The organism is Limosilactobacillus pontis, from assembly GCF_002940945.1.
GTDB lineage: Bacteria > Bacillota > Bacilli > Lactobacillales > Lactobacillaceae > Limosilactobacillus > Limosilactobacillus pontis_A.
Window position 1 is genome coordinate 57,672 of the sequence record NZ_PNFV01000007.1, and the last position, 57,671, is coordinate 115,342.

Annotated in this window: 54 protein-coding genes (2 of these 54 cut by a window edge); 44 read left to right on the top strand and 10 right to left on the bottom strand. The window is 50.5% G+C overall.

The window, feature by feature from the left end:
• The 15 genes from CK797_RS06725 to CK797_RS06795 all read left to right on the top strand — a co-directional run.
• Positions 1-539, top strand: partial view of a DUF72 domain-containing protein gene (locus CK797_RS06725; RefSeq protein WP_104688988.1) — the 3' portion only. 310 nt of this gene lie to the left of the window's left edge; the window shows 539 of its 849 coding nt (coding positions 311-849); its start codon lies beyond the left edge, outside the window; it ends in the stop codon at positions 537-539.
• 77 nt (positions 540-616) lie between these two features.
• Complete coding sequence (gene metG, locus CK797_RS06730) at positions 617-2,647, top strand: methionine--tRNA ligase (protein WP_104688989.1); 2,031 nt, start codon at positions 617-619, stop codon at positions 2,645-2,647.
• An 11-nt stretch (positions 2,648-2,658) separates the two neighbouring features.
• The gene (locus CK797_RS06735) at positions 2,659-3,474 is read left to right on the top strand and encodes a TatD family hydrolase (protein WP_104688990.1); all 816 of its coding nucleotides are present in this window, start codon (positions 2,659-2,661) and stop codon (positions 3,472-3,474) included.
• Positions 3,461-4,027 (top strand): ribonuclease M5, encoded by a 567-nt coding sequence (gene rnmV, locus CK797_RS06740; protein ID WP_104688991.1) that lies wholly within the window; start codon positions 3,461-3,463, stop codon positions 4,025-4,027. Before CK797_RS06735 ends, rnmV begins: the two co-directional genes overlap by 14 nt.
• Positions 4,024-4,917, top strand: a complete 894-nt coding sequence (gene rsmA, locus CK797_RS06745; RefSeq protein WP_104688992.1) for a 16S rRNA (adenine(1518)-N(6)/adenine(1519)-N(6))-dimethyltransferase RsmA — start codon at positions 4,024-4,026, stop codon at positions 4,915-4,917. Before rnmV ends, rsmA begins: the two co-directional genes overlap by 4 nt.
• 93 nt (positions 4,918-5,010) lie before the next feature.
• Positions 5,011-5,244 (top strand): Veg family protein, encoded by a 234-nt coding sequence (locus CK797_RS06750; protein ID WP_104688993.1) that lies wholly within the window; start codon positions 5,011-5,013, stop codon positions 5,242-5,244.
• A gap of 134 nt (positions 5,245-5,378) precedes the next feature.
• Entirely contained in the window at positions 5,379-6,230 is an 852-nt protein-coding gene (gene ispE / locus CK797_RS06755; protein WP_104688994.1) for a 4-(cytidine 5'-diphospho)-2-C-methyl-D-erythritol kinase, read from the top strand.
• 174 nt (positions 6,231-6,404) lie between these two features.
• The gene (locus CK797_RS06760) at positions 6,405-7,319 is read left to right on the top strand and encodes a metal ABC transporter solute-binding protein, Zn/Mn family (protein ID WP_104688995.1); all 915 of its coding nucleotides are present in this window, start codon (positions 6,405-6,407) and stop codon (positions 7,317-7,319) included.
• A 1-nt stretch (position 7,320) separates the two neighbouring features.
• A complete protein-coding gene (locus tag CK797_RS06765) occupies positions 7,321-7,980 on the top strand; it encodes an ABC transporter ATP-binding protein (protein ID WP_104688996.1) in 660 nt (219 codons plus the stop codon).
• A gap of 14 nt (positions 7,981-7,994) precedes the next feature.
• On the top strand, positions 7,995-8,795 hold the full coding sequence (locus CK797_RS06770; RefSeq protein WP_104688997.1) for a metal ABC transporter permease: 801 nt from the start codon (positions 7,995-7,997) through the stop codon (positions 8,793-8,795).
• Between the two features lie 149 nt (positions 8,796-8,944).
• Positions 8,945-9,775, top strand: a complete 831-nt coding sequence (gene purR, locus CK797_RS06775) for a pur operon repressor (RefSeq protein WP_104688998.1) — start codon at positions 8,945-8,947, stop codon at positions 9,773-9,775.
• Positions 9,776-9,794: 19 nt separating this feature from the next.
• Positions 9,795-11,162, top strand: a complete 1,368-nt coding sequence (glmU, locus tag CK797_RS06780; RefSeq protein WP_104688999.1) for a bifunctional UDP-N-acetylglucosamine diphosphorylase/glucosamine-1-phosphate N-acetyltransferase GlmU — start codon at positions 9,795-9,797, stop codon at positions 11,160-11,162.
• A gap of 118 nt (positions 11,163-11,280) precedes the next feature.
• Positions 11,281-12,267, top strand: a complete 987-nt coding sequence (locus CK797_RS06785; protein ID WP_104689000.1) for a ribose-phosphate diphosphokinase — start codon at positions 11,281-11,283, stop codon at positions 12,265-12,267.
• 141 nt (positions 12,268-12,408) lie between these two features.
• Complete coding sequence (locus tag CK797_RS06790; protein WP_104689001.1) at positions 12,409-13,125, top strand: hypothetical protein; 717 nt, start codon at positions 12,409-12,411, stop codon at positions 13,123-13,125.
• Between the two features lie 81 nt (positions 13,126-13,206).
• Complete coding sequence (locus CK797_RS06795) at positions 13,207-14,106, top strand: linear amide C-N hydrolase (RefSeq protein ID WP_225365038.1); 900 nt, start codon at positions 13,207-13,209, stop codon at positions 14,104-14,106.
• 107 nt (positions 14,107-14,213) lie between these two features.
• Here CK797_RS06795 and yidA read toward each other — a convergent pair whose 3' ends face one another.
• The 3 genes from yidA to CK797_RS06810 are packed head-to-tail and all read right to left on the bottom strand — an operon-like array spanning position 14,214 to position 17,244.
• A complete protein-coding gene (gene yidA, locus CK797_RS06800; RefSeq protein ID WP_104689002.1) occupies positions 14,214-15,041 on the bottom strand; it encodes a sugar-phosphatase in 828 nt (275 codons plus the stop codon).
• On the bottom strand, positions 15,041-16,417 hold the full coding sequence (locus CK797_RS06805) for an HD domain-containing protein (protein ID WP_104689003.1): 1,377 nt from the start codon (positions 16,415-16,417) through the stop codon (positions 15,041-15,043). Before CK797_RS06805 ends, yidA begins: the two co-directional genes overlap by 1 nt.
• 5 nt (positions 16,418-16,422) lie before the next feature.
• Positions 16,423-17,244 carry a biotin/lipoate A/B protein ligase family protein gene (locus CK797_RS06810; RefSeq protein WP_104689004.1) on the bottom strand — a complete coding sequence of 274 codons (822 nt, stop codon included), beginning with the start codon at positions 17,242-17,244 and terminating at the stop codon, positions 16,423-16,425.
• 90 nt (positions 17,245-17,334) lie between these two features.
• Between CK797_RS06810 and CK797_RS06815 the strand changes: the two genes are divergently transcribed.
• The 8 genes from CK797_RS06815 to CK797_RS06850 all read left to right on the top strand — a co-directional run bounded on the left by CK797_RS06815 (position 17,335) and on the right by CK797_RS06850 (position 25,248).
• Complete coding sequence (locus tag CK797_RS06815) at positions 17,335-17,757, top strand: DUF1934 domain-containing protein (protein WP_104689005.1); 423 nt, start codon at positions 17,335-17,337, stop codon at positions 17,755-17,757.
• Between the two features lie 45 nt (positions 17,758-17,802).
• A complete protein-coding gene (rpoE, locus tag CK797_RS06820) occupies positions 17,803-18,360 on the top strand; it encodes a DNA-directed RNA polymerase subunit delta (protein ID WP_181049541.1) in 558 nt (185 codons plus the stop codon).
• A 170-nt stretch (positions 18,361-18,530) separates the two neighbouring features.
• Positions 18,531-20,141 (top strand): CTP synthase, encoded by a 1,611-nt coding sequence (locus CK797_RS06825; RefSeq protein ID WP_104689007.1) that lies wholly within the window; start codon positions 18,531-18,533, stop codon positions 20,139-20,141.
• A 426-nt stretch (positions 20,142-20,567) separates the two neighbouring features.
• The gene (locus CK797_RS06830; protein ID WP_104689008.1) at positions 20,568-21,848 is read left to right on the top strand and encodes a UDP-N-acetylglucosamine 1-carboxyvinyltransferase; all 1,281 of its coding nucleotides are present in this window, start codon (positions 20,568-20,570) and stop codon (positions 21,846-21,848) included.
• Between the two features lie 93 nt (positions 21,849-21,941).
• Positions 21,942-22,187 (top strand): type B 50S ribosomal protein L31, encoded by a 246-nt coding sequence (locus CK797_RS06835; RefSeq protein WP_104689009.1) that lies wholly within the window; start codon positions 21,942-21,944, stop codon positions 22,185-22,187.
• Positions 22,188-22,303: 116 nt separating this feature from the next.
• Positions 22,304-23,611: a PTS transporter subunit EIIC gene (locus tag CK797_RS06840; protein WP_104689010.1), complete on the top strand. Its 1,308-nt coding sequence runs from the start codon at positions 22,304-22,306 to the stop codon at positions 23,609-23,611.
• A complete protein-coding gene (locus tag CK797_RS06845; RefSeq protein WP_104689011.1) occupies positions 23,604-24,494 on the top strand; it encodes an alpha/beta hydrolase in 891 nt (296 codons plus the stop codon). Before CK797_RS06840 ends, CK797_RS06845 begins: the two co-directional genes overlap by 8 nt.
• Before the next feature lie 46 nt (positions 24,495-24,540).
• Positions 24,541-25,248 (top strand): class A sortase, encoded by a 708-nt coding sequence (locus CK797_RS06850; RefSeq protein WP_104689012.1) that lies wholly within the window; start codon positions 24,541-24,543, stop codon positions 25,246-25,248.
• 104 nt (positions 25,249-25,352) lie between these two features.
• Here CK797_RS06850 and CK797_RS06855 read toward each other — a convergent pair whose 3' ends face one another.
• Entirely contained in the window at positions 25,353-25,817 is a 465-nt protein-coding gene (locus tag CK797_RS06855; RefSeq protein ID WP_104689013.1) for a low molecular weight protein-tyrosine-phosphatase, read from the bottom strand.
• Positions 25,818-25,954: 137 nt separating this feature from the next.
• On the opposite strand from CK797_RS06855, the gene CK797_RS06860 reads away from it, so the two are divergent.
• The 4 genes from CK797_RS06860 to CK797_RS06875 all read left to right on the top strand — a co-directional run bounded on the left by CK797_RS06860 (position 25,955) and on the right by CK797_RS06875 (position 30,505).
• On the top strand, positions 25,955-26,515 hold the full coding sequence (locus tag CK797_RS06860; RefSeq protein ID WP_104689014.1) for a LemA family protein: 561 nt from the start codon (positions 25,955-25,957) through the stop codon (positions 26,513-26,515).
• 11 nt (positions 26,516-26,526) lie between these two features.
• Positions 26,527-27,423 (top strand): zinc metalloprotease HtpX, encoded by an 897-nt coding sequence (gene htpX, locus CK797_RS06865; RefSeq protein ID WP_104689015.1) that lies wholly within the window; start codon positions 26,527-26,529, stop codon positions 27,421-27,423.
• Positions 27,424-27,569: 146 nt separating this feature from the next.
• Positions 27,570-28,958, top strand: coding sequence for a UDP-N-acetylmuramoyl-tripeptide--D-alanyl-D-alanine ligase (locus tag CK797_RS06870; protein WP_104689016.1), 1,389 nt, complete (start codon positions 27,570-27,572; stop codon positions 28,956-28,958).
• A 62-nt stretch (positions 28,959-29,020) separates the two neighbouring features.
• Positions 29,021-30,505: a DEAD/DEAH box helicase gene (locus CK797_RS06875; protein ID WP_104689017.1), complete on the top strand. Its 1,485-nt coding sequence runs from the start codon at positions 29,021-29,023 to the stop codon at positions 30,503-30,505.
• Between the two features lie 58 nt (positions 30,506-30,563).
• Here CK797_RS06875 and dltD read toward each other — a convergent pair whose 3' ends face one another.
• Genes dltD through CK797_RS06900 form a run of 5 tightly spaced genes read right to left on the bottom strand, consistent with a single transcriptional unit; the run spans position 30,564 to position 35,025 of the window.
• Positions 30,564-31,856, bottom strand: coding sequence for a D-alanyl-lipoteichoic acid biosynthesis protein DltD (dltD, locus tag CK797_RS06880; protein ID WP_104689018.1), 1,293 nt, complete (start codon positions 31,854-31,856; stop codon positions 30,564-30,566).
• A complete protein-coding gene (gene dltC / locus CK797_RS06885; RefSeq protein WP_057806418.1) occupies positions 31,849-32,088 on the bottom strand; it encodes a D-alanine--poly(phosphoribitol) ligase subunit DltC in 240 nt (79 codons plus the stop codon). Before dltC ends, dltD begins: the two co-directional genes overlap by 8 nt.
• A gap of 29 nt (positions 32,089-32,117) precedes the next feature.
• Positions 32,118-33,338 carry a D-alanyl-lipoteichoic acid biosynthesis protein DltB gene (dltB, locus tag CK797_RS06890; protein WP_104689019.1) on the bottom strand — a complete coding sequence of 407 codons (1,221 nt, stop codon included), beginning with the start codon at positions 33,336-33,338 and terminating at the stop codon, positions 32,118-32,120.
• Entirely contained in the window at positions 33,338-34,870 is a 1,533-nt protein-coding gene (dltA, locus tag CK797_RS06895) for a D-alanine--poly(phosphoribitol) ligase subunit DltA (protein WP_104689020.1), read from the bottom strand. The genes dltB and dltA overlap by 1 nt, the downstream gene beginning before the upstream one ends.
• A 14-nt stretch (positions 34,871-34,884) precedes the next feature.
• Positions 34,885-35,025, bottom strand: coding sequence for a teichoic acid D-Ala incorporation-associated protein DltX (locus CK797_RS06900; RefSeq protein WP_104689021.1), 141 nt, complete (start codon positions 35,023-35,025; stop codon positions 34,885-34,887).
• Positions 35,026-35,294: 269 nt separating this feature from the next.
• On the opposite strand from CK797_RS06900, the gene acpS reads away from it, so the two are divergent.
• From acpS to CK797_RS06930, 6 genes are all read left to right on the top strand, one after another.
• Complete coding sequence (gene acpS / locus CK797_RS06905) at positions 35,295-35,663, top strand: holo-ACP synthase (protein ID WP_104689022.1); 369 nt, start codon at positions 35,295-35,297, stop codon at positions 35,661-35,663.
• Positions 35,656-36,777 carry an alanine racemase gene (gene alr / locus CK797_RS06910; protein WP_104689023.1) on the top strand — a complete coding sequence of 374 codons (1,122 nt, stop codon included), beginning with the start codon at positions 35,656-35,658 and terminating at the stop codon, positions 36,775-36,777. The genes acpS and alr overlap by 8 nt, the downstream gene beginning before the upstream one ends.
• 243 nt (positions 36,778-37,020) lie before the next feature.
• Positions 37,021-39,051: a collagen-binding domain-containing protein gene (locus tag CK797_RS06915; RefSeq protein WP_104689024.1), complete on the top strand. Its 2,031-nt coding sequence runs from the start codon at positions 37,021-37,023 to the stop codon at positions 39,049-39,051.
• 247 nt (positions 39,052-39,298) lie between these two features.
• Positions 39,299-40,663: a cytosine permease gene (locus CK797_RS06920; protein WP_104689025.1), complete on the top strand. Its 1,365-nt coding sequence runs from the start codon at positions 39,299-39,301 to the stop codon at positions 40,661-40,663.
• Between the two features lie 2 nt (positions 40,664-40,665).
• Positions 40,666-41,904, top strand: a complete 1,239-nt coding sequence (gene codA / locus CK797_RS06925; RefSeq protein WP_104689026.1) for a cytosine deaminase — start codon at positions 40,666-40,668, stop codon at positions 41,902-41,904.
• Positions 41,905-42,201: 297 nt separating this feature from the next.
• Entirely contained in the window at positions 42,202-44,625 is a 2,424-nt protein-coding gene (locus CK797_RS06930; protein ID WP_181049542.1) for a collagen-binding domain-containing protein, read from the top strand.
• A gap of 57 nt (positions 44,626-44,682) precedes the next feature.
• Here the strand turns inward: CK797_RS06930 and cbpA are convergent, their stop codons facing one another.
• Positions 44,683-45,321, bottom strand: a complete 639-nt coding sequence (cbpA, locus tag CK797_RS06935) for a cyclic di-AMP binding protein CbpA (RefSeq protein WP_104689028.1) — start codon at positions 45,319-45,321, stop codon at positions 44,683-44,685.
• Between the two features lie 232 nt (positions 45,322-45,553).
• On the opposite strand from cbpA, the gene pth reads away from it, so the two are divergent.
• The 11 genes from pth to lysS form a co-directional block, all read left to right on the top strand.
• On the top strand, positions 45,554-46,114 hold the full coding sequence (gene pth, locus CK797_RS06940; RefSeq protein ID WP_104689029.1) for an aminoacyl-tRNA hydrolase: 561 nt from the start codon (positions 45,554-45,556) through the stop codon (positions 46,112-46,114).
• Positions 46,115-46,173: 59 nt separating this feature from the next.
• Entirely contained in the window at positions 46,174-49,677 is a 3,504-nt protein-coding gene (gene mfd, locus CK797_RS06945) for a transcription-repair coupling factor (RefSeq protein ID WP_181049543.1), read from the top strand.
• 19 nt (positions 49,678-49,696) lie between these two features.
• Entirely contained in the window at positions 49,697-49,963 is a 267-nt protein-coding gene (locus CK797_RS06950; RefSeq protein WP_104689031.1) for an RNA-binding S4 domain-containing protein, read from the top strand.
• Between the two features lie 104 nt (positions 49,964-50,067).
• Entirely contained in the window at positions 50,068-50,418 is a 351-nt protein-coding gene (locus CK797_RS06955) for an FtsB family cell division protein (RefSeq protein WP_225365039.1), read from the top strand.
• A 169-nt stretch (positions 50,419-50,587) separates the two neighbouring features.
• Positions 50,588-51,082 (top strand): S1 domain-containing RNA-binding protein, encoded by a 495-nt coding sequence (locus tag CK797_RS06960; protein WP_104689032.1) that lies wholly within the window; start codon positions 50,588-50,590, stop codon positions 51,080-51,082.
• Position 51,083: 1 nt separating this feature from the next.
• On the top strand, positions 51,084-52,487 hold the full coding sequence (gene tilS / locus CK797_RS06965; protein ID WP_104689033.1) for a tRNA lysidine(34) synthetase TilS: 1,404 nt from the start codon (positions 51,084-51,086) through the stop codon (positions 52,485-52,487).
• A complete protein-coding gene (gene hpt, locus CK797_RS06970) occupies positions 52,480-53,022 on the top strand; it encodes a hypoxanthine phosphoribosyltransferase (protein WP_104689034.1) in 543 nt (180 codons plus the stop codon). Before tilS ends, hpt begins: the two co-directional genes overlap by 8 nt.
• A 100-nt stretch (positions 53,023-53,122) precedes the next feature.
• Entirely contained in the window at positions 53,123-55,270 is a 2,148-nt protein-coding gene (gene ftsH / locus CK797_RS06975; protein WP_104689035.1) for an ATP-dependent zinc metalloprotease FtsH, read from the top strand.
• A 73-nt stretch (positions 55,271-55,343) separates the two neighbouring features.
• On the top strand, positions 55,344-56,303 hold the full coding sequence (gene hslO, locus CK797_RS06980) for an Hsp33 family molecular chaperone HslO (RefSeq protein WP_104689036.1): 960 nt from the start codon (positions 55,344-55,346) through the stop codon (positions 56,301-56,303).
• 111 nt (positions 56,304-56,414) lie between these two features.
• Positions 56,415-57,428, top strand: a complete 1,014-nt coding sequence (dusB, locus tag CK797_RS06985) for a tRNA dihydrouridine synthase DusB (protein ID WP_104689037.1) — start codon at positions 56,415-56,417, stop codon at positions 57,426-57,428.
• 15 nt (positions 57,429-57,443) lie between these two features.
• On the top strand, positions 57,444-57,671 hold the 5' portion of the coding sequence (gene lysS / locus CK797_RS06990; RefSeq protein ID WP_104689038.1) for a lysine--tRNA ligase. It continues 1,266 nt past the right edge of the window; only the first 228 of its 1,494 coding nucleotides appear in the window; the start codon lies at positions 57,444-57,446; its stop codon lies off the right edge, out of view.

Here is a 57,671-nt window from a genome sequence, read left to right on the forward strand (position 1 = left end):
TGAAAGCGGTACTCTTCCAGTTTCCACCATACTTTGACGCCTCGCCCGCTGATATTGAGTATCTGCGTCTGGTTCGTCTTTGGATGGGTAAACTTCCGGTGGCGATTGAGCTACGCAACCAGACCTGGTATCGGCCCGGAACATTGAAGTCCCTGCTGGCCTTCTGCCAGGAGCTTCACTTTACACTGGTGGCCGCCGATGAGCCCCATGGCATTGTTGCCTCGGTGCCTTTTGTTCTGGCGACGACTAACCCGGACTTGGTAATGATGCGTCTGCATGGTCAGAATACAGCGGGTTGGATCAACCAGGGAAAGAGCTGGCGCAAGACGCGGACCCTATATAAATACTCTTCAGCTGAGCTGGCGGCTTTTTGTGACCAGATCAAGCAGCTGACCCCGCAGCCGGCGGAACTCTGCGTTATCTTTAATAATAACTCGGGCAAGGACGCGGCCCCCAACGCCTTACAGCTGCAGCAGATGCTGGGCGTTCATTTTACCGGTCTAGCCCCGCATTCACCTGAGCAGATTGACCTGTTTTAGCCTGGCGGCGGGCGGCTAATATGCTATACTAAAATATAAAACTAATTTTAGAAATTCATTAGAGAGAGGGGCCTCATATGGCAACTGAAAAACCGACTTATTACATCACAACACCAATTTACTATCCATCTGGTAAGCTCCACATTGGTAACTCCTACACCACAATTGCCTGTGATGCGGAGGCACGTTTCAAACGTCTGAACGGCTACGATGTTTTCTTCCTTACTGGGACTGATGAGCACGGCCTGAAGATTGAGCAAAAGGCGGATAAGCTCGGCATGCAGCCGCAGGAGTATGTTGACCAAATGGCGGCAGGCATCAAGAAGCTCTGGAAGACACTGAAGATTACCAATGATAAGTTCATCCGGACGACTGATGACTATCACGAGAAAGCCGTCCAGAAGATTTTCCAGAAGTTTGTCGACCAGGGTGACATCTACAAGGGTGAATACACTGGCTGGTACTCCGTGGACGACGAGGAGTACTTCACAGAGAGTCAGCTGGCCGAAGTTTACCGCAATGACAATGGTAAGGTAATTGGCGGAAAGGCCCCGTCCGGTCACGAGGTTCAGCTGGTTAAGGAAGAGTCCTACTTCTTCAAGATGAGTAAGTATGCCGACTGGTTGATGAATTACTACCGTGAACATCCCGACTTTATTGAGCCTCACACCCGAATGAACGAGATGGTTAATAACTTCCTGAAGCCGGGCCTGGAAGACCTGGCCGTTACCCGGACCTCTTTCAACTGGGGGGTTAAGGTGCCAAACGACCCAAAGCACGTGGTCTACGTTTGGATTGACGCTTTGTCCAACTATATTACCGCCCTTGGTTACGGCAGTGATGACGATAGTCTCTTTAAGAAGTTCTGGCCAGCTGACGTTCATATGGTTGGCAAGGAGATCGTGCGTTTCCACACTATCTACTGGCCAATTATGCTTCACGCCCTGGGGCTGCCCCTGCCCAAACACATCATTGGTCATGGCTGGCTGACGATGAAGGATGGTAAGATGTCCAAGTCCAAGGGGAACGTGATCTATCCTGAAACCCTGGTGGACCGTTACGGGCTCGATGCTACTCGTTACTACCTGCTACGGGCGATGCCATTCGGCAACGACGGGGTCTTCAGTCCTGAAGACTTTGTCGACAAGGTCAACTTCGATCTGGCCAACGATCTGGGTAACCTCCTGAACCGGACGGTCGCTATGATTAATAAGTACCAGGATGGCAAGCTGACAGGTACTAACGACGCTACAACGTCGTATGATGCCGATTTGGAACAGACCGCGGTCAACGTGATTGCCGAATACAAGGACTTGATGGATAAGACCCACTTTGCCGATGCCCTGGCTACTGTTTGGAAGCTGGTGGCCCGCGCCAACAAGTACATTGACGAAACCGAACCATGGGTACTGGCTAAGGACGACAGCAAGAAGGCTGAGCTTGCCGACGTGATGACCCATTTGGCCAAGAGCCTGCGGGTAATTGCTGCCCTCCTGCAACCGGTAATGCCGGATGCCCCAAAGGAGATCTGCCGTCAATTGGGGCTTCCTGAGGATCCAATTGTCCTGACGAACTTGGCATTCAACGACTTCCCAGTCACTGCCCAAGTAGTCAAGAAGGGGACACCGATCTTCCCACGGCGCGACATCAAAGAAGAAGTTGCGTTTATCAAGAGTAAGATGACAACGAACGAGAAGAAGAAAGGTCGTAAGGCAATGGAAGAAGCAAAACAACAGGCCCAGGCAAACGCCAAGCAGGAAGAAGAAAGTACTGGTAAGAAGGCAATCCGAATCGATGTCTTCGACAAGGTAGAATTGAAGGTAGCCAAGATTACTGCGGCTGATCATGTTGAAGGAGCTGATAAGCTGCTTAAGTTCCGGATGGATGATGGGACCGAAGATGGTCGGCAGATCCTGTCTGGAATAGCCAAGTGGTATCCAGACCCATCTGTTCTGGTTGGTAAGAACGTCATCATCGTGGCCAACTTGAAGCCCCGGAAGATGCGTGGCGAACTCAGTCAGGGGATGATGCTCTCCGCCGAGAAAGATGGCGACGTTAAAGTCGTGATTGCACCTGACGACCTAGTTCCAGGCATGAGTGTCGAATAAAGCGGCATACGATGAGCAAGCACGCAAGCTGGCGGCAGGTCTATGACTCGCACACCCACCTGAACGATGGTCCTTTCTATGATGACGTCGCCGCCTTCATCGCCCGGGCTGATCATTATGGGGTCACGGTAATGAACATCGTCGGTTCCAACAGGCAGCTGAACGACCGGGCGATCGAACTGGGACATCGTTATCCTAATCTCCACCCAGTTGTTGGCTGGCACCCGGAGGACCTGGCGACTTTCAATGAAGCAGAGATGGCCCACTTGAAGGCTCAGCTGAATGATCCGGTTGTGGTGGGGGTTGGCGAGATTGGACTAGATTATTATAATGATCAACACTCGCCCCACGACCAGCAGTGGGCATTGTTTGAAAAGCAACTCCAGTGGGCACGTGAGCTGAACCTGCCAGTCTCGATTCACTGCCGGGATGCCCTAGAAGACACTTACGCGATCCTGAAGAATGCTCACCTGGATGAATTTGGCGGGGTTATGCATAGTTTCAGCGGTAGTCCGGAATGGGCAGCCAAGTTCATGGAATTAGGAATGGCAATTTCCTTCAGTGGGGTGGTCAGCTTCAAAAATGCGGCCTCTGTCCATGCTGCTGCCCTGGCGACGCCGTTGGACCGGATGATGGTGGAGACTGATGCCCCTTACCTGACCCCAAAGCCATACCGAGGGAAACAAAATGAACCAGCCTTTACCAAGTTCGTAGTTGACGCCATTGCTGAACTGAAGGGTGTTGATGCGGAACGGGTGGCCTACCATACCTACCACAACGCCACCCGATTATTTCTTAAGAATGGGGTACAAGATGAGCAAGATTAAAGAAGTCATTGTTGTCGAGGGCAAGGATGATACCAAGCAGATTCATAAGGCAGTTGATGCCGATACCTATGAGACCAATGGATCAGCCCTGTCGGATATTGACCTGGTTCGATTGAAAAAACTCCAGGCTAGCCGGGGATTGATTATCTTCACCGATCCGGACTTCAACGGGGAACGGCTGCGTAAGATGATCAGTGCTGCCGTCCCGGGAGTAAAACACGCATTCATTCGGCGTGACCAGGGGGTGCCAGACGAGGCCCATGGCAGTCTGGGAGTGGAGCATGCCACCCCGGCCACTATCAAGGCCGCCCTTGCCCATCTCTATACCCAAAAAAGTGAACCACCGGTTGCCCCCTTTAAGATTCAGGACCTGCAGGCCGCCGGGCTGACGGGAAACCCGCACGCGCGATACCGGCGGGAACGTCTGGGGGCTATCCTGGGGATCGGTTATGGTAATGGCAAGCAATTGGTTCACCGGTTGAATATGTTTCAGATCACGCCTGCACAATTTAAGCAGGCCATGGCAAAGATTAAGCAGGAGGAAAATGGATGAGTCAGTCACCAGAAATCGGTAGTCGTACTCGAACCCGGGCAATTATGGAGAAGTACGGGATCCGTACCAAGAAGAGCTTCGGTCAGAACTTTTTAACGGATCTGAACGTCTTGAATAACATTGTGGCGGCCGCTGACATCAGCAAGGATGACAATGTGATTGAGATTGGCCCAGGGATCGGGGCTTTGACGGAACAGCTAGCCCAGGCGGCCGGGGAGGTGCTGGCCCTGGAGATCGACGCTGACTTGATTCCGGTGCTAGATGAGGTTCTTGCTCCCTACGACAATGTGACCGTCCTCAACCAGGACGTCCTAGAGGCCAACCTGCCGGAGCTGATTCAGCAACAATTTAGTGATCCGACTAGGCCAGTGAAGGTGGTGGCCAACCTGCCATATTACATCACCAGCCCGATTCTGATGAACTTGCTGGCCAGCCCGGTCGACTGGGCGGCCATTTGTGTCATGATGCAAAAGGAGGTTGCTCAGCGGCTGACCGCTAAACCAGGGACTAAACAATACGGGGCCCTAACCCTGGCCATTGAGTACCAAATGGACGCCAAGATTGCCTTTGACGTTTCCCGGCGAGTTTTCGTACCGTCACCTAACGTTGATTCGGCCATTGTTGTCCTAACTCCGCGGCACCAGCCGTTAACCACCCAGCCCTTTGACAAACAGAAGCTCTTTGGCTTCATCCGGGGATGCTTTGCCCATCGCCGCAAGAGTCTCTGGAACAACCTCCAGGGGGTTATCGGCAAAGATAAGGCGATCAAGGACCAGATGGCGGCAATTCTGGACGAACTCGATATTTCCCCGCAGATCCGACCCGAACGGCTGTCCCTGGCGCAGTTCATTGCCCTGGCTAACGCCCTCCATGCGGCAAACCTTTTATGAGATCAGTACTTGACCCACTAACTGCTGTATGATAAAATATTGAATTTTATACATTAATCCTGTATAATGTTTAATACAGTGAGGTGAAAGTGGATGCCAGACAGTATTGCTGAAATTAAAGAATTACTGAATGCACGGGTCGGCCAAAAGGTAATGGTGAAGGTCCAGGCCGGCCGCAAGCGAGTGAATACTCTTCATGGTACGCTTAGCAAGACCTATCCAGCAATTTTTATCATTCACCTGAATAATAGTGAGGATGACCTGCAACGGGTCTCATATACATATACCGATTTATTAACACATAATGTTTCACTTGCCTTTGAATAAGATGAGTCCGTGCCAAATTTATTTTTGGTGCGGATTTTTTGATTAAAAAGCACGGTTTGGAAGTACTTGCCAGCACTGCGGCACCATTAGTATAATCAAAATAAGATCTTTTACGGGAAGGAGTGCTGTTCACGATGCTTGTTACAGAGAAGGCTCCGGCAAAGCTTAACCTGAGCCTAGATACTCCGATGCGGTATTTCGACGGGTCGCCGCGTTGGGACATGGTGATGACGTCGGCCGACTTAGCTGACTATGTGACTGTGGAGACGCATTCCCGGCCCACGACGATCAAGGTTTACACAGACAGCGGCTTTTTGCCAAATGACCAGCGTAATCTGGCCTATCAGGCGGCTCACATCCTCCACAGTCGGTTTCACCGGCGAGAGGGGGTTACCATTCGAATCAAGAAGAATATCCCGGTGGCAGCCGGGCTCGGCGGCGGTTCATCTGATGCGGCGGCGGTGTTGCGGGCGTTAAACCGGATCTGGCGCCTTGGCCTCAGCAGGCCGGAACTAGCCAAGGTGGCCCTAACGATCGACTCGGATGTTCCGTATTGTGTTTACAGCCAATTGGCCCACGTGACCGGACATGGTGAGCAGATCGAATTGCTGCCAGCTCACCCCCATTACTGGGTGGTGATTGCCAAGCAGCAGACTAGTGTTTCGACGCCCCAGATTCTCCGACAGATCAACTATGAGGAATTAGATCACTTGGATAATGAGCGTCTGATTGCGTGTTTGAAGGCTCAGGATTGGAAGAACGCCGTCAAGTATATGGGAAATGTCTTGGAGCCCGTGACAATGCGGACTCATCCGGAGATTCGCCGTCTGAAGGACAAGATGACTAGTCTGGGTGCGGACGTAGCCCAGATGAGCGGGACCGGGCCGACGGTATTTGCAATTTGTCACACCGAATCGCGGGCCCGGCGGATTCAAAACAGTATTCGCGGTTTTTGCCGGGATGTACATGTTGTGACCTTGTTATAGATAAGCTAAAGGCTGGAACTCAGCTGAAGCGCCTCATGATTGTTAGACAAAGTTCTAATGATTGTGAGGCATTTTTGTATGGAGGCTTGCACCTGATCATAATTTTCGGTAAGATAGTTCATGTTGTAAATAGTAACGATTACTATTTATTTTTGAGAAAAGAGTGAAGAATGCGTGGGAAGAAAGAGTTATTGTTTGGGCGTTGGCAGCCTAATTGCAGTTCTGCTGGTAATCCTTGGGTTATCCGTTGTGCCGTGGCGAAGTATACATCAGGAACGGCGGCCGATTCGGGTGATTACTAGCCTGGATTTTTACGGTGAGGTAGCTCAGAAGGTAGCCGGCAGGTACGGGGAAGTGACATCATTAATTAACAATGCCGCTATTGATCCCCATGACTATCAGCCCGGTACTAAGCAGGCCCAGAAGATGGAACAGGCTAACGTGGTGATTGAGAACGGTCTCGGTTATGATCACTGGCTGACTAAGCTGACCATGTCAGCGGCAGGTCCTCAATGTACGGTGATCGACGTCGGTCAGGAGGTAGCAGGAAAGCATCTGGGGGCTAATGAACATGTCTGGTACGACCCGCAGACGATGGGGCGGCTGGCCGACACGTTGGCCAGCCGTTACGGGGAGATTGACCCCCGGCACAAGGACTACTACTGCCAGCGGGCCCGCCAGTACCATCAATCGCTAGCACCGCTCAACTCTGAAATTGCCCATATTCGGGACAGAGTGGGCAGTAAGCGGGCTGTGGCGGTCAGTGAGCCAGTTTTTGATTATGCTCTTGAATCACTAGGCTACCAAGTAGTTGATCCCCACTTTGCGAAGGCAATCGAGGATGGCAACGATCCGTCACCCAAGGATATTCAGGAGCTGCAACAGGCGATCATCAACCACCGGATTGCATTTTTCGTCGAGAATCGCCAGACTAGTGACCGGATGATTGACAACATGGTTTGTTTGGCGCGCCACCATGGGGTTCCCGTTCTAAAGGTGACCGAAACCAAACCTAACGGGACGAGTTATGTTCAATGGATGCTTAAACAGTACCGGCAGCTGGGCCGGATTCAGCAGGAGGGAGAATAGGATGGCAGTTGTATCAGTAGAAGATCTGAGTGTAGCCTATGGCAACCACCAGGTTATCTCGGACCTAAGCTTCACGGTCAATGAGGGGGATTTCCTGGTAGTGATCGGTGAGAACGGGGTTGGAAAGACCACCCTGGTGCGGGCCTTATTGGGTCTGCTTAAGCCGCGCAGTGGGGAAATTGATATCCCGGCTAGTACTAAGATCGGTTACGTACCCCAGTTTCGTAACATTGACGAGGAGTACCCGCTCTCAATTCGTGATTTCGTATCGCTGAACATTAGCAAAGGGGTTATTCCCTGGCTGAGCAAAAAAGAGCGGTCTCGGGTTGACCGGATGATCCGGATGACTGATCTGACAGCGATTGCGGATCGTCCCCTCGGCCTGGCTTCCGGAGGTGAGAAACAGCGGGCCTATCTGGCGCAGGCTCTCCTTCCGTCGCCCCAGTTGTTGATCCTCGATGAGTCAACCGCCAGTCTGGACAATGAAATGAAGTATGAGCTGCTTGACCTGGTGACGCGCTTTCAGCAGGATAACCTGAGCGTGATGTTCATTACCCACGACTGGGACCTGGCTCGTCACTTTGGTACCCGCTTTTTGCAGATGAAGCCAAACGGGTACGACGAGGGGCCAATCAATGAGCTGCCCGAACATGAGGAGTAGGAGGAATCGATAGAATGTTAACATTAGCTTTCATGCGGCATGCTTTTATTGCCAGCACCTTTATCGCGGTAGTCAGCGGGATCATTGGGGTATTTGTGGTGGCTCGGCAACTGTCGTTTCTGACCCACACTCTATCTGAGATTGGCTTTGCTGGGGCGTCGTTTGCAGTCTTTGCTGGCTGGCCGGCCCTGGACGGAATGATCTTATTTACCATGCTCAGTTCGGTCCTAGTCGGTCAGATGAGTATCAAGGAATCTCGCCGTGAGGCCGTCATCAGTGCGGTTTCCGCCCTATTCATCGGGCTGGGGATTCTCTTCCTTTCACTGAGCAGTCAGACTGCCAGTTCGGCCACCAGCATTCTCTTCGGGAGTGTTGTCGGCATTAGCGTTAACGAGGTCCACCAGCTGATTATTCTTTCGATCGTGGTTCTATTGATTACTCTGGCAATTTATCGGCAGCTGAAATTCAGCTCTTTTGACCCGATTGGGGCCCGGGTGGTTGGAATCAATGAAACCTTGATTTCGGTGCTTTTCCTTCTTCTTCTAGCCCTGAGTGTCAGTGTGGCAGCTCAAATCGTTGGTTCACTGTTGATATTCATTCTGCTGACCCTGCCGGCCGCTAGCGCCAAGTACTTCACCCATGGCGTTGCCAAGATGATTGTCCTGGCAATCCTCTTCTCTCTTTTGGGAACCTGGTTGGGCCTATTGTTGGGCTACTTAACCAACTGGCCGGTCAGCTTCTTTATCGCGGTGATTGAGGTTGCAATCTACGTGGTGGCACTGGTCTATCAAAATTATTTTGTCGAGGCCAATTAAATAATTTATAAGCAGGTCGAGAAGCTTATTTCCCGGCCTCGCTTTGTTTTAAAAGACGGCTGAAGATTTTAAAAATAATTCAGCTAAACACGAACATTTTATGGTAAAATTAACTAGAATTAATACTTTTTGAAAGGGAGAAAAGAATGATGAAAGTACGTCGAAGCAACCGTTTGGTAGATATGACACGTTACCTGATGGAACATCCCCGCACCTTGGTGTCCTTGAAGTTCTTTAGCGAACGTTACGGATCTGCTAAGTCCTCGATCAGTGAAGATCTTAGTATTGTCAAGCACACCTTCTATACCTGGGGAGAAGGACGTCTTGAGACCATCCCTGGCGCCAGCGGTGGAGCCGTTTTGACGCCATTTTACTCCAAGGAGAACGCTCAGCGAGCTATTGACAACCTGGTCGCTGAGGTCAACGACGACTCACGCCTATTGCCAGGAGGGTATGTCTACCTATCTGACCTGATTGGCCGGCCAGATATTCTCCGGCAAGTCGGTCGTCTGATTGCTACCCAGTACGTAGATAAGGATGTTGACGTGATCATGACGGTTGAGACCAAGGGGATTCCGATTGCCCAGAGTGTGGCCATGTATATGGACAAGCCTTTTGTGATTGTTCGTAACAGTTCCCACATTACGGAGGGGCCAACGGTCAGTGTCAACTATGTCTCCGGGTCCGTAAAACGGATAAAAAAGATGGAGCTCTCCCGGCGGACCCTGTCGGCAGGGGCCAACGTAGTGGTTGTTGATGACTTCATGAAGGGCGGTGGCACCCTCAACGGAATGCATTCCCTGATTAAGGAGTTTGATGCCAACCTAGTCGGGATGACCGTCCTGGCCGAGGGGAACGCAACGAATGGCAAACGGCTGGTTGACAACTGTACTGCATTAATTAAAGTAGATGCTGAAGACGGCGAGGCGAAGTCGATTACGGTTCGCCCTGGTAACTTCATGACAACGGTATTTGATTAGGAATGGAGAACAATTAACGATGGCAAAACGTAACGCAATTATTTTAGCTGCTGGTAAGGGAACTCGGATGCGGTCCAAGCTCTACAAAGTGCTGCACCAGGTTTGCGGTAAGACAATGGTTGATCACGTCCTGACTCAACTGGAAAAGGCTCACATTGAAAATATCATCACGGTGGTCGGCTTTGGAGCTAAGACGGTTGAAGAAAGTCTCGGGCACCGGACCCGCTATGTCCTGCAGAAGCAGCAGCTGGGGACTGGCCATGCGGTAATGCAGACCAAGGATATCCTTGGTGACATTGATGGGGAAACCATTATTGTTAGTGGGGACACCCCACTGTTTAAGGCCGAAACCTTTGAGAAGCTTTTTCAGTATCATGAACAGCGTCACGCCGCGGCCACTATTTTGACCTCAACGGCCCCAGACCCGACTGGCTATGGCCGGATTGTCCGTAATGACGTTGGTATTGTGGAACGGATTGTGGAGCAAAAGGACGCCACCGTTCAGGAACAGGCAATCAAGGAGATCAACACTGGGGTCTACTGCTTCGATAATCAGAAGCTCTTTGCGGCGCTGAGCAAAATCAATAATGACAACGCCCAAGGCGAGTATTACCTGACTGATGTCATTGGTATTCTTAAGAGTGAAGATGAAATCGTGACGGCCTACAAGATGGCAGACTTTGACGAATCGATGGGGGTCAATGACCGAATTGCCCTCGCCCGGGCCAACCAGGTAATGCGCGACCGGATCAACAAGCACTGGATGCAGGAAGGGGTCTCCATGATCGATCCCGCTACTACCTACATCGATGCCGACGTCACTCTGGGTAAGGACACAGTTCTGGAGGGCAATGTTGTCCTCAAGGGAAAGACAGTGATCGGCAACGATTGCTACATCAGTGCTGGTTCTCGGATTATCGACTCGACCATCCATGATGGAGTTAAGATTACCTCTTCGACCTTGGAAAATGCCGAGATGCATAACGGCAGTGATATTGGTCCAAACAGCCACCTGCGTCCAGGAGCCGAGATCGGTGAGGACGTCCACATTGGTAACTTCTGTGAGGTCAAGAAGGCCTACATCGGTGATGGCACTAAGGTTGGTCACCTGACCTACATCGGTAACGCTACTCTTGGTAAGAACATCAACGTTGGCTGTGGAGTTGTCTTCGTTAACTACGACGGTACCAATAAGCACCACACCAATGTCGGTGACCATGCCTTTATCGGCAGCAACAGTAACCTTGTTGCCCCAGTTAACGTTGCCAAGGACGCCTTTATCGCGGCTGGTTCAACGATTACTGACAGCGTTGAACAATACGACATGGCCATTGCCCGAGCACGACAGGTTAACAAGAAGGACTATGCCAAGAAGCTGCCTTGGTAATCCCGGCTTTTGCTTGCTTTTTAATAGGTGGCTCTATATGATAGAAAAGGATAGAACGCATCTTCATTGATGAGCTAACCGTACGTCAGTAGCTATTTTATATATTGCGGAGGATCTAATGACACAGCATTATTCTGACTCTAACTTAAAAATCTTTGCGTTAAATTCTAACCGCCCGTTGGCAGAGAAAATTGCGGAACACGTCGGCGTCGAACTTGGAAAGCTGTCCGTCGACCGGTTCAGTGATGGTGAAATCCAGATTAACATTGAGGAGAGTGTCCGTGGTGACAACGTCTACGTCATCCAGTCTACCTCTGCTCCCGTCAATGATAACCTGATGGAGCTCTTGATCATGGTCGATGCTTTGCGGCGGGCAAGTGCCAAGACCATCAACGTGGTGATTCCATACTATGGTTACGCACGACAAGATCGAAAGGCACGGAGCCGGGAACCGATTACAGCTAAACTGGTTGCCAATATGCTTCAAAACTCCGGGGTCGACCGGGTTATTGCCCTCGACCTGCATGCTGCCCAGATTCAAGGATTCTTTGACATTCCGGTTGACCATCTGATGGGGGCGCCATTGCTGGCGGAATACTTCATCAAGGAAGGGGTAGCTGACGATGCTGTTGTTATTTCACCGGACCACGGTGGGGTAACCCGGGCTCGGGCACTGGCTGAATTCCTGAAGTCGCCAATCGCCATCATTGATAAGCGGCGGCCACGGGCCAACGTTGCCCAGATTATGAACATCATTGGGAATGTCAAGGGTAAGAAGTGCATCATGATCGACGATATGATCGATACGGCGGGGACCATCACTTTAGGTGCCCAGGCCCTGATTGATGCGGGTGCCCAGGAGGTCTATGCCTCATGTACCCATGCGGTATTGTCTGGCCCAGCCATTGAACGTTTGGAGAAGTCCCCAATCAAGGAGGTCGTGGTGACTGATTCCATTAAGCTGCCGGCTGAGAAGCAGATCAAGAAGATCAAGCAAGTGTCCGTGGCTCCCCTGATTGCTGATGCCATCAAGCGGATTAACGAAAACCGGCCGGTCAGTCCACTGTTCAAGCGGGTTTTCCAGAGTGCTGAATTAGAAAAGTAGAATACTAAAAGAAGACGCAGCCGCGCAAAGTGGTTGCGTCTTTACTAAATCTAGCCAGCTTTAGGGAATGGGTTGCCCATTCATGATATAATATTAGTGAGTGAAATTATTCAAATCTGCCAGATTAGGGGAGGATCAATTATGAACAAGGTAGTTAAAAAAACAATTGTAGGGACCGCCGCCTTGACGGTTTCCCTCATGCTGGCAGCCTGTGGCCAGCAGAGTAGCACGGCCGATTCACCGTCGAGCAGTTCATCTTCCAAGACCCGTTCTGCAGAAAATGAATCAACTAAGGCATACCGGTCTGCCAACCGCTTAATCCGTAACCATGATTATCAAGGAGCTTATGACAAGCTGAATGCAGGTAGTGCCCGGTCCGGCCAGGCTGCTAAGCTGAGTACTGACCTGCAGAACTACATCAATGCCAAGTCCGCCTATGATAATGGTAACTACGACCAGGCGGCCAGCAGCTTGAAGAACCTGAAATCGACAAGCCCGGCCATGCGTGACGCCTATGTTAGCCTGCAGAACAAAATTACGAGTGCCAAGAAGAACAGCTACAACACGAGCAGTTCCAGCAAGCATAGTAGTTCTGCAGCGGCAACTAGCAACAGCAGCCAGAGTGCTTCGGCTGCCAACCAAGTTGCGGACAGTCAAACCAGTGACCAAGTTGTCACTCGCTTTGCCAACAAGATGGGCTTTGTTGGTGAAAAGGGTTACGAGATTATCCCAACTGCCAAGAACGGTAATGTTTACCGGTTTGAAGTTCGGCAAAATAATCATGACAACACGGTTGCCAGCATGATCGGGATCTATCAGTACAACGATCAAACTGGTGCGGTGTCCAAGCTTCAATAACGAATTAATTTAACGAATAAAGGAAGGTCCGGTGTCAGTGATGAATGCCGGACCCTTTTTGGTAATAAGGAGGGAATGCCAATGTGTACAGTGATGACAATTGACCAGGACCATTTGTTGGGTCGGACAATGGATTTCCCGCCTCGGACCGCCTGGCATCTGACTTATCTGCCACGGGGATATCAATGGCGGGCGGCCCAGGGGACCGTTAGTCATCATAACCGATGGGCCCTGCTTGGGGGGATGCGGGTTGTTGCCGGTCATTACCTGATCGGTGATGCAGTTAACGATGCCGGTCTGGCGGGGGCCGAACTCTTCTTCCCGGTGGCAGCCCAATATTCAACTACTGTCCGAGCTGGGACGCAGGGGATGACTCCTCAGGATTTTATTATGTGGGCACTGGGAACTCACGCCACGGTCCATAAGCTGGCAGCGGACCTTGACCGGGTGACGGTAATTGACGCCCCGTGGTACGATGATCAGCGCTACCCATTTCACTGGCTGTTGATGGATCGGACCGGGACATATGTAATCGAGCCCCTGGGAGATCATCTTCACGTCCGGCCCAATCCACTGGGAGTCATCACTAATACTCCGGCGCTTGATGACCAGTTGACACACCTGACTGCTTATCTTAATCAACCGGTCACTTCCTCGGCTATCCAGCTGGCTCAGGCTATTGCGACAACCAGTCAACCATTGCCAGTGGGTGGCAACTCGGTCCAGCGCTTCATTCAGGCGGCTATTTGGCGCTGGCGACAACCCCCGCGGGACGCCAATGAACTGTTAGCCTTTCTTCAACGGGTGACGGTTCCCCATACCCCGGCCCATGCCCATAATTACACTCACTACCAGGCGATTATCAATATTGTGGATCGGCAGTATAACTTTTACGACCAGCACTCAGGGGCGGTGGTCAGTCGTTATCTAACAGACTTGATGGAAAAGTGGCCAACCACCCCGCAACGGTTTGAAAGCTAAAGCCGAAGAAACTTACTATGTAGTGTATTTATAGTTGGAAAAACACAAGTGGCTGGCGAGAAAATAACGTTTTCTCGCCAGCCATATTTTAGATTAGTGTAGGAATTTTATTTCTGATCAAAGACGTACTTATTAACGGCCTCGGCCACGCCGTCGTGGTTATTATCGGCAACGGTTACGTCAGCCACTGCCAGGGTCTCCGGAATTGAGTTTCCCATTGCCACGCCAATTCCGGCAAATTCGATCATTGAGTTATCATTTTGGGCATTGCCGAGGGCCATTACTTCATTTTGTTTAATTCCCAGTTGCTTACTGAGGGTTTTCAAGGTCTTCCCCTTGCTAGCGTCTGGGTGCATGAATTCTAGATAGAAGTCCTCACTGCGGACAATTGAGAAACGATCGCGCAGGTCTTGAGGCAGGTCGGCTAGGACGGTGTCGATCTTATCTTTAGTATCGACCATCATCGCCTTAGCAATGATGTACTGGTCGCGCTCACGAGACATTTCATCCATCGATCGATAGCGGACTGGCATGCTAACCAGCTCAGACTCATAGATGGTGTAGTAGCTGAGGTTCTGGTTGGTGGTGTAGATATAGTCCCGGGTCTCGATCTGGGAGTGGACCCCTTCCTTCAGACAGTAATTCTCCCAGTCTACGTAGTCGTTGAAGCTGATACTATGGTCAACGATGACGTTGCCGCTGGTTGACTGGGCCAGACCACCGTTAAAGCTGACCACGTACTCGTTGTCTTGGTTGGCAACTCCGAGTTGTTCTAGGTAGGCCTCAACCCCCGTCATCGGTCGTCCAGTGCAAAGGACTACCTTGATGCCTGCAGCGCTAGCCTTCTTGAGGGCCGTCACTGTTTTGGGAGTGATTTGCCGCTGGTCGTTGATCAGGGTCCCGTCGATATCGATTGCGATTAGTTTGATTGACATTACTTGTTCTCCTTTGGTTTGATAATGTGATTATTTTTGATATAGTGCTGAAACTGCTCGTAAATAGGCTCAAAGATTTCAAGATCTGCGCGCTCTTGCAACATTTCCTTTGGGAAGAAGAAGCGTTGGTCGCCGGCTTCTCGCCCTGAGACGCTGGCCACCAGGGTGCTGACCTGGGAGAGTTCGATGAATTCTCCATTGGGCTGGACAAGTTCAATCTGGGTCTGCGGTTTGGAGGCCTTTGGATTATAAGTGTCGTAAGGCAGTTTGAAACTGTCGTTGACGGCCGTGTAATAGCGCTCGTCAAAGCCAGCAGTCTGAATCAGGTTACGCAGGGTTGGCAGAAGATCAGCCGTCTCCTGGTCATAAATTGCCGACTTAAAGGGTCGCCGGTTTAGAAAGCGGTTGGCCAGGTCGTTGAGAATATCGTCGCTGGAGTGGGTCCAGTGGTTAAAGTAGGTGGTCAGCACACCGTCATCGAGGGCCAGGTAGTCGTCAAGGGTGAAGTGCTTATTAAAAAATGGCATCAGCATATAGGGGGTGAATTCTGGTACAAACTCGTTGTGTTGTTCGTAGATGTACTTGGCCCGCATCAATAGATGGTCGAGGATGACTTCCATTGCCCGAGAGACCGGGTGGAAGTAGACCTGAAGATACATCTGCAGCCGCGAGATGATATAGTCCTCGACGGCATGCATCCCCGAGATCTCAAAGGCAATTCCATCCTTGACTGGCCGCATAACGTGGAGAACCCGGTCGATATCGAATTTTCCATAATTGGTTCCAGTATAGTAGGAGTCCCGTTGGAGATAATCCATCCGGTCAGCGTCAACCTGGCTAGAAATCATTTGGACGACCTGTTGATTGGGGTAGGTATGATCGATCACACTGGCCACCTGGTGGGGGAAGTCGGGTGCGACCCGGCGCAGAATTTTATTGATGTTGGTTTCCGGACTGGTGATCAGCTGCCGAGTAATCTGCTCGTGGTTAGTATGGAAGATATGCTCGAAGGTGTGCGAGTAGGGTCCGTGACCGAGATCGTGCAACAGGGCCGCGCAGAGAGCTACAGGTCGCTGACCATCGTCCCATAATCCATCACCGGGCTGTTGGCTGGGGTAGTTGCGTTGGAAATTATTGCACATCTGGCGAGTGATCTCGTAAACACCCAGACAGTGGCCAAAGCGGGAGTGTTCAGCCCCGTGGAAAGTAAATGATGAGGTACCCAGCTGCTTGATCCGGCGCAGCCGCTGGAACTCTGGTGTGTTAATCAAGTCCATGATGATCTGGTTATCGACAATAATCTGTCCGTGGATTGGATCACGAAAGACCTTCTCGCGGGGCAGTTTTTCTTCATTAAAGCTTTTAAAACGTTCCACGTGAATCACCCCTTATGCAGTCGTTCCTGAAGCCGGGTCATTGCTGACAGCTCGTCATTGGCCAGCTTGATAAATGATGGCGACCAGGTGAGCTGGTGGAAGCTGTCCTGACCGTGATCAGGGAAAACACCGAGCAGTCGCTGCTTAGTGTCTTCAATGGTCAGTGGCTGGTGGAGGAGGTCCGCCAGGGTGGTCATTGCGGTTGGCCAGATGTCAGGAAAGTGCCACTTGTTGTCGATGCCCTGAAGACCCCGACTATAAAAGTCACGGATGAGTTCGCCACGACGTAACTGGTTGCCGTTAACACTCAGGTAGAGCATGACAACGACTCCAGCGGCGTTGCGTCGTTGGGAGATACCACCGATTTTTTGCTGGTTGACGCTCAGGTCGAAACTTCCAGGGCAATAGGAATGAGTTATTTCGCCGGTCGCAATTGTTAACTCGGGGAAAGCCTGGGCGACAACCTCCTCCATCCGTTGGTAAGCGGTATCGATAGTCAGCTGGTGACTCTCAAGGTGCCAGGGGAAAAAGAGGGAGAAGTTCAAGACCCCGCTATCGCTGACGACAGCCAGGCCGCCGGAGTTACGCACGAAAAAGTGCTGTTGACGGTCGTGAAGAAAGTTGAGGGCGTCGGCAAGGTGGGGGAGACGCTGATCTTTGAGACCGAGAATAACTGAGTCTTCAAGGGTCCAGAAGTGGAGCAGGGGTGCCGGTAATTTCTCACTCGAGCGCAGGAGAGCGTTGGTATAAGCAAAGGAGGTCAGGTTGTTGGCCGGCTGCAAGGGCTGGTCGAAGTATTCAACGTGTTGCTGGTTAAAATTTTGCATATGCTAACTTCTTTTCTTTAATATTATGTACAGTCTATTATACTAAATATAGTGGATAAATATTAGTATTTAAGGAAGAGGGGGATTACGATCAAGAAAAGGGTACCAGTAAAGGTCAGTTTAAAAACAACTATGGAGCAGGATGGCCAGCATGAAACGTTTGCATTTGAAGAGGACGGCGAGTTCATCGTCCTCAACGACAAGTATTACTTGCGGTACTACGAACATCAGAATGGACAAGCTACTCCAGTTCAGTTTCGCCTTGACGACGGGGAGGTCCACATCCACCGGCAGGGTGCTACGGAGACTTGGCTGGTGTTTGATCCCGAACAGCCGACGATCACCCGCTACCGGACAGAATACGGGGTGATGCAGTTGCAGGTGGTCACTAGTAGGTTGGATCGTGTACTGGATCCGGATACCCCCGCGGGCCGGTTGTTCTTATGCTACCATCTTCAGAGCGGCGGTCAGGAGATTGGAAGTTACCAAATTGAATTGCATTTTACGGCCTAGTATTGTAAGATGTAATTTAGACTTTTTGAAGGGATGTGCACCAATTTGGATTTAAAGGTTTTTGACGGCCAAGACAAATCAGAGCTTTCAATGATTGAAGTAGCACACGCTATTTTGGCTGATCACGGTGAGGCAATGGCATTTGTTGACTTAACCAACGAGGTTCAGCAATACTTGGGTAAGAGTGATGAGGAAATCCGTGAACGGCTCGCCCAATTCTATACTGATTTGAACATTGACGGCAGTTTTATTTCCCTTGGTGACAATACCTGGGGTCTGCGGGCATGGTACCCATACGAGTCCATCGATGAAGCCACGGTTGGTGAAAACGAAGAGGACGAGGACCGGCCAAAGAAGAAGCGGCGCAAGGTTAATGCATTCTTAGCAGACTCCGACGACGATGACGATGTGATCGACTACGACAACGATGATCCAGAAGATGAGGATCTCGACGATGCTGCCGATGACAACAATGAAGACGACGATTACGACGCCGACAATGACGACTACAGTGATGACGATGATGACCTTGACGATGGCATCGAAGGCCAACTTTCTGAACTGCATGACGAAGACGATGATGATGACGAGGATGACGAATAAAATCTGGTAGTGATTGCTTGACTATTGGATGTTGACCTTGTATTATCTTACTTGGGCGCCTGTATTACAGGCCAATCGTTCGTAAATAGTAAAGCTCCCTGTTTCAGCTGAAATAGGGAGCTTTTTATTTATTGAACCCACTCAAATATTCTAAAAGGAGTAGAAACGCAATGACGAAATACATTTTTGTAACCGGTGGGGTTGTTTCATCACTAGGAAAAGGGATTGTCGCCGCTTCCCTTGGCCGTTTATTGAAAAACCGGGGCTTAAAAGTGGCCATTCAAAAGTTTGACCCGTACATCAACGTCGACCCGGGGACGATGAGCCCATACCAGCACGGGGAAGTCTTCGTCACCGATGACGGGACGGAAACCGACCTGGACCTTGGTCACTACGAACGGTTCATTGATAACGACCTGAACAAGTATTCTAACGTCACCACGGGGAAAATCTACTCCGAAGTGTTGAAGAAAGAGCGGCGGGGCGACTACCTCGGCCGGACTGTTCAAGTGATTCCACACATCACCAACGCTATCAAAGATAAGATTAAGCGGGCCGGTGAGAGTAAGGATGCCGAAGTAGTTATCACCGAGATCGGGGGAACCGTTGGTGATATTGAATCCCAGCCATTCATGGAAGCCATTCGGCAGATGAAGGAAGAGGTCGGTGCTGACAACGTCTTATACATTCACACGACTTTGGTTCCATACCTGCGGGCTGCTGGTGAGATGAAGACCAAGCCAACCCAGCACAGTGTTCGTGAGCTGCGTGGCCTTGGGATCCAGCCAAACATCCTGGTAGTCCGGACGGAAAAGCCAATTACGGAAGAAATGCGCAATAAGATTGCCCTTTTCTGTGATGTAGATCCGAAGGCGGTAATTGAGTCCCTGGATGTCAACACCCTTTATGAGATTCCGTTGAACCTCCAGAAGCAGGGAATGGACCAGTTAGTCGTTGATCATTTCGGCTTGGATGTTCCAGTGGCTGATATGCGGGATTGGACAAACATGGTTGACCACATTGAAAACGGGTTGAACAAGACAGTTAAGATTGCCATGGTTGGCAAGTACACTGACCTTCAGGATGCTTATATTTCTGTCAACGAGGCCCTGCGCCATGCTGGCTACCCGGTTGATGCTAAGGTCAAGATTGACCACTTCAACGCTGAACATATCAACGAGAATAACGTTGCCGACACTTTGAAGGACTACGACGGGATCCTGGTTCCGGGTGGCTTTGGTAACCGAGGTGTCGAAGGGATGATCACCGCCATCAAGTATGCTCGGGAAAATGATGTGCCATACCTGGGAATCTGCCTGGGGATGCAAACTGCCTGCATTGAGTTTGCCCGTGATGTTCTGGGATATCAAGATGCTAACTCGACCGAGTTTAACCCGAATACGAAGCATAACATTATTGACCTGATGGCTGACCAGGAAGATGTTGAGGACATGGGCGGTACCCAACGACTGGGTGCCTACCCATGCAAGCTGAAGGCCGGCACAGTGGCGGCTGCAGCCTACGACAATCAGTCGATGATCAGTGAACGGCACCGGCACCGTTACGAATTTAATAACAATTACCGGCAGGAAATGGAAGACCACGGTTTGGTCGTCTCTGGGGTCAACCCAGACCGGAATCTGGTCGAAGTGGTTGAGCTGCCTGATAAGAAGTTCTTCGTGGCCGCTCAATACCACCCAGAATTCAAGTCTCGGCCAAACCACCCTGAGGGTCTGTTCAAAGCCTTTGTCAAGGCAGCGGTGGAGAACCACGAGGCATAAAAAGCAACATACGAGTACGTTTAGCACGATAATAGTGGGAGAGTAAGACAAAACTAGCTTGCTAGTTTGTCTTATAACCCCCGCAAGCACGAAGAGGTAGCCTCTAACGTTCGGACTTTTCCGAACGCTGGGGGCCTTTGTATACTGCATTATAGTATTTTATCTATGTTGAGGAATCATGTTATAGTATCTAATCATTCCCCGGGAAATTATAATCATTCTAAGCAAATATCACTCTTAAATTGGTTAAGCGAAGAATAAACAGATCATGCTTTTAATTTTTTTAAGATTATTTAGAAAAGGTTGTAATTTAGTAAACATTTCATTATCATTACAGTTGACTGTTTTATAAGTAAAATAATCACTAACTATTAAAATTAAACCTAAAAAAACTAAATTAAATCTTTTAAGCGAGGAAACACAGAAATGAAAAGAATGATCATTCAAGGAGGAAACCGACTTTCGGGTGAAGTCACCATTGGCGGTGCTAAAAACAGCACCGTTGCCTTAATCCCAGCAGCAATCTTAGCCGACACGCCAGTGCAATTTGACACCGTGCCGGATATCTTGGATGTTCACAATTTGATGATTATCTTGAAGTCGATGAACGTTAAGTCTAAGTTCAGTCACGGGGTCTTAGACATCGACCCGACCCAAATTGTGGAAGCCGAGTTACCAAGTAAGGCGATTAAGAGTCTGCGAGCTTCCTATTATTTTATGGGAGCACTGTTGGGCCGGTTTCACCGAGCAACGTTAACTTTTCCCGGTGGTGACAACATTGGACCACGGCCGATTGACCAGCATCTGAAGGCCTTCAAGGCGATGGGGGCTGAGGTCAATGAGGATGGTAGTACTGTCCACCTCGATGCCACCAAGAACGGTCTGCATGGGGCCCGGATCTTCTTAGATATGGTTTCTGTCGGGGCCACGATCAACTCCATTCTGGCTGCCGTACGCGCTACGGGAACTACGATCATTGAGAATGCGGCTCGCGAACCGGAGATTATTGACTTGGCAACCTTCCTTAACAACATGGGAGCCAAGATCCGTGGTGCCGGAACCGGAACCATTCGGATTACAGGGGTTGACACCCTGCAATCGATGAATACCCACACGATCATTGCTGATCGGATTGAAACGGGAACCTATCTGTCATTGGCTGCGGCCATGGGTGATGGCATCATGATTCATAATGTGATTCCCGAACACCTGGAAGCATTCACCAGTAAGATGATCGAGATGGGTGTTGACTTGCAAATTGACAGTGACAAGATTTATGTACCCAAGGTAACGCATCTTAAGGGAATCCATGTCAAGACCCTGCCATTCCCCGGCTTTGCCACCGACCTGCAGCAGCCATTGACGCCCTTGCTTTCTCTGGCCTCGGGAGACAGCATGATCGTAGATACGATCTACCCGAAGCGGGTTAAGCACGTTTCCGAACTTCAGAAGATGGGCATGAACATTGAGGCTCACGATGGCACGATTATTGTCAAGCACACTGACCACCTGCATGGTGCCAACGTCGAGGCCGGTGAGATCCGTGCTGGGGCATCCCTTACCATTGCAGGTCTGATGGCGGATGGCACGACGGTAATCAACAACGCTGGCAACATCCTGCGCGGCTACGACCGGATTGTCTGGAAGCTGAACCGGTTGCACGCCAATGTTGCGATTGAGGACGATTCATCAGTAAAAATCAACTGAGTGCTTGCGTCTGATGTCAATCCGTGGTATTCTGTTAGGGTTGATTATCTATGTTTCAGGCAATGATTCATGGCAAAAGGAGCGTATTAAATTATGAAACAAGGAATTCATCCAGATTACCATCCAGTAGTATTTGAAGACTCATCTACTGGTTACAAGTTTCTTTCTGGTTCTACTGCTACTTCTAAGGAAACGGTTAAGTGGGAAGACGGCAACGAATACCCACTGATCCGGGTTGAAGTTACTTCTGACTCTCACCCATTCTACACTGGTAAGCAAAAGTTTACCCAAGCCGATGGTGCGGTCGACAAGTTCAACAAGAAGTACGGTCTCAAGTAATCTTACTTGTGATTTACGAAAGCGTCCTGTGTTTGCGGGGCGCTTTTTTTTGTGCTTTAAACACCGGACGATGGCGGTATAATCAGTAAAAGAACTTTTCAAAGACAGGTGGTTAAATGCAGTCCAAAGTCGTTAATGTACTTGTTCGTTTCAACCAATGGTCGTTCATTCAGGCCGTCCGACAGACGTTGGTGGTCCTCTTCCCAGTGGCGTTGATCGGGGCCCTGGCTCAGCTGATAGTCAAGAGTTTTCTGAATGCTAATGGCTTTTTCTATAATATCCTCGGGATCGGCAGTTGGCTTTCTCTAACCTGGCTGCGGACTCTCCAATTTGTCTTTACCAGCGTCACCCAGATCTTCTTCAGCCTGCTGGGAATCCTGGCCTGCTTTATCTGTGCATACAACACAGCCCGTTTCTATCGCAAAGATGCCCAACTGGCAGGGCTAACTGGCGCTTTTGCTCTCTTACTGGTCGCCTACCGTTATGGAAAGAACCCTCAGGTACCGATCAGTTTTCACATGGCCCTGCTTGGCGGGAAGAGTCTGCTGGTGGCCCTAGTGATTGGTTACGGGGTTGGCCAGCTTTATCGCTGGAAGGGGCCAAAGGAGTTGACGGTGAAGAAGGTCACCTGGTTGGATGTTCGTCGGCAGGCCTTTGCCTCTTTATGGCCCTTGTTGATCACTACCTTGCTGGCGATGCTAGTATCTTTGGCAATCAACTCGGGGCGCTTCTACCGGGCATACTCCCATGCTTACACGACCCTTACCAATGCAAGTCAGGAACCACGGAACGTGTGGTTGGCTCTGTTGATGTCACTCGCCTTGGCGACGATGGACTGGGTTGGCCTTGGAATTCCGTCCAGCTACAAGGTGCCGCTGAACACACCCGCCTACATGGCCAACCTGAACTACGCCTTGGCTCATGGCAGTGCTTGGCACGTGCCATATAAGTACCTAGGCAGCACCCTTTACAATTCCTTTGCCAACTTTGGCGGTGATGGTCTGGTCTTGGCCTTGTTAGTGGCAATCCTGCTCTTTCCTGGCAATGGCAGCCTGCACCGGGTGGCCCGTTGGACGGCCCTGCCGACAATTTTCAACTTCGACTACAGTTCCCTGGTTGGCCTGCCAGTTATTCTGAATCCGGTATTCCTCCTGCCTTTTATGTTTTTGCCCCTAATCAATATCGGAATTGCAGTGGGGATAACAGCTTTACACCTGATTCCTGCAACCCCGTACCCGGTTCTGCTTGGAACACCGGGGCCCTTGATTGGTTTCATGGCGACAAATGGAAACTGGGCGACCCTGGTCTTTACAATGCTTCTCTTACTCCTGGACATTGCCCTGTATGTACCCTTTGTCCGGCTGAATTTCCGGGTCGAGTCTCAACTGGCCCGGACAACATTAGGTGGTGAATGTGATGCGTAATCTAGGGAGACAACTAGCCCAGCGGAGCCGTCACGTCTTGTTGGCCTTGTTTCTTCTGATTGTTATCCTGGCATTGCCAACTTACTTCTGGATGAAAAATGCCAATGCCAACCTGGCCGCTCAACGAAATTCACGGATGTCGCCAGTGATCATGATTCCGGGGAGTTCGGCGACAATGAACCGTTTCAATCAACTGGTCGAAATCTTGAATAAGCGGACCGCCAAAAAGCACAGTCTGTTGCGCCTTGAGGTTGAGAACAACGGCAAGATCAAGTCGACCGGCTGGATCAACCGGGGCGATTCTGAGCCGATCATCGTGGTTGGCTTTCAGAACAACCACGATGGCTACCAGAACATCAAGAAACAGGCCCGAATGTTCAACAGTGCCTTTGCCCTGCTGAGCGACAAGTACAATTTCAACAACTTTAAGGCCTTCGGACACTCTAACGGAGGCTTGATTTGGACGCTGTGGTTGGAGAAATACTACCACCAGTATAGTGAACGGATCACGATCAAGCGCCTGATGACCTTGGGAACGCCGTATAACTTTGCCGAAACCTCAGTCAAACAGCCAACGCAGATGTTCAGCGACCTAGTCAAGGGCCGTAAGAAGATCCCTAAAAGTCTCGATGTTTACTCCGTTGCTGGAACTGAGAGCTACGATTCAGATGGCTTAGTTCCCGAACAGAGTGTGGAGGCTGGCAAGTATATTTTTCAAAAGCAGGTTAATCACTATACCACGATGACGGTGACCGGGAGCAAGGCTCAGCACTCCAGTCTGCCGCAGAACAAGCAGATCGTCAATTTGATTAGTCACTATCTACTGGACAGTGACCGGGAGCCTAAGAGCGGTCCAAGCAATCCAGATAATAGTGATAACTAGGCTGAAAGTGTATACTAGTGACATAGTGATGTGAGGAGGTATAGAAGTGAAGAAACAGCAACATTCACGCGGCTGGCTCCGCTGGGTCGTTGTCGTTATCCTACTGGTGGTGTCAGCTTGTCTGATCTTTAATCAGCAGATTAAGGAACACTTGGTGGGCAGCTACCGACCAACGATCACCAAACAGTCGATCAAGCAGGACCGGCAGAAGAAAGCTACTTATAACTTCAGCGACGTTAAGGACTTGAACTTTCAGACGGTGGCTCAGGCCCGGGCTAAGAAGCAGCCGATCAACATCATTGGTGAGATTACTGTGCCGGACATCAACATGACCCTACCGATCGCCAATGGGGTCAATAACACGACCCTGGCACTAGCAGCCGGAACCATGCGTCCAGACATGCAAATGGGGCAGGGAAACTATGCCTTGGCCGGCCATAATATGGCCAACGGGAGCAAGATTTTGTTCTCGCCACTTTATTATCATGCCAAAGTTGGTCAGATGATTTACATCACTGACCTTGACCGGGTTTACGAGTACCGGATAAGCCAGCGGCAGTTCATTGATGCTACTGATGTTCAAGTGGTTAATAATACGCCCCAAAAGATCATCACTTTGATCACATGTGACGCCACTGGGGCTCGTCGGCTGATGATTCGCGGGGACTTTGTTAAGTCTGAGCCGTTTAAACAGGCACCGGTAAAAGTTCAAAAAAATTTCAGTACCAAGTACACAACGGGGCGGGCATCGTAGAAATGAGGCATTGGGAGCTGCTTGATGCCTTTCTCACTAACGCAAACTAAACAGCCATCCTCAACTGGGACCGTTTAAAACGGTTGGTTGGGATGGCTGTTTAATTATTTAAGCTGCCGTTTCATGATAGCAAGCCAGTAAGGAAGGGCCGTGGCCAAACTCTGGTAGGTGTCTTCGAAGCGGTGAGTGTACCAAGGATCAGGGATCTCGGTATCTGATTTGCCGGGAACCGGCTCGTTGGCCAAGTGGATTTTACCGACATCAGTCACCGGAGCAATCCGGCGCAGGTTGTAGAGGTTCATATTGTCCATACAGATGATGTAGTCGGCCCAATCGAAGTCGCGACTAGTGATTGGCCGGGAGACGAGCCCCGCGGTGTTCAAATGGTGGCGGTGCATAGTCTTCAGGGCACCAGGGTGGGGGCCATTGCCCTCCTCCTCGTTACTGGTGGCGGCGGAATCGATGTGGATTTGGTCACTGAGGCCCTCCGTTGCGACCATCTGCTTAAACATTGCCTCGGCCATCGGTGACCGGCAGATGTTGCCCAGGCAGACAAATAATACGTTCATAGTTAACACCTCACTTTATTACTACCACTATCATACCGAAAGTTACAAGGATTTGCGAAAGGGGTGCATAATTAATTTCCTTTGGGTTGGACGATTTGGTAAAATAGAAACAAACTAATCTGAAGGAGGAAAGAAACATGACGTTAATTATTGTGATCGTGGTCATTGCAATCCTTGTCGGGATCTACGTGGTCATTTACAACAGTCTGGTTCAGCTCCGGGTCCATGCTCAAGAATCGTGGAGCCAAATCGATGTCCAGCTGCAACGGCGTAATGACCTGATTCCAAACCTGGTTTCCACCGTTAAGGGTTATAGCAAGCATGAGGCCACCACCTTGGAGAAGGTTACCCAGCTACGGGCAGCCCTCAATGAGGTTCCCGATGATGACCGGGCTCAGAAGATGGAGATTTCCAATCAGCTCTCCGGAACGCTGAAGAGCCTGTTCGCGGTTGCTGAAAACTATCCAGACCTGAAGGCCAGTACTGAGTACCAACAGCTAATGGAGGAGTTAAGCAACACGGAAAACAAGATTGCTTATGCCCGTCAGCTGTATAACTCTACTGTGGCTGCCTTAGATACTAAAATTCAGAGTTTCCCAAGCAACATCATTGCCAAGCTCCACCACTTCACAGCGATGGAATACCTGCAGGTTCCGGCAGAGGCGAAGGATGTGCCCCACGTTTCATTTGACGATTAGGGTGATTTAGCATGCTATACCAACAGATTGCACGCAATAAGCGTAAGACCATTCTGGTGATGTTTGGCTTCTTCCTGCTAGTGGCCTTGATCGGGGCGGCAATCGGCTATCTCTTTGCCCGGTCCGCAGTGGTTGGAATCATCATTGCCGGGGTGGTCGCCATTATCTATATGTCAGTGATGATTGGTCAGTCAACCGATGTAGTGATGAACATGAATAACGCTCGTGAGATCCACTCGGCCAGCGAGGCCCCCGAACTCTGGCACGTGGTTGAAGATATGGCGATGGTCGCTCAGGTACCGATGCCACGGGTCTTCATCATTGATGATCCGAGTCCGAACGCCTTTGCGACTGGCAATGACCCCCAGCACGCGGCAGTGGCGGCCACCACCGGCCTGCTTCAGATGATGAATCGTGAGGAGCTGGAGGGCGTGATGGGTCACGAGATGAGTCATGTTCGCAACTATGATATCCGCCTGCAGACGATCGCCTTGGCCCTTTCAGCGGCGATTTCCGTACTGGTAAACTTTGCTGGTAATTTTTGGTGGTTTGGTGGGCGGAGCAATAACCGGGATAACAATAGCGCCGGGGGCGTTTTTACTGCCTTTGGTTCAATCCTGTTGATTATCCTGGCGCCTTTGGCAGCCACGATTGCTCAGATGGCTCTGTCGCGGAATCGGGAGTACCTAGCGGATGCAGGTGCGGTTGAATTAACCCGGAACCCGCATGGTATGATTTCGGCTCTGGAGAAGCTTAAGGGGGCTCAGCCGATGAAGGCCGCCGACCCGAACAGTTCGGCCCTCTACATTAGCGACCCTGAGCGTAATGCCAAGCACCGCCGCTTTGCTCACTTGTTTGATACTCACCCGCCGCTGGACGACCGGATCGAACGGTTGGAGAAGATGTAAACGAGAACTAGTTTTTTAATGGCAGTCGGGAGAGCTTCCTGGCTGTTTTTTCGTAGAGCAATTTATTCGCTTGGTCGCCTTTATCGGGTGAGAGTGATATAATTAATAAACTAGACAAAAGTATCAGAAGAAGAGGTAGCTTTTCTATGAAAATGAAGTTAGCGGAGATTGCGAAGGCAATTGATGCGCAAAACAATATCGATCAATGGCAAGACGTTGAGCTGACCAGTGTGTCCTTTGACAGCCGTCACCTGGACCGTGGTGCGCTCTTCATCCCACTACAAGGGGCCCAGGATGGTCACCGTTTTGTGGCCAGTGCCTTTGCCAATGGTGCAGCGGCCTCGTTATGGGCCAGTGACCACGAGATTGTTGACCACGAGCACCCATTGCTGGTGGTTGACGACCCGCTGAAGGCCCTTCAACAGTTGAGCGAGTATTACCTGCATAAGATCAATCCGATGGTGGTAGCCGTCACCGGGAGTAATGGCAAGACGACTACCAAGGACATGATTGCCTCGATCCTGAGCACCCAGTTGAATGTCACCAAGACTTATGCTAACTTCAACAATGAGATTGGGGTGCCGGTGACCCTGCTCAATATGGAGGCCAACACGGAGGCTGTCGTCGTTGAGATGGGGATGGATCGTTTTGGCCAACTGGACTTTTTGAGTAAGCTCGCTTCTCCTGACATTGCAGTGATCACAATGATCGGTGAGGCCCATATTGAGTTTTTCGGGACCCGGGACCGGATTGCTGATGCCAAGATGGAGATTACCCATGGCCTCAAGGAGGATGGCACCCTAGTCTACAACGGTGACGAACCGCTACTCAATGAGCGGGCTGCCCAGATTGATCAGCGTCTGGTGCGCTTTGGTCGTCACCTGGATGATGATCTTTACGCCACTAGCGTTGAGGATCACCCGCGTTCACTTACCTTTACGGTCAATGAATGGCCGGATAAGCAGTTTACGATCCCAATGGTGGGGGAGTACAATGTCAACAATGCCTTGGCGGCCATGGCGGTTGGTCGCCTGCTTCACATTACGCCGGAGCATATCAAACAAGCCTTGGCTAATGTCGAGCTGACCGAGAACCGGGCAGAGTGGCTGGCTGGTAAGAATGGTGAGCAGATCTTAAGCGACGTATACAACTCTAACCCGACGGCTGCCAAGCAGGTGCTCAAGACAGTCGCGACGATGCCAACTAAGGGTCGGCGGATCGCTGTCCTGGGTGATATGCTGGAGCTCGGTGATGCTTCAGCTCGTTTGCATGCGAGTCTAGCAAGTGAGATCGATCCTACCCATATCCAGGCTGTTTACCTGGTTGGTGAGCAGATGCAGGCCTTGAAGGATCAGTTGCAACGTGATGATTACCCGAGTGATGCCATCCACTACTATCAAGCCGATCAGCTGGACCAATTGACTGCGGACCTGCAGGCTACCCTGACTGGTGACGATATTGTCTTGTTGAAGGCAAGTCACGGGATTCACCTTGAAAAAGTATTGGACGCAATTGAAGAAAAGCAAAATGATTAATGGTGCGCGGGGCTGTAACATTGGTTGCAGCCCCTTGCCCGTATTTCTGAGGAGGAAATTTTTTGAAATTTAGCGAATTAGGCTTATCGCAAAGCCTATTGAAGGCAATCAAACGGAGCGGCTATGAAGAGGCTACTCCAATTCAGGAACAGACGATTCCGATGGTACTGGATGGTCAGGATGTAATCGGTCAGGCGCAAACTGGGACCGGAAAAACGGCGGCGTTTGGCTTACCGATCATTGAGCATGTCGATACCAAAGATCCGGATATCCAGGCCCTCGTGATCTCACCGACTCGTGAGCTGGCCATCCAGACCCAGGAGGAACTCTACCGGCTTGGTAAGGATAAGCACGTCCGAGTCCAGGTTGTCTATGGTGGTGCGGATATCCGCCGTCAAATTAAGAGCTTGAAGCAGCACCCACAGATTCTGGTAGGGACACCGGGACGATTGCGTGATCATCTGAACCGGCATACGGTTAAGCTGGATAACATCCAGACATTGGTTCTGGACGAGGCGGATGAGATGCTTAATATGGGCTTCCTTGAGGATATTGAGGCGATCATCAATCAAACTCCACAGGATCGTCAGACATTGCTCTTCTCGGCCACGATGCCGCCGGAGATCAAGAAGATCGGGGTACAGTTCATGACCGACCCTAAGATGGTCCGGATCAAGGCTAAAGAGCTGACCACTGACTTGGTTGACCAGTACTACGTTCGAGCTCGAGACTACGAGAAGTTTGACATTATGACCCGTCTGATTGACGTCCAAGATCCTGAGCTGACGATCGTCTTTGGCCGGACCAAGCGCCGGGTCGATGAGCTGTCCAAGGGACTGGTGGCGCGCGGCTACAACGCGGCCGGCATACATGGCGACTTGAGTCAGGACCAGCGTACTAAGATCATGCGCAAATTCAAGAACGGTCAGCTTGATATTTTGGTAGCAACTGACGTAGCGGCCCGTGGACTAGATATTTCCGGCGTGACCCATGTCTACAACTATGATATTCCATCAGATCCCGATAGCTATGTTCACCGTATTGGCCGAACGGGCCGGGCCGGCCATCATGGAATGTCGCTGACCTTTGTGACGCCTAACGAGATGGACTACCTTCACGAGATTGAGAAGCTGACCCGGGTCCGGATGCTGCCGCTGAAGCCGCCAACAGCTGAGGAGGCCTTCCGGGGGCAGGTGGCCAGTGCTTTCAATGACATTGACGAATTGATTGCCCAAGATACCACGGACCGTTACAAGGATGCAGCGGCTAAGCTCTTGGAGACTCACAACGCCACTGACCTGGTTGCGGCGCTGTTAAATGACATGACCAAGGAGGCCGCCAGCGACGTGCCGGTTAAGATCACACCGGAGCGTCCCCTGCCACGGCGGAATCGCCACAACCGACAGCGAGGCAACGGCCACTACCGTCGTCATCGTGATAACCACGGCCGCCGAAATGGCTACCGGTCCCACCGGAACAATGACCATCATGGTAGCAGCCATTCCAGCCGTCATGCCTTCAACATTCGCCACCGTAAAGAAAATTAAAGGCTAAACAAAAATACGAACCGCGAGGAAAACTTCCTCCGGTTCGTATTTTATTATTCTAACGTAATTCTTGATTCTTGAATTTTTGCAGGTTATGTGCAGTGGGGTTCAGGTTGGCCCAGCGCTTGGTCAGGAATTCATCATTCATCCGGTAGTTTGGCTGAGGCTGTTTAGTCGAGATAAACTGGTTAGTAGCCCGGTCAAATTTGACCCAGCCAGCCCAACCGATGTGGATGGTATCTTCCATGAAGGCTGGCTTGCTGCCGTCGTGGGAGAGGTCCAGGATATGAGTGAAGCCCTGTTCACGCAGCTGAAACTTGATCTTTTCCACGGAGCGGTAGTACATATTCATGTCCAACCCGGTGTACTTCTCCCACTTGGCATTGACCGGCGGGATGACGAAGAGCACGTTGGCGTTGGTGTTCTTGAACTGGTTAAGTACTACCTGGAGGTCACCGTACTCTGGTGAGGCCGTGTAGTTAAACTTCCGCTGCGAGCCTGCCAGCTTGCTTAAGTCCGGTTTGACCCGCTTGTTGTAAAAGCCGTTGCGGATGCTGAACTCGTTATTGCTGGAGTCTCGCTTGCCAACCTGCTCAGCCTGGCTATACAGGCGATCATAGCTATACTTCTTCGGTAGGCGGCTGATGTTCGGCAGAATGTGCTTTTCGTAGTTCTGGTTGATTTGGAACGCAGAGAAGATGGCATCCTCGTGAGCGAGCAGGTTGACCCGGCTATTGATGACGAGGCGATCCCAGGAGCTCAGCGGCTTACCGGCTGCAATCTTCCGGGCCCCGGCGCCCACCGTGCCGTCATCACCGATTAGGGCGATCAATCGTTTAGCAACGTAGCGGTCGTATGGTGAACGAGGGTTAGCGTGCTGTAGCCAGGTCAAGTTAGCGTATGATCCGTTGTAGTACTTGAAGGCTGGCGCCTGAACACCATGCTTGGTAAACCACTGTGGGGAGACGATATAGACTGCCTTCTCGTCGGTCATCTGGTTCTCCATCGAATTGATGTTGAAGAACTGAGGCAACGATTGTGTTCCTCGAGAACCGAAAAGAAACGGTGTGTAGTTATGGTAGCGAGCGGCCATGACGGATGGGTGATAGCGATCCATCCGCCGCAGTTCACTGGACCCAAAAAAGGGAACAAAGTTGACCCGTTTGTCGTTTAATGCCTGTTTCTTCAGCGATTGGTTTTTGAAGATAACCGGGCTCAAGGAAACAGCGGCCTGCTTTTCCTTTTGCAACGAGTAACTTTTCTTGATCGGCAGAGAGAAGAGAATCAGAACCAGGACAAAAGCAAGAATTACCGGGCCGAAGATCGACCACAGCCGCTTGCTGTTATGCATTTTGCAACTCCTTTACCCGTTGTTCGATCTTTTCGATGGTGTTCCATTGGCTCCGATCAAATTCGGAAACCGGAACTTGGATATCAAAGGCGTCTTGGAGACCGAGCAGTAGGCTAACCGTGGCCATGGAGTCCAGCAGGCCTGAGGTGAAAAGATCTTGACTTGCGTCACTGAAGTCAGATGCGTCGCGGCCAGTTGCGTCAGCTAAAATGTTAATAATTTGTTCTTGCATGATAAAATCCTCCTAAAAGTTTCACTCAGCTATTTGCTTAACAGGTAGGTGTTTAAGAAACCGCTGAAAATCAAAAATGTAACCATTACAAAGTTAAAGGTGATGAAGATGGCCACCCCGGTTGTCAGCCTGTTGTGAGGGAGGTTCGGCAAGTGCTTGCGCTTGTACCGTAACCACCAGTCATTGGTAACGAGGGCGAGACCATGGACAATCCCGTATAGAATATAATACCAGGTGATCCCGTGCCAGAAGCCCATCAGGGTCATATTCAGCATGTAGGCAGTTGATGATAAGGCGTTACGGTTCTTGAACCAGCGCTTCTTAGTGGCCAGGAACACAAAACGCATGAAGATGTAATCCCGGAACCAGAAGGATAGGCTGATATGCCAGCGATTCCAGAATTCCTTGATGTTCTTAGACTTGAATGGCTGCTTGAAGTTCATTGGTGATTTGACACCCATGAAGTAACTGATTGCGACGGCAAACAGTGAGTAGCCGGCAAAGTCGAAGAAGAGGTACAGGCCGTACGTATACATAACCCCCACCATGCTCCACGAAATCATGTGGGGTGAAAGGAGGGCTAGCTTCTCAAAGTGGGGTAGGAAACGCTGCCCGAAGAAGTAACCGATAACGAACTTGTACAAGAAACCGAGAAACAGGTAGAAGATCCCCTTGTTGACCAGGGCCAGGTAGGCATCCCGACTTGGGACCTTTTGGTAGTCCTTGGAGAAGCGACGGTAGCGATCGATTGGTCCGGACGTCAGAGTTGGCATAAAGAGCATGAAGCGGATGAACTTCCATGCTGAAATATCCTTGACCATGCCGTCCCGTGTCTCAATGATCGTACCGGCCGCCCGGAAGGTCAGGTAACTGATCCCGAGGAACCCGAGCAGGGAATTATGGCCAACCATCGCTGGCGTCAGTTTGACGATCACCAGTGGGGCAATTGAGAGCGCCGTGAACAGGTAGAAGATACCGGATGAGTTGGCTTGCTGCCGATAGTGGTGGTAGTACATCACCAGGCAGGTTTCCCAGATCACGTAGGCAATCAGGGAGATCCCCTGCTGCCAGCTGTCTCCGTCAAACATCAGAAAGATGAAGATAAAACTGATCAGCGCCTCATACCAACTGAACCGTTTCCCAAAGTACAGTCCGATGCCCAGCGGTAAGATGGCTAGGATCAGGTAGCAGAAGTACATCGGGGTCCCATAGGCACTGAAATTAGGTAGACTAGCAATCCAATTAATCATTACTTGTTAGCCTCGCTAATCAGTTGCTTGACGGCAATCTTACCATTTGCCGACATTGGGAAACTTTCCTTATAGACAAACTGGGTTGGCATCATGTATGGCATGATTAACCCGTCCAGGCTTTCCCGAATGGCCTTGGTCAGAGCTGTCGGATCGGTAGGCTGTTCCTTGGGGATGACATCAGCGATCAAGTGGGTGACTTTACCGTCTTTATTATACTTCGGAACGGCGACGGCCTGCTTGATTAGCGGACTCTTCTCCAGGCTGGCCCGAACCTCATCGAGTTCGACTCTGAAGCCGTGGAGTTTAATCTGAAAATCCATTCGACCCTTGTGGTGGAGAAGACCGTCCGCATCCAGAATCCCGGCGTCTCCAGTCCGGTAGGCCTTCTGCCCGTTGAGGGTAAAAAAGGCCTTGGCTGTCTTCTCGGGGTTGTTCATATAACCCTGGGCGACGCTGTTACCAGTGATGATGATCTCCCCCTCCTGACCTGGTTCAGTGAGTTCGTGATCACCCTTCCAGATGGAGAGGGTAATCCCTGGTTTGGCATAACCGACCGGAAGCCGGTCAGTGTTAGCAACGATCTCTGGAGTGATCTCTACCCCCGAGATAGCCACCGTTGCCTCGGTTGGGCCATAGGTGTTGAAGATCTTGGCATGGGGGAAGCGCTGTTGCAGGTTTTTGGCAGTCTTGACGGTCAGTTCTTCACCACAAAACAGGAAAAACTTTAGGCCAGGCATCTGCTTTTCATTAAAAGCCGGGCTAAGCATCAGCATATCGGCAAATGATGGTGTGCCGACGAAGATGTTGAGGTCCAGGTGCGGCAGGGCCGTGAAGAGCTTGCCAAAGTTTTCCACCACGTCATGCGGAATAGCTTTGATTGTGCTGCCGCTCAGCAGGGCCGGCCACCAGTACATGTTGGATAGGTCAAAGGAATACGGGGGCTGGCCGAGGTAGTTGACCTTTGACGGCAGCTTGAAGTCGGTGCCGAGCATCCAGTCGATGAAGGTCCGTAGGTTATCGTGGCTGACTTCAACACCCTTTGGCGAACCGGTTGTCCCGGACGTGAACAGGATGTAGGCAAGTTCGTCACCGCTGACCATCTGACCGGCGGCTGGCGTGAAGTCCTGCTGGTCCTTAAGGATAGTGTCCAGTTGATCCCGATTGATGATGGTGGCGTCGGTCGTCACTTGATCATTTGGGAAGTCATCGACGGCGATGATCAAACCCGGATGGGCCGTGTCCAGGATCGATTGGATCCGTGGCAGGGCAGAGTCGGTTGAAACTGGGATGTATGGGTGGCCGGTCTTTAGGGCGGCCAGGAAGCTGACGATCATCTCGGCCTGGTGATCACCAAAGACCAGGATCGGCGTCTGCTTGGCGAGCTCCTGTTTATTCAACCATGCGGCCAGGGTATTGATTTCGGTAGCCAACTCACCGTAAGTAGTGGTTGTCCCCATCTCATCATAGGCGATGCGTGCGGCGTTTTGACGGGCGCACTCATCAAACGATGTCACAATATTTTTGGTCATAGTTTCCTCCATTATTAGAATTCATTATAGATAAATGGTTCTTGCCCAGCACCATAATATCCGTATAGATAGACTAAAAGGAGAATCACGACAAAGTAAAACACCGTCTTCAGCGTGAAGCTTAGGGCGGGGTGTTCTTGAGTGAATTTTGTCACGTTCTAAGTCCTCTCCTCTCATAACGTGCCAGAAGCACTGGCGATAGCTTAGCATTATATCCTGACGGGAACCGTAATTCCTCAAATCTTTACCAAAACTTCAAGATTTAAGCGGATATAATTCTAACTTTTCCATTATAACCATTTTAGCTCGCAATGAAATAGGAATCGGCAATTGATTTCCAATCAATGTAGCCAAAATCAGGAATTGCAAGTCAAGACGATTTTGGCTATGATAATGACTTGAATACAATAAGGAGGAAAACGGAATGATTGCGGGAATTGGCATCGATCTAACACCGCTGGACCGGGTCAACCGGCTCGCCCAGCGGCACCCTCAGTTCATCGCTCGGATCCTAACGCCGGCTGAGTATGATCAGTATCGGTGCTTCAGTGGTCAGCGATCCTTAGAGTATCTGGCAGGACGATGGTCATTGAAGGAATCGTTTGCTAAGGCAATGGGGACCGGCATCGGCAAGCAAGTCGGCTTTCAAAACGTTGAGATTATTGATAACCGGCAGGGAGCCCCGGTCGTGACCAGATCGCCATTTGTTGGCCGGGTGCATGCTTCTGTTAGTCATACCGCTACCCTGGTGATTACGGAAATAATTTTAGAAAGTGAGCAGAACAATGATTAGTGGTCGTTTACGAAAAACAACGTATCAGGTAGACTTGGGTGCTCTACGGCACAATATTCAAGCGCAGCGAGCCGCTTTACCAGCTGGGAGTCGGATCCTAGCGGTGGTGAAGGCTAATGCCTATGGCCATGGTCTGGTGCCTGTGGCGCAGGCAGCTTTGAATGCTGGGGCCACCGGTACTTGTGTTGCTATCCTGGATGAGGCTCTAGAACTGCGGGACAACGGAATTGACGCCCTTAGTCTGGTTCTGGGGATCACGCCAGTTGAATACGCCAACGTGGCTGCTGAGGCCGGTGTTTCCCTGACGGTAGGGTCATTGGACTGGCTCAAGGAGTATCACCGCTTAGCTCAAGCTAACCACTGGACCACCCCACTGAAGGTTCATCTCGGCATTGACACCGGGATGGGTCGGATCGGTTTTACTGATGTTGCTACATTTAAGCAGGCAGTGGCCTTTCTACAGGAACCGGAGTTTGAATTTGAAGGAATGTTCACCCACTTAGCGACAGCTGATAGTACTGATACGGCTTACTTTGAAAAGCAGGTAGCCCGTTGGCAACGCTTCGTTAACAGCTTGGATGAACTACCGCCGTATGTCCACATGGCTAACTCGGCTACGGGAATGTGGCACCGGGAGCACATCACGGCCAACACGGTCCGAATGGGGATCTCCATGTACGGTCATAATCCGTCTGGCTGTGACATCAAGGAGAACCTAGGGCTCCAGCCGGTCGGGACCTTTAAGACGACAATCAGTTTTGTCAAGCAGCTCAAAGCCGGTGAGTCTGTTAGCTATGGGGCAACCTATACCGCTGCGGAGGATGAATGGTTGGCTACCCTGCCCGTTGGCTATGCGGATGGCTACCCACGTTCGTTAACCGGCTTCAAGGTGCTGGTTGATGGCCAGTTTTGTCCAATCGCTGGTCGAGTCTGCATGGATCAGATGATGATCCGGTTGCCGAAGTACTATCCAGTTGACACCCCGGTTATCCTAATGGGAAAGTCCGGGCAACAGGAATTGACGCCGACCGACCTGGCCAATCAAATAGGAACGATTAATTATGAAATCCTGACCGGGATTAGCAATCGTGTTCATCGTACCTATCGGGGTTAATAATTATTGAGTAAACAAGACACAGCTTCCTATGTTTTCTGATGCTATACGATGTTAAGAGTGGATAAGGGTATTAGAAAGGTTTTACGATAAGGCTGAACTATAGCTAGATAAGAATGAGAGTGGTTGGTGAGAAAAGCATATTTTTCTCACCAACCACTTTGTTAGTTTTATGTTTAATAATATGAATGCTATAATAATAACAAAAATGACGAATTTTATTTATACTAAGAAGGCTTCGGAATGCAAGAGAAGAAACATTATAAGTTATATAAAGGCGGAAAACAATGGTTGACCGCCTTAGTCTGTGTGGCAGTCTTAGAAATTGGTGGTGGAGTGGCTCTTGCGGATAATAACAACAATCAGCCTGTACAAGAAACTAATGCAGTAGCTAAAACATCAGTACAAAATACGCCAACAACACCAGCAACTAATGTTCAAACTGATTCTCAACAAGCAACGTCAGTTCAACAACCGACAGCAGCAAAGGATTCGTCCGCTTCTATTCAAAGAGTAATTCAGCCTAACGGGCAACAATTACGTACTAATCAAAATGGGATAAAGGAAATTAATTATCAAATTTATGATGATCCTACCCAAATTGTTACTAATCTTCATCAACCAAATGAGACAACAAGTTATGGCAGCTTAGCAAAATTCTTAAAAGATAATAGTGCTTTAGGTGTTAGTTCTATCTTTCATGTGTTTGGCAATGAGGCGCACCTCGATGCCCATGTTCATGGAAATATAGCAGTCAAAAGACTGGATAATAATGTTAATACCGGGACGGTTAATAAGGGCACTTATATAACTGATGGTGATACTTATTATATCGAGCAGTTAACAAGTCCAATCAACGAGTCTTCGTTTAATAGTAAAGACGATTATGTGATTTTCGGGACCGGTGTTGATGCCTTAGCCCGTGATGGCCAGGTTTATCTTAAGTACAATGACCAAGACCATAAGATGCCTAATCTAGGGGTAAATGAAGTCTTTAATGACCCGACTGATTCCTACATAAATATTGAAAAGGAATTAGCATTTTTAAGTGAACAGTCAAAACAATATTCGGGGAAAGCTCAATCCGCCGGGGTAACCTTTGATTTTAACGATCAAAATGACCGGTGGATTGATGTTTCTAAAGCTAAACCAGATAGCAATAACTGCATTTATATTAACGTACCCTTTGAATATTTACAGGCTTCTCAAGTAATTAAGATTCGGGGATTATCCAGTCATCAAGATTTTGATAAGAATGAGATTGCACCAACGATAATTGCTAACGTAACTGGTCTAGACAAGGCCACGGAATTCAACATTAGTACGCAAACATTATTGTATTATGATGACAGCAATGAGCCACTAAATAATAAGGAAGACCAGCAAGTTCCTAATCATTTATTATGGAATTTTGGTACTGGCAACCAGGAGTTTAGGTTTACCGGTGGACGCTTTATGGGGAGTATCCTTGCTCCACAAGCCACAATTCATGGTGGTGTAAACATTGACGGTAATATTATTGCTGACAAAATTTATATTGCTGGTGGTGAATCACACCGTTGGGATCTTTTTCCGACTAAGCCTAACCTTCCATTTGAAGAAATAGTTGAGCCAACCGAACCGACGCAGCCAACGGAACAGCCAACTAAGCCAACTGAGCCGACGCAGCCAACGGAACAGCCAACTAAGCCAACCGAACCGACACAACCAACAGAACAGCCAACCAAGCCAACTGAGCCGACGCAGCCAACGGAACAGCCGACTAAGCCAACCGAACCGACACAACCAACAGAACAGCCAACCAAGCCAACTGAGCCGACGCAACCAACGGAACAGCCGACTAAGCCGACCGAACCGACGCAGCCAACAGAACAGCCAACCAAGCCAACTGAGCCGACGCAGCCAACGGAACAGCCGACTAAGCCGATCGAACCGACGCAACCAACGGAACAGCCGACGCAACCAATCCAACCGTCAGATCCAACGATTGATACGCCAACTGAGGGTGAAAATGGGGCTGCTGTACCGCCAATTGTTTCCGAACCTTCTGAATCAGTAGAGGGCTCTTCAACGATGACACCAGAATTTGAAATGACTCAATCATCATCTCAAGGTGGAGTAGGAGCTTCTACTAATCAAGAGGACAAAAATCAGCAGGCTCTTCCACAAACGGGGAATGAAGATCAAGCCAAAGCATCGCTCGGATTAATTGGTGTGATAGCAGGAGCGCTTCTTAGCCTATTTGGAATAGGAGGAAAAAAGCTAAGCCATTAGTCATAGAAGGTGAAACGAAAAAACGGTAATAGTATGAATTGTTACAATTTTAAGATGGAAATTGACAATTTCACTCAAAGCCGATAAGATTAAGTAAATCAATATGAGTCCTTTAATGTAGCCCCGTGAGACTACAAAAGACGTTCGAACTAAATAGAACCGCGCGCAACGCGTGTACTTTTGTGAAGCCTTAGGGGACGAAGAGGACCCTGAGGCTTTTTGCTTTCAATTCAAGGAGGAGAAAAAGTTGAAAGAACAGCAGCACACGCATATTTTCAGCATTCCGATGAAGAGTCGGAAAACCACTCGATGGGACATGTTTGCGACCTGGGTTGGGGCCAATGCCAATAACGGAACCTGGTTCGTCGGCGGAGTCCTTGCCGCATGCGGTTTTGCTTTGGCCATGAGGGTCCTGATATTGTCATCGGCTCTCTCATATGTCTTTTTAAGTCTGATCGGTTACATTGGTTATAGGACCGGGGTCTCGACGATGACGATCAGCCGCGCTTCCTTTGGTGAGCGGGGGAGCTACCTCCCATCGCTAGTCAATATTACTCAGTTTATTGGCTGGACCGCTGCTAACACCTTCATTGCCGCACAGTCGGTTAGTATTCTTTTTCATGACCTGCTTGGCTGGCCAGTATGGGGCAAGCACGGCGGCTATCTGGGATTAGTTGTTGGTATTCTAATTATGAGTATTCTCCATATTGTCAGTGTCTCCAGTGGTTCGCGTTCCGTTCAGCTGATTGAGCGGTTGGGGATCATCCTAGTGCTGGTATTTGTAATCTGGGAATCCATTGCCGTCTTTAGAACTGTTTCTCTGGGTCAGATTGTTCACTGGCAGGTGCCGGTTCACGCCAAGATGGCTACCGGGGCCGCGATTGATTACGTTGCTGCTTTCAATTTGGCCTGGGTCACGGCTGGTGCTGACTTTACCCGTTTCACTGCTAAACGTGATAACGCCATCTATACCCCATTCTTAGGGGCTCTGTTCGGGGTGGTTTGGTTTGCCTTTATCGGCTTGATTTCCACGATCAGTATTGCTATTTCGACTGGGGTTTACGATGCTAATAACTCGGATCCCTCGACGATTGCCAGCAAGTTGGGATTAGGGGTGGTTGCCCTGCTTGTTATCATTCTAACCTCAATGACAGCCAATGCAGTCAACTTGATGGCTGCCGGTTCGGCACTGTCCAACATCTTCACTAAGCTGCGGCTAAAGTACTCATTGTGGATCGTGGTGCTCTTGGCTACCATTGTTACCTTCATTCCGATGTTTGTCGGCAGTTTTCTGACCACCTTTGAATCATTCCTTGATTATGTTGGGATGGTGTTAGGACCGACGATTGCTATCATTTGCACTGACTTTTACGTTCGGGCTCATTGTAACTACGACATCAGTGAGCTGGGCAAGGTGAGCGGAAAATACTGGTACCACGGTGGTATTAATTGGGCAGCAATGATAACATTTGTTATAGGAGTAGCCTTCTTTGTTGGCGTCCACCAGCAGCCGCTGTTTGCCGATACGATCGGAGCGACCTTCGTTGATATGGTACTGAGTGGTCTGCTGTATTATGTATTGATGCTGTTTGCGGATCGAAAGGAAGCATAATCATGCTAATAAAAAATGTTCACATTGATAATCATGAAGCAACGTCCGATGTTCGGATCGTTAATGGTAAATTTAAGGAGATTGCGCCGGAATTAACGGCGGTTGCTAATGAACAGGTGATTGATGGTCAGGGAAATGTTCTCCTTCCGCCATTTGTGGATTCCCATGTTCACCTGGATGCAACTCTGACAGCAGGGCAACCAGAATGGAATGAGAGTGGGACCCTATTTGATGGGATCCGGATCTGGAGTGAACGCAAGCAGGATTTGACTAAGGAGGACGTCAAGAAGCGGGCTCGCAAGACGATCGAAAACATGGTCGGTCACGGGATTCAACATATTCGGAGCCATGTCGACGTTACTGACCCTCACCTGATTGCTGCCCAAGCTCTCCTGGAATTACGTGAAGAACTTAAGGACCAGATCGATCTCCAACTGGTGGCCTTCCCTCAGGAGGGGATCTTGAGTTACCCCCACGGTCGGGAATTGATGGAACAGGCTGTCAAGGAGGGCCTGGACGTTGTCGGTGGGATTCCACACTTTGAGTTCACCACTGAATATGGCTGGCAGTCGGTCCACTTCTTGATGGCCCTTGCTGATAAGTATGATCGACTGGTGGACGTCCACTGTGATGAGATTGACGATCCCGCCTCTCGGAATTTGGAAGTACTGGCTACCGAGGCATATGAGCGGGGGATGAAGGATCGGGTCACCGCCAGTCACACAACGGCGATGGGTTCTTATAATAATGCCTATACTTATAAGCTCTTCCGTCTGCTGAAGATGAGTAACATTAATTTTGTCTCCAACCCGCTAGTCAATGTTCACCTGGGCGGGCGGTTTGATACCTACCCAAAGCGGCGGGGCGTTACCAGGATCAAGGAACTAACTAACGCTGGGATCAATGTGTCCTTTGGTGAGGATGATGTCCAAGACCCATGGAACCCGCTGGGTAACGGTAACATGCTCGACGTGGTCACGATGGGAGTTTACATTGCTCACTTGATGGGTTATCACCAGTTACAAGATGCTTTCAACTATGTCACCTACAATGGGGCTAAGACGATGCACATCAGCGACCAGTACGGGATTGCGGTTGGTAAGCCGGCCAACTGTATCCTCTTAAACGCTGCTGACTTCTACAACGCCCTCAACAAACACGTGGAAGTTCTCTACAATATCCGCCATGGGAAGATTTTGGCAACGACTACACCAGCTAAAACTAAGATCAATTTAAAGTAATTTAAAACGACAAATCACCGCAAGCTGATCAGGCTCGCGGTGATTTTTTGTCTTCATTCTTTAAGGAATTCTATAGTTATTTAAGCTTTAATATAACATTTCTGGAATGTATCACAACGCGACAAAAACATGATAATGTATTAAATGAGCAAAGAAGTGTTTTATTTAAAAGCTTTCTAAATAGGTGTTTACCCCCTATGACTGATGCTGATAGATAAAAGTAACGACGAATGCTACTTTTCTATTTTTGATCACAGGAGGATAAATGAAATGCTATCAAAAAAGAATGTAAGATTAATGATTGAAAAACAACAGCCACGCAAGCAGCAGTTTGGGATCCGCAAGCTGAGTATCGGTGTGGTGTCCGTGTTATTGGGACTACTATTTATCGGTGGTGGCAACCAGGTGGCCGCTGATGACCAGCAACTGGCTGCAACAGTGGACGCAAGCGTGGTGGCGAGTGGTACACCAATAAGTGACCATATAACGGCGAGTAGTGCTTCAACTTTAAACCCAACTAGTAGTGAGACAACTGTGGTGGCTAGCCCAGCAAGTACCGCTGCTCCATTAAGTACGCCTAGCAGTGCAGCTTCAAGTGTGAGCACATCGCCGGTGCTTAGCAGTCAGCCAGCGAGTCAGGTGGTAGCTAGCCAACAACCGGTCCAGCCAGTGGTCAATGACGCAAGTGCGAGCAGTCAGCCGGTCAACCCCGCTGTAGTGGAGACGCCGCAACCGGTGGTTAGCGATGTTCCAGTCAGTGATGCCAGTGCAGTGGAAAGCACTGTAACAAACGTGGATGGGGTTAATACGGAGAAGACACCATCACCGTCCGACCAACCTAGCAACGAACCAACACCACAAGATGTGGTCCAGACTGTGGACAAGATTCACTTTGACCAAGTCTTAAAGGACAAATACAACATTGACGTTAACCATCTTGACGCCAAGAGTGTCCTGATGTTAGCTTCCCTGTTTCACATCTTCGCCAACGAAGCTAACTTGGGCGCTGACGTGAACGGTAACATTGCCGTGGGAATTCTTAACAGTAATGTGGACTTTGGGACCCGTGGTGACTCTGTTCATCTGACACAGGGTGACATCTACTACATCCAGCAGCTTAACACTGGTCTGCAGAATGGTTCTTTCAGAAACGAACACTTCAACCACGTGGTATTCGGCCAGAATGTTAATGTGGAGATCATCAATGGACAGGTCTACGTTAACGGCCATCATATGGTAAACCTTAAGCCGGAAGAGGTTTTCAAAGACGCTACCGGTAGTAACTACATTGATTTTCCGACGGTCTTCCAGCGTCTATTGAAGGCGTCAAATTTCTACGCTAGCCAGGAAGAATCAGCTGGGGTAATCAAGGACTTTACCGACCAGAATAATCGCTACGTGGATGTTTCTAACGCGGTAGCCAAGGATAATGTTATCTACGTAAACATTCCGTTTGAATATCTTACACACCCGCAGCCAATCAAGATTTTTGGATTATCGAGCAAGGTTCACGGACCGACTGTAGTGATTAATGTGATCGGGATGCCGGCGGATGGTATGGTTTCAATTTCTACGCAAATAAAGCTGCACTATGATGATGAGAAGAACAATCACGTTAACCCAGGCGAAAGCCACGCTCACCCGAACCATGTCCTGTGGAACTTTGGGGAGACTACTGCCCAAATCAATATCGGAAGCGGGCACTTCATGGGAAGCCTGTTAGCACCGAATGCGCACGTGATAGCTGGGGTGAACGTCGATGGGAATATCATTGCCAGCATTGTCGACATCAAGGGTGGTGAGAGTCATAAGTGGGACATTCACCCGGTAGAGCCGCCGAGCTTTATCGTGATACCAGACCCAACGAATCCGACGAGTCCGACGAGCCCGACGAGCCCAACAAATCCGACGAGCCCAACAAGTCCAACAAATCCGACAAGTCCAACGAATCCGACGAGCCCAACGCAGCCAACAGAGCAGCCGAGTGACCCACAGCCGACGAGTCCAACGCAGCCAACAGAGCAGCCAAGTGCTCCACAGCCGACGAGTCCAACGCAGCCAACAGAGCAGCCAAGTGCTCCACAGCCAACGAGTCCAACGCAGCCAACGGAGCAGCCAAGTGCTCCACAACCGACGAATCCAACGCAGCCAACAGAGCAGCCAAGTGCTCCACAGCCAACGAGTCCAACGCAGCCAACAGAGCAGCCGAGTGCTCCACAGCCGACGGAGCCAGAGCAGCCAACGGAGCAGCCGAGTGACCCACAGCCAACAGAGCCAGAGCAGCCAACGGAACCAGAACAACCGACAGAACCGACGGAGCCAAGTGACCCACAGCCGACGAGCCCAACGCAGCCAACAGAGCAGCCGACGGAACCAGGTACCGTCGAGCCACCGACAGTTGAAGAGGAAGTGGCGGGGACAACCAACAAAGGTGATGATTCAAAAGATAACAACGACGCTCCAAAGCCAGAACCGACACCGGTGAAGCCGCTAGTTACCCATCCTGAGAAGACTACGACTCTAAAGAGCAACCAGCCAAATCAGGAGAAAGTGACGATGGCCTCGGCAGACGCGGTAGCAACTAGCCAGACCAGCAGCAAGGATGAGGGCCTCCCGCAGACGGGAGCTGCTGATAACCACGGAATCCTTTTGGGAATTGCATTGGCTATCACTGCTCAATTAGTGATTTGGGGACTGGTTAAGCCTAAGAAGAAAAAGTAACTAGAAAAAAGCATGCTGTAACTCAAAATTGAGCTGCAACATGCTTTTTCATGTTTATCAGTAACCCTGGTGTAGGTCCTCAACCTCGGGCACCTCAAATCCCTTCTTAGTCAGGCGTTTAACGACTTTCTCCATTTTTTCGTGGCTGACGTCGGCTGGCAGGGTAAAGAGAATTTGCTTGACCGACGAGTGCTGAGGGTCGAAAGAAAGAACGTTAACGATCTGGCAGTAGCGAGTGATTTCTTTGGTAGCCGTCATCAGTGCTCCTCGTTCGTCAGGAGCGACCACCGTCAGAACGTAGCTGCCGTTGTTGACATTCCAGCCTTCTGCTAGGACTCGGAGCAGGCTGTTGTGCGTCAGAATTCCGTAGAACTGATTATTTTCATCGAGAACTGCAATGTAGGGCAGGTCACGGATAGCAAAGAAGACCGAGAAGAAGGCTGATTTGATGGATACAAACTTGGTGGCGTTCTTGAGCAGGGCAGTCACCGGTAGGTTCATGTCGCCATTGCGGGACTTGTGACGGTAGAGGTGCATCTTGTAAATATTGCCCCGGAAGATCTTGCCAGACTCGTCGAGGACCGGCACGCAACGATAGCCGGTGTTCTCCAAGACCGTCAGTGCTTCGGCAAGGGTGGCTGTTTCGGGTAGGGTCGTCAGAGTGTCCTTTTTCTTGATGAGTGAACTAAAAATCATGATACTATTCCTCTATTTCGTTTCTTAAGTGCACTAAACATCATAACACAATTTCAGTACTGCCATGAGCATGAGAAAGCAATGTAAATGGATTTAGAATTACTGCTAACGGGGCATGATAGTTTTCACTTTGGGGCGGTAAGCGTATAATATGTAACGGATACACTGCTGGACGGGGTTCTCTCCCGTGCGGCCTTTTTGCATTTTTGACGCGAAGGGATGGAGAATAATTATGAAGATGATTGTTGGCTTAGGAAACATCGGGACCCGTTACGATGAGACGCGGCACAATACTGGTTTCATGGTCGTGGACCAGCTGGCTCGGGACTATCACTTGGGGGCTTTTAGCCATCTCAAGCAGGAAGCGGTCGCGGTCAGCGGCGTGATCAACGGTACGAAGGTGATGCTGGTCAAACCAACTACCTTCATGAACGACTCAGGACGGGCGGTTGGCCCTTTGGTTGACTATTATGGTCTGGACCTCGCCGACCTAGTGATTGTCAACGATGACTTGGATATGCCGGTTGGTCAGATCCGTCTGAAAACTCATGGTGCCTCAGGTGGTCATAACGGGCTGAAGAGTATCATCAACGCCCTGGGTACTAAGCAGTTTAACCGGGTTAAACTCGGTATCGACCACCCCCAGCATGGGACGGTAGTTGGCCATGTCCTGGGTAAGTTTACCAAGGAGGAACGGCCCCAGTTCGATGCGGCTGTTGTACAGGCAGAGCACGCACTAGAGGACTGGCTCAAGGGTGAGGATTTCGCCCAGTTGATGAATGACTATAACTAAGGAATCAGGATTAGTGAAGGGAGTGAATAGTTGTGCAGCTTGCGGACTTTATTGAAAAGATGCCCGCTTTTCAGAAGATTAGCACACGGTTGAAACCGGCCAGTCGTCAATTGGTCACCGGCATCTCCGGCTCGGCACGAGCACTCCTTTTGTCGGCACTTCAGGATAAGCAGACTCGACCGCTCCTGGTGGTGACTGACAGCATAGCCCACATGCAGGAGCTGGCCGACGATCTGGGCAGCTTGGTTGGTGAAGAACGGATCTTTCAATTTCCGGTTGAGGAGGTGTTAGCGGCTGAGGTGGCAACCAGCTCGCCTAACTACCGCCTTCAACGGGTGCAGTCCCTGGCGGCGCTGGGTAAGCAGGAAGCCGCTATCGTGGTGACGTCGGCGGCTGGGCTGCGCCGAAACGTGGTCTCCCCCAAGTTCTTTGCTCAGGCCACCCTAAAAGTTGCAGCCGGGGATGAATTAGATCCTCAGCAGGCCCGTGATCAGTTAAGTGCAATGGGCTACCAGTTGCAGAAGATGGTCCTGCGTCCCGGTGACTTTGCGGTCCGGGGGTCGATTATTGACATTTACGCTTTGAACACGACCGATCCGGTCCGAATCGACCTCTTCGATACTGAGGTCGACTCGTTACGCTACTTTGACGCCAGTACTCAGCGAAGTATCAAGAATATTGACCAGGTAGAGATTCTGCCCGCTACCGACTTTATCCTACCTCCGACCGAATTTGACCGGGTCCGTCAGGCGGTAACTGATCAGTATCACCAGCTGATGGCACAGTTGACGGACACGGATGACGATATCCGTCAACAGGTCGCCAACCGTTTTGAACCGATGTTAACGGCGCTCGCCCAGCACCGGCTAACTAATGATCTCCAAGAGTTCAGTAATCTGGTCTACCCGGCGGCTCACTCCTTGCTCGATTACCTGGCAGCTGACGGGGTAGTCTATTTTGATGATTTTGGGCGAATTAAACAGGCGGCTAAGCAGATGGCAGCCGAGGACCAGTCCTGGCTGGCCGATAAAGTAAAGTACCACCAGCTGGTGACGGTTCCCCAACTAGGCAACGATCTAGACCAGCTGACCAAGAGTGACGAGCATGCCCAACTTTATGGGGCTCTCTTCAAGAAGGGGATGGGCAGCCTGCGCTTCACCCAGCTGGTCGAACTGACGACCCGGCCGATGCAGCGTTTCTTCGGTCAGATGCCCTTGCTCAAGACGGAACTTCAGCACTGGACTGACCAGGGTCAAACCGTGGTCCTGATGGCCAACAGCAAGTCTCGTCGTGACCAGATTGCCCGAACCCTTCACGACTTTGGAATTGAGGCGACCGAAACCGGGACTACTGCTCTGCGTCCCAACGTGATCCAACTGGTGGCGGCTAACCTAAATAACGGTTTTGAGATGCCGGCAGGCGGATTGGTGGTTATCACCGAGGGTGAAATGTTTAAGCAGGTGACCAAGCGGCGTCATCGGCCCCAAAAACTGGCCAACGCGGAACGACTTAAGAGTTACACCGACCTCAAGCCAGGAGACTATGTGGTCCATGTTAACCACGGGATTGGGATCTTTAGCGGGATCCGGACGATGACAGTTGACGGTGTTCATCAGGATTACATGGTGATTAATTACCGCAACAACGCCCAGATCTTCGTACCGGTAACCCAGCTGAATCTGGTTCAGAAATACGTCTCGTCCGAATCGAAGACGCCCCGGATCAATCGTCTTGGTGGTAATGAATGGGCGAAGACTAAGCGCCGAGTAGCTGCCAAGGTTGAGGACATTGCCGACGAACTGGTTGATCTCTATTCTAAGCGCGAGACGGCCAAGGGTTACGCCTTCCCGGCTGACGACTACCTGCAGAAGCAATTCGATGCCAATTTTCCCTATACGGAGACCCGTGACCAGTTACGGAGCATCAATGAGATCAAGCAGGACATGGAGAAGGCCAAGCCAATGGACCGCCTTTTGGTCGGGGATGTTGGTTACGGTAAGACCGAGGTTGCAATGCGAGCCATCTTCAAGGCGGTTGCGGGTGGTAAACAGGTAGCTTTTCTAGTGCCGACGACCGTTCTGGCCCAGCAGCACTATGACACCATGACCAAACGTTTTGCGGGCTTTCCAATCAAGATTGCGCTGATGTCACGTTTTAAGACCAACAAGGAACTCAAAGAGACCGATGCTGCACTTGCGGCCGGCAAGGTTGACGTCGTCGTCGGCACCCACCGGATTCTCTCCAAGGATGTTCGCTTCAAGGACCTTGGTCTGGTGATCGTCGATGAGGAACAACGTTTTGGCGTCAAGCATAAGGAACGTCTCAAGGAGCTGAAGAACAACGTTGACGTTTTGACACTGACGGCAACCCCGATCCCGCGGACCCTTCACATGTCGATGCTGGGGGTCCGGGACCTCTCCGTCTTGGAGACTCCTCCAGCAGGCCGTTTCTCGATTCAGACCTATGTGATGGAGCAAAACGACGGTGCCATCCGCGACGGGATCATGCGTGAGATGCAGCGGGGCGGTCAGGTTTATTACCTGCACAATCGGGTTAGTGATATTGAGGAGACGGTTGCTAAGCTCAAGGAACTTGTTCCCGAGGCTGCAATTGGCTATATCAATGGCCAGATGAGTGAAAATGAGCTGGAGACAGTTCTATACGAATTCATCCAGGGCAACTACGATGTTCTGGTGACGACCTCGATCATCGAAACCGGGGTGGATATTCCTAACGTTAATACCCTTTTTGTGGAGAATGCAGACCGGATGGGGCTGGCCCAGCTCTACCAGATTCGGGGACGGATTGGACGGAGTAACCGGGTTGCTTATGCCTATTTCATGTATCAGCCTAACAAGGTTCTGACCGAACTGGGGGAGAAACGGTTAGCGGCAATTCGAGACTTCACCGAGCTCGGATCTGGATTCAAGATTGCAATGCGGGACCTGGCGATCCGGGGAGCTGGTAACCTGCTCGGTAAGCAGCAGCACGGCTTTATCGACTCGGTAGGGTATGATCTCTACTCGGCCATGCTCAGTGATGCGGTGGCCAAAAAGCAGGGGAAGAAGGTCAAAGTAACCGCTGACGCCGAGGTCGAATTGGGGGTCGAGGCCTACTTGCCGGATGACTATATTGATGACCAGCAACAGAAGATTGAGCTGTACAAGACCATTCGTCAGGCCACTGATGATAACGAGCTGTTGGATATCCAGGGTGATTTAATTGATCGCTTTGGCGACTACCCGACTGCGGTTGGTAACCTACTGTTGATTAGTAAATTGAAACGGCGTGCTGATCTGGCGTTGATTGCCCAGATTAAGCGTCAGCGGGATAACATTATGATTACCTTCAGTCCTAAGGGAAGCCATCTGGTCAAAGTGGCCGCGATTATCAAGCAGCTGGCTAAAACTCACTTCAAGGCCACCCTGGGAGAGCGCGACCAGCAGCTGACCATCCGACTGGTGATCCAGCCGAAGATGACGACCAGCGACTGGCTCAATCAGCTTCTCAAGCTGGTTGGTGGCCTGGCCGATGTCGTGCAGAACAACAACCAAGCAGCATGAAAATGATGGAGGATTACAAATGCGATTAGATAAGTTCTTAAAGGTTTCACGGATCATTAAGCGGCGGTCGGTCGCTAAGGAGATTGCTGATCAAGGGCGAATCCTGGTTAACGACCGGCCGGCCAAGTCATCGACCAAGGTGGCAGCTGGTGATACCTTGACGATCAAGTTTGGCAACAAGACTGAAGTGGTCAAGATCAACCAGATCGTGGAGACCACCAAGAAAAGTGATGCTGAGGATATGTATGAGATTATAGACGAGAAGTACGCTGAAAATTTTGATTGAAACTATAAAAATGTTGATATTTTGTTCGATAAGTTATAGACAAGCGGGCACTTTCATTGATATACTAAAAAGAGAATAAAATCATAGAAAGTGAGGGGAATCAATTGAAAAATCGCAAAGTTGTTCAGCTTAAGACCCCTCATACCCAGCAGATAAGCATGGATCGGGCGGCACGCCACCGTGTTCATGTCCGTCGCTGTGAACGGATTGTGGCGGTTTTTGCCATCATTTTCCTCTTTCTGGGATTTCAAATCGTACGTAGCCGGCATTCCCTTACCAAGGTCAACGCCAGCATTCGTCAGACGCAGACCCAGCTTGCGGCGCAGAAAGCTAAGGGGCAAAAGCTTAATCAACAGGTCAAACAGTTGCATGACCCTGAGTACATTCAGCAGGTAATTCGTTCAAAATACAATTACAGCAAGAAGGGTGAAACAGTTTATAATCTGAATGATTGACGAGTATCGCGTGGATTATGGTCGAAAGATCAGATCCGCGCGATTTTTCGCTTGATTTAGCACTAATAATGGTTCAAACTATACTTGTTTGTAGAAATATGTATGGTATACTCATTACCAAGTTAATTACAAAAATAATTAGATGATTCGAGGAGGATCTTAGAGTTTCATGGCAATTGAAGTGGGAGCAAAGGTTTCAGGTAAGGTTTCAGGAATTACAAACTTTGGTGCGTTCGTTGACCTGGACGATAACCAGACGGGACTGGTACACATCAGTCAGATTTCTGATAAGTACATTAAGGACATCCACGACGTTTTGTCAGTGGGAGACACGGTGACGGTCAAGGTTACCCGGGTTGGTGACGATGGTAAGATTGCCCTTTCGATGAAAGCGGCGGCTCCACACGAACAACACGAAGGCCATGAACACGGTCATTTTGATCATCGTCAACACGGTGAGGAACGTCATTTCCACCACGCACGCAACAATGACTTCCATGGTCGCCGGAGTGGTTTCAATGGTGGTCATCACCACAGTAGTCATCAGCATGAGAACTTTGATGACATGCTGGCAGGCTACTTGAAGGAAAGTGAATCTCGTTTGTCAACGCTGAAACGCCAGACAGACGGTAAGCGTGGCGGCCGTGGCGGCCGGCGGAGCTAACATGACCGAGACAATTCGTAAACAATTCGAGCGGCACCTCAGACAGGGCCGCTTTTTTGCTAGGAATGACCTGGTGGTGGTAGCTGTCTCTACCGGGGTCGACTCGATGGCTCTTCTTGATCTTCTCCAGGGATTACCGGATGATTTACAGCCCCGCCTGCTGGTCGCCCATGTCAACCATGAGCTGCGTAGTCAGAGTGTAGATGAAGAAGCTTATCTGCGCAGGTATTGCCGCCAGCATGACCTGCCCTTGATGGTGGCCCACTGGAAGACTGCTGATCATCCCGTTCATGGGGTGGAGAATGCTGCTCGTCAGTTTCGTTACGCCTTCTTCAAACAGGTGATGCGACAGTACGGTGCGACAACGGTGGTGACTGCTCATCACGCTAACGACCTGGCCGAGACGATGTTGATGAAGCTAACCCGTGGCGGCCAGCTCGACCAGCTGGTTGGCATTCACGACCAACGGCCTCTGGGGACGGGAAAATTGGTCCGCCCCTTGCTGAATTTCACCAAGAACGAGCTTTATCAGTATGCTCGTCAGCGGGGATTAAAGTGGTATGAGGACCAGACCAATCACGAGCTAACAGTATCCCGTAACCGTTACCGTCACCAGATTATTCCGGCTCTGGAGCGGGAGAATCCCCGCTTAATTGAGCATCTGCTAGACTATCGGACTCAACTAACCGGACTACTAAATTGGCGGGCACAGGAACTCACCCATCTTTTGGGTACCATTCAGGATGGTGACCACCTTCGACTGGCAAGTCTGTTGCGCTTGCCACGCTTTCAGCAGGAGGCGGTACTGCGTTACTGGCTGGAGACAGCTGGGGTAACCGACCTGAAGGCGGGGATGGCGACGCAATTATGTCAGGCACTGGCTAATCCCCAGAAGCCGCAGGATCGGATTAACTTACCGGGTGACTGGGTCTTAGTTAAGGACTATCGTACCTGTTGGTTGGAAAATATCAATAAATTGCCGGACCAATGGCAAAATGAGGCGGCGTATATGGTAAAATTGGGCCAACAATACCCAATCGACGATCGTCGTCAGCTGATAGTGGCTAGTCCGTCCGACCAGCTCGCGACTGTAGACTGGGACCAGGTGATGACAATGTGGCTGGATCCGCAGCGGTTGCCGCTGACCCTGCGGCCCTGGCAGCCTGGTGATCACCTTCGTCTCAAGGGAGGTGGCCACCAGCTGGTTCGTCGGGTGCTGATCGACCAAAAGGTGCCGACTGCCGCCCGTGACCGTCAGCTAGTCCTGGTTGACGTCACAGGTACGGTAGTCTGGCTGATTGATCGCAAGTGGAGCTGGTTTGACCGGCCCACCGATTACCGCCAGCGCTGGCAGCAATTATTGATTGGGATTATAAACAAAGAGGAGCACAAGCGTTATGAATAACGATATCGAAAAGGTCCTATTTACTAAGGAAGATATTGAGGCCGCTACAGACCGCCTAGCCAAGCAGCTGTCAGATGAGTACCGTGACAAGCGGCCACTGATCATCTCAGTTCTAACTGGGGCGGTTCTATTCACCGTCGATATGATCGAGAAGATGGACATCATGGCCCAGCTTGACTTTATCGACATCTCAACTTACTTTGGCGGCGCCCAGTCTACTGGGAAGCTGACCTTGATTCATGACCTGACTACTGACGTCAAGGGACGCAACGTCTTGATCATGGAGGACATTGTTGACAGTGGTCACACCCTTAAGTTCCTGGTTGACCTTTTGAAGGAGCGTGGTGCTAAGAGTATCAAGACCGCTACGATGATGGATAAGCCCGAGGGCCGGCAATATGACGTGACTGTTGACTACTACGGGGTCCGGGTGCCAAACGAGTTCCTAGTTGGTTACGGGCTCGACTATAAGGGTTACTATCGGAATCTGCCGTATATCGGGATCCTGAAGCCGTCCGTCTACCAAGAGGATTAGGACTGGAGGTTACCCGCTTAATTAATGGTCAATAATTGTCAAGTATGCTATTATAGTGGGTACAATTATTAAAATTGATGCTGGTAGTTAGGAGGTTGTTATGAACAACAATCGTAGAAACAATAATTTCACTCATAACGTTCTCTTCTACGCCGTGATGTTCTTATGTATCATGGGAATCGTCTACTTTTTCTTTGGCGGTAACCAATCCAACAGTCAGAGTAAGACTGTTTCCCAAAGTGAGTTCATCACCGAGCTGAAGGACAATAAGGTTAAGAGTGTCCAGCTTCAACCAAACGGTGGGGTATACAAAGTAACTGGGACTTATCGTAAGCCGCAGGCCAACAATGCAAACTCCACTAACAGCTTTGCGTTAGCACCACAACGCGACAACAAGGTTTCAAATTTCCAAAGCTCTGTTCTTTCGAGCGACGTGACGGTTAGTCAACTGCAAAAGTACGCTAACCAGCACGATGTTAAGCTGAGTACGCGGGCTGAGGAAACTAACAGTATTTGGATGAACCTGCTGTTGACGGTGCTGCCACTGGTCATCATGATTTTCTTCTTCTACATGTTGATGGGCCAAGCTGGTCAAGGTGGCGGTGGCCGTGGGGTGATGAGCTTTGGTAAGACCAAGGCCAAACCAGCGGACCCGAAGAAGAATAAGGTTCGTTTCTCCGACGTTGCCGGTGAAGAGGAAGAAAAGCAGGAACTGGTTGAAGTTGTTGAATTTCTGAAGAATCCGAAGAAGTTCACCCGTCTCGGTGCCAAGATCCCATCCGGGGTCCTGCTTGAGGGGCCTCCGGGTACCGGTAAGACCCTGCTGGCCAAAGCCGTTGCCGGGGAATCCGGCGTACCGTTCTTCTCCATTTCTGGTTCGGACTTCGTTGAGATGTTTGTCGGGGTTGGTGCCAGCCGTGTCCGGGACCTATTTGACCAGGCTAAGAAGGCCGCACCGGCCATCATCTTTATCGATGAAATTGATGCTATCGGTCGGCGTCGTGGAAACGGCATGGGCGGCGGCAACGATGAACGTGAACAGACATTGAACCAGTTGCTGGTTGAGATGGACGGTTTCCAGGGTGACGAAGGGGTCATCGTGATGGCGGCGACGAACCGTTCTGATGTCCTTGATCCCGCCCTTCTGCGGCCAGGTCGTTTCGATCGGAAGATTCTGGTTGGCCGGCCTGACGTCAAGGGGCGTGAAGCCATTTTGCGGGTGCACGCCAAGAATAAGCCGATTGCGGCCGATGTTGATCTGAAGGAAATTGCCAAACAGACTCCTGGCTTTGTCGGGGCCGATCTGGCCAACTTGCTGAACGAGGCGGCCTTGCTTGCGGCGCGGCGTGGCAAGAGCGAGATCGACGCTTCCGACTTAGACGAGGCCGAGGACCGGGTTATTGCTGGTCCCGCCAAGCACGACCGGGTCGAATCTGCCCAGGAGCGGAAGACCGTGGCCTACCACGAGGCAGGGCACACGATTGTCGGGCTGGTTCTCAATGATGCCCGGGTAGTTCATAAGGTAACGATCGTGCCGCGTGGTCGAGCTGGTGGATACGCCATTATGCTGCCGCGTGAGGACGAGATGCTGATGTCCAAGAAGAATGCTAAGGAGCAGATTGCCGGTCTGATGGGTGGTCGTGCTGCTGAAGAGCTGATCTTCAAGTCCCAGTCATCTGGAGCCTCCAACGACTTCGAACAGGCGACCCAGATCGCTCGAGCAATGGTTACCCAATACGGGATGAGCGAGAAGATCGGTCCTGTCGAGCTGCAGAGCTCCGGTCAGGTCTTCGCTGGTCAGGGTTATGACCAGTCGCCATACTCTGAGAAGACGGCGGCTCTTGTGGATGAGGAAATTCGGCGGATCTTAAATGAAGGTCACGAACAGGCTCTTCACATTATCGAGACCCACCGTGAACAGCACAAAGCGATTGCCGAAGCCTTACTGAAGTACGAGACCCTGAACGAGAAGGAGATTCTCAGTCTGTACAAGACCGGGAAGATCCCTGAAAAGGATCACGCAGCTGAGGACGAAAAGGCCTATGCTCAAACCTTTGAAGAATCCAAGCGGGCACTTGAACGCATGGAGGACGCTAAGCGGGATAGCAAGACCGAAGCCGCTGATAACCAGGCTAAGGATGATCAGCCAGTGTCAACTGATAATCATCCTACTGATCAAGGTGGCCAAGATGATCATAATGATCAACAGGGTCACGATGACTCAGCAGATTCTGATCACCGTGAATAGTAAAATGCTAAAATAGGAGCGAGACAACGAAAATGTGTCGCTCCTATTTTTAATTTAAGGAGGAAATAATATTATGAAGACGACAGATTACTTAGTAAAGAGCATGACCAAGGACGGTAAGTTCCGAGCCTACGCCGTAAATGCTACCCAGTTGGTTGAGAAGGCTCATGAGATTCACGACACCTGGAGTGCATCTTCTGCAGCGCTAGGGCGAACCCTCGTTGGAACTCTCTTGCTGGCTACCGCAGGCTTGCAGGGTGAGGCCGGAATGACGGTTAAAATCCAGGGTAATGGTCCGGTTGGCTATATTGTGGCCGATGGGACGGCTAACGGTACCGTGAAGGGCTACATGGGCAACCCCCATGTCAACTTGCCGAGTAATGATAAGGGTAAGATTGACGTTGCCGGTGCAGTTGGCACGAAGGGGACCCTGTCTGTCACTAAGATGGCGCCGGGAGATAAGACACCGTACACTGGTGAGGTTAACTTAGTTTCTGGAGAACTAGGTGATGACTTTACTTACTACCTGGCCCAGTCCGAGCAGATTCCATCCGCGGTCGGTCTTTCCGTTTTCGTTAATACTGATGACAGTATTGAAGTAGCCGGGGGCTTCATGATTCAAGTTATGCCAGGAGCTTCTAATGAGGAGATTAGCAAGCTGGAGAAGACGTTAAAGGGGATGCCGCTTGTTTCAGAAATGCTTCGGGATGGCGATACACCAGAGGACATCCTTCATAAGATGTTTGGCAACGAATTGAAGATCCTTGACAAGATGCCGGTCCGCTACGAGTGTGACTGCTCCAAGCAGCGTTTTGCCCGGGCCTTGGAGAGCATCGCAAGCAAGGACCTGAAGAAGCTGATTGATGAGGACCACCATGCCGAAACAGTCTGTCAGTTCTGTGGTAAGAAGTATGAATTCAGCGAGGATGAACTTCAACTGATCTATGATAAGAAGGTTGCCGACGCGGCGGCAGACAAGGAGCTTGCCGCAAAGCAGCAGAAAGCTGACGACGACAAACCGTCCCAAAAGTAGTTGTTTGGTCTGGTCAAGGAGATGTGCTATGATAGTCTGGTTATCGGACATTAAAAATAGGCGGGAAGTGGCTGGCCAACCCATTTCCCGAGAAGACAATGAGGTGAAAAGATGAAGTGGAAGATCGGTAATGTGGAGATTCCCAACCAGGTGGTGGTTGCCCCGATGGCGGGTGTGACTAACTCAGCTTTCCGAGTGATCTGCAAGGAGTTCGGCGCCGGATATGTCGTCTGTGAGATGATCTCAGACCGGGGAATCATGTATCACAACAAACGAACGCTGAACATGATGAATGTCGACCCAAGTGAGCACCCGATGGGAATTCAGATCTTCGGGGGCACCAAGGAGACCCTGGTGGAGGCGGCTAAGTACGTTGATGAGCACACTGCCGCCGATGTGATCGATATCAACATGGGCTGTCCGGTCAATAAGGTTGTTAAGACCGATGCTGGGGCTCGCTGGTTACTCGATCCTAATAAGGTCTATGAGATGGTGTCCTACGTCACAGATGCCGTTAAGAAGCCGGTCACAGTCAAGATGCGGACTGGCTGGGATGATAAGCATATCTATGCAGTGAAGAACGCTCTAGCTGCCGAGCGGGCGGGTGCCAGCGCCATCGCCATGCATGGACGGACCCGAAAACAGATGTATACGGGACACGCCGATTGGAATATACTAAAAGAAGTAGCTGATCATTTAACGATCCCGTTCATGGCCAATGGCGACATCCGGACGCCGGAAGATGCCAAGAAGGTTTTGGACATGACTGGGGCCACGGCCGCCATGATTGGCCGAGCCGCAATGGGGAACCCCTGGATGCTGACGCGGACGGAACACTACCTGGAAACTGGTGAACTGCTGCCGGAAGCTACCCCAGCCGAGAAGATCAAGATGGCCAAGGAGCACCTGAACCGGCTGATTGATCTCAAGGGTGAGTACGTCGGCGTACGTGAATTCCGGGGCCTATCAACCTACTACCTGAAGGGAATTCCGCGTTCTGCCCGGACCAAGGCGGCCCTGGTAGAGGCAGAGACCCGCGACCAGATGAACGAGATTTTTGACCGTTTTGTTGAACAGACGGCGGAGCGGGAAATGAAGCGGGCTGCGCGCAAGCAAGCTCAATAAGAGGAGGAAAATTTTGTGTCACAAGAACTAGATCAAATGCGTGTTCGTCGTGAGAAGATGGAGGAGCTCGAACAGGCGGGAATTGAACCGTTTGGCCGTCGCTTTAAGCGTGACCACCTGGCCCAACAGATTCGTGACGAGTATGACCAATTCGATAAAGACGAGCTGAACGACAAGGGTGCTATGGTAATCATTGCCGGTCGGATGACCCGGAAGCGGAGCAGTGGTAAGGCGGGCTTCGCG

What these genes read in the sequence shown, in the direction of transcription:
- glmU (WP_104688999.1), top strand. Translation starts at nt 9,795, where the DNA reads ATGGCAAAACGTAACGCAATTATTTTAGCTGCTGGTAAGGGAACTCGG.
- metG (WP_104688989.1), top strand. Translation starts at nt 617, where the DNA reads ATGGCAACTGAAAAACCGACTTATTACATCACAACACCAATTTACTAT.
- codA (WP_104689026.1), top strand. Translation starts at nt 40,666, where the DNA reads ATGCTAATAAAAAATGTTCACATTGATAATCATGAAGCAACGTCCGAT.
- rnmV (WP_104688991.1), top strand. Translation starts at nt 3,461, where the DNA reads ATGAGCAAGATTAAAGAAGTCATTGTTGTCGAGGGCAAGGATGATACC.
- dusB (WP_104689037.1), top strand. Translation starts at nt 56,415, where the DNA reads ATGAAGTGGAAGATCGGTAATGTGGAGATTCCCAACCAGGTGGTGGTT.
- dltC (WP_057806418.1), bottom strand. Translation starts at nt 32,088, where the DNA reads ATGCAAGAACAAATTATTAACATTTTAGCTGACGCAACTGGCCGCGAC.
- CK797_RS06765 (WP_104688996.1), top strand. Translation starts at nt 7,321, where the DNA reads ATGGCAGTTGTATCAGTAGAAGATCTGAGTGTAGCCTATGGCAACCAC.
- CK797_RS06915 (WP_104689024.1), top strand. Translation starts at nt 37,021, where the DNA reads ATGCAAGAGAAGAAACATTATAAGTTATATAAAGGCGGAAAACAATGG.
- CK797_RS06930 (WP_181049542.1), top strand. Translation starts at nt 42,202, where the DNA reads ATGATTGAAAAACAACAGCCACGCAAGCAGCAGTTTGGGATCCGCAAG.
- CK797_RS06845 (WP_104689011.1), top strand. Translation starts at nt 23,604, where the DNA reads ATGCGTAATCTAGGGAGACAACTAGCCCAGCGGAGCCGTCACGTCTTG.
- htpX (WP_104689015.1), top strand. Translation starts at nt 26,527, where the DNA reads ATGCTATACCAACAGATTGCACGCAATAAGCGTAAGACCATTCTGGTG.
- CK797_RS06835 (WP_104689009.1), top strand. Translation starts at nt 21,942, where the DNA reads ATGAAACAAGGAATTCATCCAGATTACCATCCAGTAGTATTTGAAGAC.
- yidA (WP_104689002.1), bottom strand. Translation starts at nt 15,041, where the DNA reads ATGTCAATCAAACTAATCGCAATCGATATCGACGGGACCCTGATCAAC.
- dltA (WP_104689020.1), bottom strand. Translation starts at nt 34,870, where the DNA reads ATGACCAAAAATATTGTGACATCGTTTGATGAGTGCGCCCGTCAAAAC.
- dltD (WP_104689018.1), bottom strand. Translation starts at nt 31,856, where the DNA reads ATGCATAACAGCAAGCGGCTGTGGTCGATCTTCGGCCCGGTAATTCTT.
- CK797_RS06790 (WP_104689001.1), top strand. Translation starts at nt 12,409, where the DNA reads ATGAACAAGGTAGTTAAAAAAACAATTGTAGGGACCGCCGCCTTGACG.
- CK797_RS06770 (WP_104688997.1), top strand. Translation starts at nt 7,995, where the DNA reads ATGTTAACATTAGCTTTCATGCGGCATGCTTTTATTGCCAGCACCTTT.
- CK797_RS06795 (WP_225365038.1), top strand. Translation starts at nt 13,207, where the DNA reads ATGTGTACAGTGATGACAATTGACCAGGACCATTTGTTGGGTCGGACA.
- CK797_RS06750 (WP_104688993.1), top strand. Translation starts at nt 5,011, where the DNA reads ATGCCAGACAGTATTGCTGAAATTAAAGAATTACTGAATGCACGGGTC.
- CK797_RS06785 (WP_104689000.1), top strand. Translation starts at nt 11,281, where the DNA reads ATGACACAGCATTATTCTGACTCTAACTTAAAAATCTTTGCGTTAAAT.
- CK797_RS06830 (WP_104689008.1), top strand. Translation starts at nt 20,568, where the DNA reads ATGAAAAGAATGATCATTCAAGGAGGAAACCGACTTTCGGGTGAAGTC.
- alr (WP_104689023.1), top strand. Translation starts at nt 35,656, where the DNA reads ATGATTAGTGGTCGTTTACGAAAAACAACGTATCAGGTAGACTTGGGT.
- CK797_RS06810 (WP_104689004.1), bottom strand. Translation starts at nt 17,244, where the DNA reads ATGCAAAATTTTAACCAGCAACACGTTGAATACTTCGACCAGCCCTTG.
- ftsH (WP_104689035.1), top strand. Translation starts at nt 53,123, where the DNA reads ATGAACAACAATCGTAGAAACAATAATTTCACTCATAACGTTCTCTTC.
- acpS (WP_104689022.1), top strand. Translation starts at nt 35,295, where the DNA reads ATGATTGCGGGAATTGGCATCGATCTAACACCGCTGGACCGGGTCAAC.
- CK797_RS06735 (WP_104688990.1), top strand. Translation starts at nt 2,659, where the DNA reads ATGAGCAAGCACGCAAGCTGGCGGCAGGTCTATGACTCGCACACCCAC.
- CK797_RS06860 (WP_104689014.1), top strand. Translation starts at nt 25,955, where the DNA reads ATGACGTTAATTATTGTGATCGTGGTCATTGCAATCCTTGTCGGGATC.
- purR (WP_104688998.1), top strand. Translation starts at nt 8,945, where the DNA reads ATGAAAGTACGTCGAAGCAACCGTTTGGTAGATATGACACGTTACCTG.
- hslO (WP_104689036.1), top strand. Translation starts at nt 55,344, where the DNA reads ATGAAGACGACAGATTACTTAGTAAAGAGCATGACCAAGGACGGTAAG.
- mfd (WP_181049543.1), top strand. Translation starts at nt 46,174, where the DNA reads ATGCCCGCTTTTCAGAAGATTAGCACACGGTTGAAACCGGCCAGTCGT.
- CK797_RS06950 (WP_104689031.1), top strand. Translation starts at nt 49,697, where the DNA reads ATGCGATTAGATAAGTTCTTAAAGGTTTCACGGATCATTAAGCGGCGG.
- pth (WP_104689029.1), top strand. Translation starts at nt 45,554, where the DNA reads ATGAAGATGATTGTTGGCTTAGGAAACATCGGGACCCGTTACGATGAG.
- CK797_RS06960 (WP_104689032.1), top strand. Translation starts at nt 50,588, where the DNA reads ATGGCAATTGAAGTGGGAGCAAAGGTTTCAGGTAAGGTTTCAGGAATT.
- CK797_RS06855 (WP_104689013.1), bottom strand. Translation starts at nt 25,817, where the DNA reads ATGAACGTATTATTTGTCTGCCTGGGCAACATCTGCCGGTCACCGATG.
- rsmA (WP_104688992.1), top strand. Translation starts at nt 4,024, where the DNA reads ATGAGTCAGTCACCAGAAATCGGTAGTCGTACTCGAACCCGGGCAATT.
- hpt (WP_104689034.1), top strand. Translation starts at nt 52,480, where the DNA reads ATGAATAACGATATCGAAAAGGTCCTATTTACTAAGGAAGATATTGAG.
- dltB (WP_104689019.1), bottom strand. Translation starts at nt 33,338, where the DNA reads ATGATTAATTGGATTGCTAGTCTACCTAATTTCAGTGCCTATGGGACC.
- cbpA (WP_104689028.1), bottom strand. Translation starts at nt 45,321, where the DNA reads ATGATTTTTAGTTCACTCATCAAGAAAAAGGACACTCTGACGACCCTA.
- CK797_RS06870 (WP_104689016.1), top strand. Translation starts at nt 27,570, where the DNA reads ATGAAAATGAAGTTAGCGGAGATTGCGAAGGCAATTGATGCGCAAAAC.
- ispE (WP_104688994.1), top strand. Translation starts at nt 5,379, where the DNA reads ATGCTTGTTACAGAGAAGGCTCCGGCAAAGCTTAACCTGAGCCTAGAT.
- CK797_RS06840 (WP_104689010.1), top strand. Translation starts at nt 22,304, where the DNA reads ATGCAGTCCAAAGTCGTTAATGTACTTGTTCGTTTCAACCAATGGTCG.
- tilS (WP_104689033.1), top strand. Translation starts at nt 51,084, where the DNA reads ATGACCGAGACAATTCGTAAACAATTCGAGCGGCACCTCAGACAGGGC.
- CK797_RS06825 (WP_104689007.1), top strand. Translation starts at nt 18,531, where the DNA reads ATGACGAAATACATTTTTGTAACCGGTGGGGTTGTTTCATCACTAGGA.